This window comes from Kineosporia rhizophila (assembly GCF_021277265.1).
GTDB lineage: Bacteria > Actinomycetota > Actinomycetes > Actinomycetales > Kineosporiaceae > Kineosporia > Kineosporia rhizophila.
This window is the reverse complement of sequence record NZ_JAJSOH010000005.1, coordinates 1-57,671: the sequence shown is the minus strand read 5'-3', so window position 1 is coordinate 57,671 and position 57,671 is coordinate 1. Positions and strand designations below refer to the sequence as shown.

The window sequence follows — 57,671 nt, the reverse complement described above, 5'->3', positions numbered from 1 at the left end:
CTCCGGGTCGGCGTCGGCGTTGGACATCCGGTAGCTCCACTGCCCGGCCGTGCCTCCGACGCCGGAGCCCCGGGTCTGGGTGACGCTGCTCTGCGGGTAGGCGTCCTCGCCCTCGGCCAGGACGTCGGGCAACTGCGGCCACTCGTTCTCGCCGCCGCCCTCCAGGATCACCACCCGCAGACCGGCGGCGGCGAGGCCGGAGGCGACCGACAGCCCGGCCGGCCCGGCCCCGACTATGCAGACCTCGGCCTCGATCGGTTCCGGCTCGTCGCCGGACCCTGCCCCCGGGCCTGAGCTCACGCGATCACCCCGGGACCGGGACCACCAACATTTCCGTCCAGGGAGAGGTGACGGTGCAGGGCATTGCCCTTGCCCCAGCCGACCGCCCGTTTCATCATCCGCATCGCGTTGGGCGGGATGGTCTTGTTCGCCAGCACCGTCAGCCGCATCCGCCGGTCGGCGTCGGCCACGATCGAGGCGAGCTCGGCCCGCAGCTCCGGGCTGATGTCGGCACGCTGCACGAACCGGCCGTGGGCCTGCAGGGTGGCGTCGGCGTGCTGCGCGGTCATGTGGTGCTGACCGCCGTTGACCTGTACCAGCTGGAAGCCCGAGCTGGCCGAGCCGCCGTGCACCATGTAGCCGGACAGCGGTGCGGTCAGGAACCCCACGTCCGAGCGGCTGGCGATCCGGCACCACAGGGCGATGTCGGCGTACGGGCCGTCGGAGGGGTCGAAGCGCTCGTTGAACACCATCGCGCTGCGCATCATCACCGAGGAGACGCAGACGATGCCGCCGACCGCCAGTGAGCGGCGCAGGAACGCGATGCCCGGCTCGAGGGTGTCGCTCTCCAGCCGGGACCAGTTCTGCGGCTCCCCGAACGGCTGGGGGCCGTCGTCGAGGTAGCGGAAGGCCGAGTGCACCAGGCCCGCGCTCGGGTTGGCGTCGAGGAAGCGGACCTTGGCCTCGAGGTTGCCCGGCAGCATGCTGTCGTCGTCCGGCAGCATCACCCGGTAGCGGCCGGAGCCCAGGCTGAGGCAGCGGGACAGGTTGCCGAACAGGCCGATGTTCGTGGGAAGACGGTCGTAGCGGACGCGCGGGTCGCCGATCGACCGGACGTACTCCTCGGTGTCGTCGGTCGAGGCGTTGTCCGAGACGATGATCTCAGCGTCTTCCCAGGACTGGTCGAGCACACTCTGCAGACTGCGGCTGAGCAGTTCCCGCCGGTTGAAGGTCGGGATGCAGACGGTGACCGCAGGTCGGATGCGGGTCATCAGGCTCCGTCCGTGGGGACCATGATTTGATCCTGTCTTGATTGTTCTTGATCGAGGCGAGGATAACCCTCGGTCGTTACGTTGACAGTGCTCGTTCCCGGATTCGCTCCTGGATGCGCACCGGCGGACCAGGTGGAACCGGACCTTAGTGGTCAAAGCCGCGCTTGCCGAGGGGTGCGCGGGACCCGTTCGGCAGGAGGGTGTCCTCCACGGCTGGCCCCGCCGGCTTGCCGCAGTCGTTAGGGTCGGGGGGTGCCCACGACTGACGTACCCAAGCCCGGTGCCGCCGGCACCCCCCGCTGCCTGCTGGTGACGAAGGAGTTCTCCGCGACCCCGACCTCGGGCGGCACCCTGCGCACCCTGGCCATCCTCGAGACCCTGTCGACCCGGTACGACACCACCGTGGTCAGTCCCGACGGGGTCGTCGCCAAGGGGCCGGGCCGTCCGCTGGAGGAGCACCCGGGCCGCTCGTCCGGGGGAGACGTGCTGCGGCAGCTGCGCACGGCGGCGCGGTACAAGTCGCTGAGCGGGCTGCGCACCGGCGGCTCGAAGCTGCTGGACAACCTGTGGAACGGCGCCGAGGGCCGCTACGACGTGGCCGTGATCGACCACACCGCGCTGGCCGGGCTGGCCGACGAGGTGGCCTCCGGGGCCGACCGGCTCGTGGTGAGCATGCACAACATCGAGTCGGACCTGATGAACCAGCGGGCCCGGCTGGCCACCTCGGCCAAGGACAAGGTGGCGATGAGCGCCGAGGTGCGGCTGCTGCGCCACCTCGAGGCGCACGTCGCCGACCGTTACCCGGTGATGGTCTGCACCGAGGCCGACGCCCGGGCGCTGAACCCCAAGCGCGGCCGGATCGTCTGCAAGAACGGCATCTTCGCGGGCCAGGTCACCCCCTCGGGCAACCGCCCGGCGAACTCCATGGTCTTCTCCGGCGCCCTCGACTGGGAGCCGAACATCGACGGCGTGGTCTGGTTCTCGGAGAAGGTCTGGCCGCTGATCCGGGCCCAGATCCCCGAGGCCACGGTCACCATCGCCGGCCGTAACCCCGGCAAGGCGGTCACCGAGGCCTGCGCCCCGGACGGGATCACTCTGCTGGCCAACCCGCCGGTCATGTCCGCGGTGCTGGACGCCCACGTCCTGGGCATCGTCCCGCTGCTGTCCGGCGGTGGCTCGCGGATCAAGATCCTGGAGTACCTGGCCGCCGGCATCGACATCGTCTCCACCGACGTCGGCGCCTCCGGTCTCGAGGACATCCCGTCCGAGCTGGTCGACCGGCTGAAGATCGACCCGCAGCTGTTCGCCGACACCGTGGTGGCCCGGCTGCGCTCCCCCCGCGACACCTCGGCCCTGGCCCAGGACTGGGTGCGCAAGCACTACTCCTGGGACGTGACGCTGCAGCCGCTGCTGGACTTCCTCGAGCACTGACCCGAACGATCGAACCGCAAAACTTGAGGACGCCCGCCCTGGCCAGGGCGGGCGTCCTCAAGTTCGGTCGGTGGTCGCCGGGGGCGACCGGGAGGGCTCAGCCGGCCTGACGCAGCCGGTTGTCCTTCTTCTTGTTCGGGGTGGGCGGGGGCAGCGGGGGCAGCGCGTCGTCCGGCATCGCGCGGTTGCCCACGTGCCAGCCGACCGCCCACATCAGGGCGCCCGGAGTCGGGTTCTCCCGCAGCAGCTTCAGGGCCGAGCCGACCTTCGACGGGTCGGGCTGCTCCTGGGCCTCCTGGGCGGCCTTGATCACCGCGATCGAGGTGGTGACAGCGGTGACGCTGGCGATCGGCTTGTTGCCGTAGCGCCGCTCCAGCAGGGCCGCGGCGTGGCCGTAGTTCCAGCCCTGGCGCCACATCTTGGTGAACGAGGAACGCAGCCGGACGTGCACCACCGAGTCCGGGGCGAAGATCAGCGGAGTACCGGCCAGCTGGATCCGCCAGCACAGGTCGGTGTCCTCCAGGGTGCCCACGGCCTGGTCGAAGCCGCCCACGGCGAGGAAGAGGTCGCGCCGGACGCCCATGTTGCCGGCCCCGGCGTGCGGCAGCCCCGGGCCGAACGGCGACTCCTGCAGCCCGGTGCTCTGCTGCAACGGGCGCGAACGCAGCACCCGCTCGGAGTTCAGCTTGCGCGACTCGAACCGGCCGGCCACGAACGGGTTGCGGGCCAGGGCGGCCATCATCGTCTCGAGCCAGTCGACCGCGACCTCGTCGTCCGCGTCGCAGAAGGCCAGGAAGTCGGCGCTGGAGTGCTGGGCCGCGATGTTGCGCGCGTGCCCGGCCCCGGCGGTCCCGGAGGAGTCGACGATCTCCAGGCCGGGCAGGCGGCTCTCGTAGCGCTGCGCGACCAGACGGGAGTGATCGGTCGAGCCGTTGTCACTGATGATCACGTTCCAGCTGCCCCGGTAGGTCTGCCGGGCCAGGGCTTCCAGCTGGATGCCGAGAGTGTCAGCGGCGTTGTAGCAGGCGATCACCACACTCACAGACGGCATGTCGGACCAAGCCTCTCCGTAGGCAACACGTTCGCAACTTACTCTTAATGCGGGCAGTCCGCCGCCCTGAGGGTAGCTGAGAGCAGCCTGAGAGTCCGCAGGCTTAGTTAATGCCCTTTACCTGTGTTTCACGAACCCCTTCGGAACCAACTCATCCGTTTGGCTGATCTAAGGAAAGCTTAGGTCCTGGTTGATCCTCGTTTTGGTGTCGGGACAGCGCCGGACAGGTGCACTCCAAGGAAACGGACGTAGCTGACGGGGCGTGAAGGTAGGCTGAGGCGCCGGAAGCTCCCTGTGGTGTTCCGGCTTGGCGTTGTCCAAGGCGGGCAGGGCCCGATCGAACTGCTCGCAGACGTGCTGGTCGATCGTTTCGGCGGTGCCGCCCCGGGCCGTCGACCGCGATCCGAAAGGTGTGCGTGAATGCCCGGCCGCACCGGCACCCTCGCGACCGGCACTGGCCGGTCAGCCGGCTCGCAGCCCGGCCGTTCAGCAGGTGACCTGTGGCTCTGACCGGCAGGCACGTGCACGTGGACCCGTCCGACCTCGAGCCCGAGGCCGAGGTCCAGACGTCCAACAAGAGCCGCATCATCTGGACGTTCGCCGACCAGGCGCTCTCCAGCCTGGCCAACTTCGCGCTGTCCATCGTGGTCGCCCGTGAGGTCTCCGAGGACGACTTCGGCTCGTTCAGCCTGATGCTGGTCACCTTCACCTTCCTGATCGGCCTGGGCCGGGCCGGCATCGGCGACCCCTACGTGATCCGTTTCACCGACGCCGACCGGCACACCCGGCGTCGGGCCCAGCGCCAGGCCGCCGGCTCGGCGATCAGCTTCGGCGTGGTCACCGGCCTGATCTGTGCGGTCGCGGCGGCCCTGCTGCACTTCCTCCTGAACGACACCGCCAGCGCCCTGGCCATCCTCGGGCTGGGCGTCGCCATGCCCGGCCTGATGCTGCAGGAGACCTGGCGCAACGCGTTCTTCGCGGAAGGCCGTCCGCGCACCGCCACGATCAACGACGGGGTGCGCACGGTGATCCAGTTCGGCCTCCTGGCCGTGCTGCTGAGCCAGCCCGATCCCTCGGTCTTCCTGATCACCCTGGCCTGGGGCGCCGGGGCCCTGGCGGCCGCCCTGATGGGCGTGCTGCAGACCCGGGTGGCGCCCGACCCGTTCGAGGCGCTCGCCTGGTTCCGCGAGACCCGCGACATCAACATCAAGATGGCCGCCGACTTCTCGTTCAACCAGGGCGCCACCACCCTGGTGTCGTACGTGGTGGGCGGCATCGTGGGCAAGGTCGCGATCGGCGCCATCCGCGCCGCGCAGACCCTGCTGGGGCCGCTCAACCTGCTGTTCTCCGGGATCTCCTCGTTCGGCCTGCCGATGCTCGCGCGTACCGCGATGGCCGGCGGCTCGCTGATCAAGGGCGCGCTGCTGCTCAGCACGGCGATCGGCGGCATGGCCAGCACCTGGGTGCTCATCCTGCTGGTGGTCCCCGACTCGGTCGGTGGTGAGCTGCTGGGGGCCAGTTGGGGGAACGCCCGCGAGGTGATGCTGCCGATGGGCCTCATCACGGCCACCGTCGGCTTCGTGCTGGGCGCCAGCCTGGGCCTGAAGGCCCTGCGGCGGGCCGATCAGATGCTGCGGGTCACCTTCGTGCAGGCCCCCATGATGCTCGGGCTCGGCTCGATCGGGGGCTGGCTGTGGAGCGCCCAGGGCGCGGCCTGGGGCATGGCGACCGCCCAGGTCACCGGCCTGGTGGCCAGCTGGATCATCTTCATCAAGGCCGATCGGCTGCCCCGCGACTGGATCGCCGAGGAGGCGCGGGAGGCCGAGGCCGCCAACCGCAACGCGCGCCGGGACGAGTACGACCGGGGTGACGACTACGACCGCCGCGACGGTTACGGCCGGGGCCGCGGCGACGAGCGTGACGGTCAGGGCTTCTGGAGCCAGGAGGAACAGGACCGCTGGGCCCTCGAGGAGCCGGAGCAGCGCTACAACGGTCAGCAGGCCGAAGAGCCCTGGGACCGGGACGGGCACGGCATCCGTGGCCGGGGTCGCGACGCTCACGACCTTGACCCCCGTGACCGTGACCGTGACCCGCGTGACCCCCGCGACCCAGACGGCCGTGACGGCCGTGACGGCCGTGACGGCCGTGACCCCCGTGGGCGTGATGGCCGCGACGGTGACCCGCGTGAGCGAGACTTCCGCGACCCGCGCGATGGCCGAGACGATGACCTACGTGACCGTGACCCCCGCGGCCGTGATCCGCGTGACGCGCGGGATTCGGACGGGCGGAGCCGGGACGGCGGGCGCTCGTCCGACGACGGCTGGTACGACCCGACCGGCCCCACGGTCGCGGTGCGACAGGACGGCAAGGGCTTCCCCACCACGCACCCGCCCGAGGGTTCGCCGGACGAGTCCAAGGGCGGATACGCCCCCCACGACCCGACCGTTGCCGTCCGACAGGGCAAGTCGGGTCGGGGCGGACGATCTGGTTCTTCTCAGGGGCAGGCCCCCTGGGACGGCGAGGCGCTCCGGGGCGAGCCCGATCCCCGCGCGGAAGGTCGTGGGGGCAGGAACGACCGGGCCCGCAGCCGCTACGCCGCCGCTTACGACCCCCAGGGCTACGACGCTCAGGGTTACAACGAGCGCGGTTATGACGCCCAGGGTTACAACGAGCGCGGTTACGACGCCCAGGGCTACAACGCGCGTGGTTACGACGCTCAGGGCTATGACTCGCGGGGCTACGACGACAAGGGTTTCGACGACAAGGGCTTTGACGACAAGGGCTACGACCGCAAGGGCTACGACCAGCGCGGCCGCAGCCGGGGCGGCGCCCCCAGCGGTACGCCGGGTGCAGGTACGCCCAGTGCGGGCGCGTCTGTATCCAGATCGGCCAGCGCGGGCGCGCCTGCATCCAGGACGTCCGGCGCCGTTAGGCCCGGCGCCGGGACGCCGAGCACGGGTACACCGGGCACTGGTACGCCGGGCGCGGGGTACGAGGCCGGCCGGTATCCGGCCGATGCGACCCGCAGCGCCGTAGACCCTGGTGCCTTCGGGGCCGACGGTCGGCGTGCCCGCAGCGCGGGCCACCCGGAGGCTGCCCAGGAAGGGCGCGGCCGGAGCGGTTACGAACCGGGCAGCCCTGAGTCGGTCGATCGCGGGTCCTCGGGCCGGGGCCGGAGTGCAGCCCAACCGGATGGCCGGGGGCGTTCGGGCTACGACACCGGTGGTCAGGGCCGGTCCCGCTACGACACGGACGGTCAGGGGCGGTCCGGCTTCGACACAGGTGGCCAGGGACAACCGGGTTACGACACGGGTGGTCAGGGGCGACCGGGTTACGACACGGGTGGTCAGGGGCGACCGGATTACGACACGGGTGGCCAGGGGCAACCGGGTGCCGAAGGGCGTGGCCGTCGGCGCACAGGTGTCGATGCCGGAGGCCAGCGGGCCGGCGGTTACGAATCCAGTGGCCGTGAGCGGGCTGGGCGCGAGGCCGGTGGTCGTGAGTGGGCGGCCGGTGAGGCTGGTAGCTCTGACCTGGCTGATTGGGAGGCTGGTCGGGGGCGGGCCGGTCGTGAGGCTGGTGGTCGTGAGCGGGCGAACGGCGAGGCCGGTGGTCGTGAGGCTGATGGTCGTGAGCAGGGCCGTGGTCGGGAGCGCGCTGGGTACGACACCGGCGGCCAGACGCACAACGGTCACGCAGCTGGCTCCGGGCGGGCCGGGTATGACACCGGCGGGCAGGGCCAGCCAAGTTCTAGGACAGGCGGCGGGCGTCGGCGTTCGGGAGAAGAACCCGGCCCGGCGGCTGCTGGGTACGAAGCCGGTGGTCGTGGGCGCGGCGGGTACGACACCGGAGGCCAGGCCCACGACGGTTATGACGCGGCCGGTGCTGAGAGGGCTGAGTACGAAGCTGGTCGGGGGCGTGCTGGTGCTGGCTCGGGTGACCGGGCCCGCAACGGCTATGACGTAGCCGGCGGTCCCGAGGGGGCTGGGTACGACGCAGCCGGCCGAGGGCGCTCGGGGTACGACACCGGCGGTCAAGGGCAGGCGGGTTCTGGGGGGTATGACCCCCGCGGGCGTGGTGGCCATGACACCGGTGGCCAGGCGCACAACGGGTACGACGCCGGCGGTCCGGGGCGTGGCGCGTCGGGTGGCCGGAGCCGGAACCGGGACGGGTACGAGGCTCCGCTGAACGGTCGTACGGGCTACGAGGCGCCCGCCGAGGATGTTGCGCGTTACGCGGCTCCGGAGGCCGGTCGGCGGGGTTACGAGACGCCGGCGGACGGGCGACCCAGCTACCCGGCCGACAGGCAGGCTGGGCGTGGACAGCGGGCGCGGAACCGGGGGAGCTACGAGACTCCTGGCGACGGCCAGGGGTACGAGGCCCCGTTGAAGGGTCACGGCTCTGCAGAACCGGCCGAGGGGCGTGGTTACGCGGACTCGGCTGAGGGGCGTGGCTATGCGGACTCGGCTGAGGGGCGTGGCTATGCGGACCCGGCTCAGGGGCGTGGCTACGCAGACCCGGCTGAGGGGCGTGGCGGTCGCAGTCGGTCCCGGGGGCAGGAGGCTCGCAGCCGGGCCTACCAGGAGGCCCCGGAGGCGGAGGCCAGTGGGTACGAGCGTCCCCGCAGCAGCCGTCGCGAGGCTCAGGACAGCGATGAGCAGTACCCGGACGCGCGCCCCGGCGGACGGCGCTCACGCAGCCGCCAGAGCCGGGAAGAGCGGGACGAGGACTCCTGGCCGTTCCCCGACACCACGCGCTGAGCTGACCGACGCGGTTTCCGACCCCGAACCGACCCCGAACCAAAAGAGGACGCCTTCCAGCCCTGGGGCTGGAAGGCGTCCTCAATCGGTTTCTGCCTAGACCACGGCTGGGTCCTTGTTCCGCTGGACCACTGCGGCCAGCGCGTCCGACACCCCCACCGTGACCGGTGGGCCCCAGAGGCTGGTGAGGAACCAGGCCAGTGCGACCGTGTGCGGCTGCAACAGGCTTCCGGACAGGAAGAAGATCATGATCAGCATGGCCGTGGGCAGCACCGGGATCGGTGGTCCGCGGTACACCGACACCACCAGGAACGCGACGAACACGACCATCGCCACCAGGCCGTACTCGAAGGCCAGCTTCGGCGCGATGGTGTAGACCACCGCGTCACCACCGGACCGGAACGACGTCAGCAGCCGGTCTGCCGCACCCGGCCCGGCCCCGACGAAGAGCCGGCTCGCCTCCTCGCTCAGGCCCGCCGTCACCTCGGTGTACGGCTGCACGAACCGGATGTAGCCGGACGAGCCCTCCTGGGACGTCTCGTTACGCCGGTCCAGCAGGATGTCGGCGGCCGGGGTGGTGAACACGATCGCCAGCCCCACCACGCCGGCCAGCACGTAGTTCGGCTTGATCCGGTTCGGCGCCACGACCACCATCAGGGCGACCGAGATGCACAGCAGGATGATGCCGGTACCGGACAGCGTGGAGGCCATGCCCATGCCGAGCAGGGCCGGCTGCCAGGCAGGGGCCCGGATCAGCAGCGCGAGCACCAGGGCCACGGCCAGGAACTGGCACAGGAACGACGGCTCGAGGAAGACGAAGGCGTTGGCCTTCGTGGTCGGGTCGTTCCAGGCCAGCTGGTACGACACGTTGTAGTCCTGGAGCAGGAAGTTCTCCGGCACCACGTTCTTGATGAAGTCCTGGTAGACCCACACGCCGGCGTACTGCGACGACAGCTGGAAGATCCCGATCGTGGCCGCCACCAGCATGATGTGCGTGTAGAACCGGGCCAGCGGCACGAACAGGTCGCGGAACTGCAGGCTGACGCAGAACACCCAGGGCAGGTAGATGATCAGCAGCAGCAGGACCGAGTTCACCGATACCGACGAGTTGGCGGTGAAGCCCGCGCCGAAGGTGGCCAGCATGACCAGGGCCGCCGAGGCGATGAACAGCTCGCTGCGCACCCGGTTGTAGCGGATCCCGCCGCGCAGCCGGGCCAGCACCAGGAACACGTACATGGCGACCAGCGGCACGGAGATCGGGAACCCGCCCAGCGGCAGCGCGAATCGCTGGAAGACCACGCAGACCAGCAGCGTGATCTTGAGCAACCGCAGCATGTAGGCCCGATCGGCCTCGCTGACCTGCCGGTTGGGCATCGCCTCGTCGACCCGCAGCTTCTCGGAGCGCTCGTCGTAGTTGGCGATCGCGTCGAGGCTGGGCTGCGGGCTGGAGCGCGGACGGCGCCAGCGCCTACGGACCTGCTTGACCAGGCCGCCGCTGTCGAAGGCGTCCCAGGGCTGCTGAGGTGTGCCGCCCGAGGGCGGGGGACCGCCCGAGCGGCCCGACGGGTTGTCGTCGGGCCCTCGGGACGCCCCGGATCGAGGGGTGTTGCTCACGCCCTGGTCACCGTCCGGCCGGCCACGCTGGCCCGCCCGCTGGTGACCCCCAGGACGTAGCTCCAGTGCTCCTGGGCCCGGCCCTTGTTGCCCTTGGCCAGGGAGGCCAGCGCACGCACCCCGTAGCCGACGGTCAGCGCCAGGCGGATGCCCCGGGCCGCCTCCAGACCGTTGTGCTGGGCCACGTAGCGCGCCATCGACGCACCCCGCAGACGCAGCATCTCCTTCGACGGGGCCCCGGAGTTACCGGCCGCGTGCTGCACCAGGACGTCGGTGCGCAGCGCCTGGGTCATGTTCTTCTCGCGCACCGCCCGGCCGAACGCGACGTCCTCGTTGTAGACGAAGAACTGCTCGTCGAAACCGCCCAGGCCGATGAACGTGCTGACCCGCACGGCCATGCAGGCGCCCGTGGTCCAGTCCACCTTGATCGGCAGGTACGGCCGCGGGCGGGCGAACAGGCCGGCCTGCGGGGCGATCTTGTGCAGGCCGATCGCGTGCACGATCGCCCGGCGCAGGGTCGGTTCCCAGCCGCCGGTGCCGATCTCCACCGTGCCGTCGCCGGAGACCGTGGTGGCGGCCGCCGAGGCGATGTTGGGCTCGGCGGCGAGCATCGACACCAGGGCGTCGAGCCCGGTGACGGTGGGCCGGGTGTCCGGATTGACAAAGATCACATATTCGTAGGCGCTGCTGCGCGCCCCGGTGTTCGCCGCGGTGGCGAAACCCTGCCCGGCACCCTCCAGGTAGCGGGCGTTGGGCCGGTCCCGGATCATCTCCCGCAGGCCGTCGGCACCTCGTGCGTTGTCGACGATGGCCAGCGGGATGTCCGCCGGCAGGCCGGCGAGCAGCCCCTCGATCTGGGACCGGCTGTTGTAGCTGACCAAGATCAGCTCGTAAGCAGGTACGGCGCCGTCCTGGGCGCTTGACTCCACGTCATTCCTCCTGTGAACCGGCTTACGCCTCATCCATGATGAGCACGACGTAACAGCCCGATGGCCCAGTGTTGTCACCCCGGGCCCAATCGTCGCAATCATCGGTGCGATACAGCCCAAGGCTGCGCAACTCTGCCGCTCAGGCTAGGCGTTCGTGACAGACTGTCGCACGGATACCGGGTGGCTCAATGTGGAGAAACCCATCCGGCGGCGGGGCACTTGACCCGTTCGGCCGCACTGCGGGGGGTGCTGCGGGCCGGCAATGAATTTCGCGACCAGGAGGAGTACGCGTGCAGGACATTCTGGCGGCGCGCCAGGCCGACGGCAGTTCGGCCGCGGAAGAGGCGCCCAGCCTGGTGAACGCCATCGTGCGCGAGCGCTGGGTGGTCCTGGCGTGTGTCGTGATCGCTGCGCTCCTGGGCATCGGTCTGAGCACGTTGCAGTCGTCGAAGTACACGACCGAGTCGACGATCTTCATCTCGGCCCAGGGTGACTTCCAGCCCCTGGCCGAGCAGCCGCAGAACGACGTGGCCCGGTACATCGCCAACCAGGCGGCCCAGATCACCACGAACACGGTGCTGAACACGGCGATCAAGGACACCCCGATCGCGGGCATGACCGCGTTCGAACTGCGTCAGGCCCTCAAGGTCACCACGGCCGAGGACTCGAGCGTCATCACCGTCTCGGCCACCGACTCCACGGCCGCCGGGGCCCAGAAGATGGCCGACGGCGTGGTGGAGGCCTACCGCAAGGTGCGCAAGGCGCAGATCACCGAGCAGCTGGCCCAGTTCGACGGGCCGGGAGTCACCTTCCCGGACAAGAACGCGGCTCAGGGCGATGCGGCGGTCTACGGCGACGGCGTGGGCAGCGTGGAGAAGGCCGACCTCCCGGAGGGGGCCTCCTCGCCCCAGCCGGTGCGCAACGCCCTGATCCTGGCCCTGATCGGCCTGATCGCGGGTACTGGTTACGCTCTGTACACGCAGTCCTTCACCCGGCGTAAGGTCGGCCCGAAGGAGGCCAGCGCGATCTTCGGCGCCCCGGTGCTGAGCGAGGTCCCCGACCGGGGCCGGATCAGCGCTGACGACGCGATCGCGGCGGCCTACTCCGAGCCCGGTGACGCCTACCGCATGGCGGCCGTCGGTCTCGACTACATCCGTGGCACCGCGCCCGGTGTCTTCCTGATCACCGCCCCGCACGACGGCGCCGGCTCCAGCCTCACCGCGCTCAACCTGGCCGCGGCCGCCGCCGACCACGGTCGCCGGGTGTTCCTGCTCAACATCGAGGACACCGTGCGCCCGCAGTCCGAGGCCGACCAGGGTGTGCTGCGGGTGCCGCTGCACGACCTGGCCCAGGGCCGGATCGACCTGGGGCACGCGGTGGAGCGCAAGGCCGCCTCCCGGGCCCAGTTCGGCATCATCCGGCTGCAGGTGCTGCAGCCGGTCCAGGGTCACCCGGTGCCCGACGTCCAGGCGATCCTCGACCAGCTGCCCGATGACACCGACCTGGTGCTGATCGACGCCCCGCCGCTGCCCGCCTCCTCGGCCTCCTTCGTGCTGGCCGGTCAGGTCGACGCGGCCGTCGTGGTGATCGACGAGGCCACCACCCCGGCCGACCTCGAAGAGCTGCAGCGCCGCTGCCGTCTGGCCGGTATCCCGGTGGCCGGCATGCTGGTCAACCACATCCGCCGGCCCAACACCACCAACAGCCGTCGTCGCCAGCGCGCGGCGATGGGCTCGGTGCCCGGCCGGATGTACGACACCTCGCCCCGGGGTCTGCCGATCATCAACAGCAACCAGGACTCGGGCGGCGGCTTCCCGGCCCTGGGCGGCGACGACCGCGGCTACGGCGGCGGTGGCCAGGGCGGTGGCTACGACCAGGGTGGTTCCTACGGTGGTGGGTCCCGTCAGGACGACGGCGATCTGCCCTGGAACGACGTGACCCGGGCCGGTGGCTCGGGTGGTGGGCGCAGCGGCCGTCGCCGCTGATCCCCTGCTGCATCAAGAACGCGGCCACCAGGACATTCCTGGTGGCCGCGTTCTCGTTCCCGGCGGGCTCGGCTGAGTCACGGCTGAGTAGTGGTTGACCGTCCCCCCGGCGGGGGTCACGCTGGCCTTCGGTAATCCCCCAGAACCCTCACAGTGAACGGCTTGAACACGGATGGTCGAGCTCGCCAGGCCGCACCAGCGGCACGCGTCCGCTCCCCGGCGACGTCGCGGTCTGCGACTGTTCGCGGTGGTGGCCGGGGTTCTCGCGGTCCTGCTGGCGGTCACTGCCGCTGTGGGCTACTGGCTCTGGCAGCGTGACCCGGTGGGCGACGAGGCGCTGTCCGGCCCGATCCCCGAGCGCACGGTGCCGCCTCTGCGGCACGGCGTCTTCGTGGGTACCGAGCCCGCCGACGCCGACGCGTTCGCCGAGTGGTTCGGCGCCGACGTGGACCTGGTGGTCGACTTCTCCACCCGGCAGACCTGGGAAGAGATCGCCGACCCGGCCTACATGATCGAGGCCTGGCAGAACACCGGCTACCAGCCGGTCTACTCGATCGCCCTGCTACCTGAGGGCGACGCCTCGGCGACGATCGAGAAGGGCGCCACCGGCGAGTACAACGACTATTACCGGCAGTTGGCGCAGAATCTCGTCGACGCCGGTCAGGGCAGCGCGATCCTGCGCCTGGGGTGGGAGTTCAACCTCGAGACGTCGCGCTGGTCCACGCCCGACTCCGGGGCCTTCGTCGCCTACTGGCGCCAGGTCATCGAGACCATGCGCTCGGTGCCGGGCCAGGACTTCGAGTTCGACTGGAATCCCAACAACGGCAAGAACAAGTACGACGCCGTGGAGTACTACCCCGGTGACGACTACGTGGACTACGTCGGGATCGACGCCTACGACGTTTCCTACGCCTGGCGCACCTACCCCTACCCGGACGACTGCGACGCCGGCTGCCGGGCCGACCGCCAGGAACGGGCCTGGGACAAGGCGATCCACGGGGGGAAGCGTGGTCTGGAGTTCTGGGCAGACTTCGCCCGGCACCGGGGCAAGCCGCTGACTCTGCCGGAGTGGGGCCTGTGGGACCGTGACGACGAGCACGCCGGTGGGCTGAACGCCTATTACATCGAGCAGATGCACGATTTCATCGCCGATCCGGCGAACGGGGTCGCGTACCAGGCCTATTTCGAGTTCAACGGTCACGACGGGCCACACAAGCTGATGACGACGTACCAGGAGGCGGGGGCGACTTTCCGTACGCTTTTCACGGATCAGTAGTCACGCCCAGTCACCCACCGTGCAAGCCTGTGGGACTCTTGTGGGCGAAGCGGACGCGCTGGGAACCGATTACACTCTCTGCGCGTGACCTCCCTTAGTTCAGGCGTGCCCGGCGATCGCTCTGACGCGAGGTCAAGAGTGTCCGTCACGCCGAGCAGGAGGCCGGTTACAGGTCATGCCTGACTACCCTGCGCGACGTCCGTACGACCCTGACCCGGCGGACGAACCGCCCTACGGCGGGCGCGGTCAACGGGCTCAGGCTCCCGAACGCAAGTACTACGAGCAGTACGAGAACCCCCCGGCAAACCACGAGAACGCCTGGCCCGAACCGGCTCAGGAGCGTTCCCCGTGGGACGAGCCCGACACCTACCGGGACCGCGGCGAGTACGGCCTGCCGAACCGCCTCGACCGGCAGGCCCACGAGGAGTTCCCCGACCGCCCGGCCCGCGGCCTGGGTTCTCGCCGCAACCGCCCGGACGAGGCGGCACCGATGCGCGGCCCGGTCGGGCGGCGCGACGAGTCCGGCCTTCATGACGACGCCGGCTGGAACGAGCAGCGCCCCCGGTTCGGTGGCGCTCGCCCGGAGAGTTCCGGCCGGGCCGCCTGGTCCGCCCGAGGCGGTCAGCAGCCCGGCGGCTACGAGCCCGACCGTGAGTCCGGCCGCAGCAGGCAGGAACCCGGCCGGAACGGGCGTGGCACCCGCGATGCCTCCGCATGGGGCGGCCGAGGCGCCCACGGCAACGGTGCATCAGGGCTCAGGGGCAGGCAGCAGGACCCCCGAACCGACGCGTACGACGAGTACGACAGCGAGCCGGCCGACCCGCAGCCCCGGCCGCGCACCCGCTACCGGGACCGGGCCCTGGGCCCGCTCACCGCGGCCTCCGGCATGATCAAGGCCATCGTGGCGCCGCGCCGGGTCGAGCCCGACGATGCCACCAACCCGAGCGGCCTACCGCCGGTCGAGGCCAAAGACCTCAACCCTCCGGCCCGCCGGCCGAGTTTCTTCGATATGGAGTCCGAGGCCCCCGACCCCGGCAGGACCTCTGACGAACCGGAGCGGATCCCGTCCAACGCGGCGAACTTCCCCAGTCTCGGAGGCAGCCGCAGCGGTCCGCCCCCGCGCGTGCAGTCGTTCCGCACGCCCAAACGGCGCGGCCCCCGCCTGCCGCTGATCGCCGCCGTCATGGTCGTTCTGATGATCGTCTGCGGTGTGGCCTACGCCATCGGTACCGGTGGCGACGAGAAGAGCAGCACCGACACCGCCGTCGTCCCCGAAGACGCGGCCACGCCCTCGTCCGCAGCCACCGCGAGTGGTGAGGCCGAGGAGAGCGAGAAGCCGGCCACGACCGGAGCGGCCAAGAAGGTGGGCGTGGGTGTCTACCGGGGCACCTACCCCTCGAAGGTCGGGGAGTTCGGCGACTGGCTCGGCCGGGACGCGGCCTACGCGATGGACTACTCCACCCGCGGCACCTGGGAAGAGATCGCGGCGCCCACCTACATGCTCAACACCTGGCAGAACTCCGGCTACCAGATGGTCTACGCGGTGGCCATGCTGCCCACCCGCAACAAGTCGGTGTCGCTGGCGGCCGGGGCCGACGGTGACTACAACCAGCACTTCGAGCGTCTGGCCAAGAACCTGGTGGCCTACGACCAGGGTGACGCGATCCTGCGGCTGGGCTGGGAGTTCAACGTCGACTGGCCCTGGCACCCGACGCTCGGCGACGAGAAGGACTTCATCAAGTTCTGGCGCAACATCGTCACCACGATGCGCTCGGTGCCCGGCGCCGAGAACCTGAAGTTCGACTGGAACGTGAACAACGGCGGCGACTCCTACAACTCGACGCTCTTCTACCCGGGCAACAAGTACGTCGACTACATCGGCGTCGACGTCTACGACATCTCCTGGGCCGAGAACACCTACCCCTTCCCGGCCGGCTGCGAGGCCGACTGCCAGCGGGCCCACCAGGAACAGGCCTGGACGAACGTCGTGAGCGCCACCTACGGCCTGTCCTTCTGGTCCAGCTTCGCGCAGGAGAAGAAGAAGCCGATGTCGCTGCCGGAGTGGGGCATGTGGGACCGCAGCATCAGCGACGGTCACGGCGGCGGCGACAACCCGTACTTCGTCGAGCAGATGTTCAAGTTCGTCGACGACCCGCGGAACAACGTGGCGTACCAGATCTACTTCGACGTCAACGTCGGCGAGAAGGGCGACCACCGGCTGGAGAGCCTGCCCAAGGGCGGCAAGAAGTTCAAGAAGCTCTTCGGTAAGTAGACCAACAACCAAAGGACGTTTGTGAGCCCCGAGGCTCACAAACGTCCTTTGGTTGTTCGAGCCTCTCAAAGCAGAACGACCCCGGACCAGCGGTCCGGGGTCGTTCCAGTGCAGCAGGGATCAGGCGAAGAGGTTCGCCTGCTCGATCCGGAGCTGGTCGATCAGCCGGCCCTCGGGCAGCGTGACGTCGGCGTAGGTGAGCACCTCGTCCTTGGCCACGTCGCGCAGGAGCACGCAGCCCTCGGTGACCCCCATCGGCAGCAGGTTCTCGTCCTTGGTGACCGAAGCCTTCTCGGCCACCGAGTACGTGTCGTAACCGCCGAGGCCGTCGATCGTCTGACCGGCCTTCAGGTCACGCTTGGCCACCGCGACGACCTCGACCGTGGGCGCGCCCAGGGGCTGCATCACGGCGTCGTTGAACAGCACGGCCCGCGCCACCGACAGCGGAACTTCGAAGTGGCACAGGTGGTACGGCGTGTAGAAGCTGTACAGCGGGCCTTCGCCGAGCTTGTACAGGTTCAGGTAGTGCTTCTGCTTCGGGTCGTCGTGGGTGGCCAGGACGAAGACACCCGGGCCCGGCTGGCTGCCGACCACGTAGTCCACGTAGCCGCCGGCCGCCTTGAGCTCCTCGACGTCGTACGCCTTGGTCAGCTCGTCGATGTGGGCCCGGTGGTCGGCGCCGCGCATGCCGCGCTTCTCCACCGTCATACCGGTCGCGTTGGCCACGATCGCCTGCTCGAAGGAGATCTTCGTGCCGTCGGCGAAGGAGGTCACCATGTGGGGGTCCTGCCCCCACTGCTTGGCGAAACCCTCCTGCGTGGTCGGGTTGCGGTACTCGTCCTGCAGGCCCTTGATGTTGCCGGCCACGAGCGGGGTCAGACCGATGCTCTTCACGAAGCGCACCAGGTTCATCTGCACACCCGGCTGGTCGCCGTCGCACCCGGTCACGATGACGCCCTTGGCGTCGGCGCGGGCCTTCAGCGCGGAGCCGACGGTGCCGTCGACCTCGGCGTTCAGCAGCACGACGTGCTTGCCGCCGTCGATCGCCGAGGTCACCACGTGGGCGCCGTACTCGACGTTGCCGGTGGCCTCGACGATCGCGTCGATGCCCTCGGCCTGGGTGACCGCCTCGTAGTTCGAGGTGATCACGGGGACGCCGTTGGCGATCGCCTTGGACGTGGTCTGCGCGTCCTCGGTGACCTCCCACTCGGTCACGCCGGCCTCGGTGTACGCCCGCTCGGCGTTGGCCCGGGTGCGGTTGACGATGGCCACGAGTTCCATGCCGGGAACCGAGTTCACGACCTGGTTGACGAAGCCCCGGCCCATGAAGCCGGCGCCGACCAGGGCGACCCGGACCGGGTTGCCCTCGGCCTCGCGCTTGGCCAGTGCGGTGTCGACGATGATCACTTGACCGCACCTTCCAGCAGCGCCCAGGACTTGTCCTTGTCGCTGATCACGGTGACCTCGTGCGGCCAGGTCAGGCCCAGGGCCGGGTCGTCGTACCGCTGGCCGCGCTCGGCGTCCGGCGTGTACTTGCCGGTGACCTGGTACATCACCTCGGTGTCGTCGACCAGGGTCTGGAAACCGTGGGCGAACATGGCCGGCACGTAGAGCGCCTTGCGGTTCTCCGCGGTCAGCTCGACCGACACGTGCTGCAGGTAGGTCGGGCTGTCGGGACGCATGTCGACGATCTGGTCGACGATGGCGCCACGCACGCAGCGGATCAGCTTGACCTCGGGGGCGTAGTCCAGCTGGTAGTGCATGCCCCGCAGGGTGCCGGCCTTGTGGTTGTACGACATGTTGCACTGCTCGACGGCCGGGTTCAGGCCGGCGGCCTCGAACTCGGCCACGTCGAACGTCCGGGCGAAGAAGCCGCGGTCGTCCTCACGACGCTCCAGCTCGACGATCGCGACGTCGGGGATGTGCTGCTTGGTGATGATCACTGAGCTGCCGCCTCCTTGGTCCAGAACAGGTCGGCGTCGAGCTGCTTGGTGCTGATCAGGTGCTCGAGCTGCTTCAGGCGGGTGTGGCCGCGGCCGGTGAAGGTGGCCTCGTCCATGTCGATCGCCTGGAAGACCTGGTGCAGCTGGGCGGCGCCCTTGGCGGCGTCCCAGTCGCAGGAGAAACCGGGCAGCTGCGAGGAGATCTTGTCGAAGTTCACCTTGTAGCTGCGGTTGTCGCCACCGGCCGGGCCGAAGGTGACCTCGCAGCCCGGGAACTCGGCGCCGACGGTCTCGGCGATCGTCCGCACCTGGTAGTTCTGCTCGTTGCTGCCCACGTTGAACTTCTCGTTGTGGACGGCCTCGCGCGGGGCCTCGAGGGCGCAGTAGATCGACTTGGCGATGTCCAGGCCGTGCACCAGCGGACGCCACGGGGTGCCGTCCGAGTTCATCGCGATCTTCTTCGTGGTCCAGGCCAGGCCGGACAGGTTGTTCAGCACGATGTCGAACCGCTGGCGCGGGGAGGCGCCGAAGGCGGTGGCGTTGCGCATGAACGTGGGCGAGAAGTTGTCGCTCGCCAGCGCGCTCAGGTCCCGCTCGACCAGGGTCTTGCAGTCGGCGTAGGCGGTCTGCGGGTTCACCGGGGAGTTCTCGTCCACGGTGCCCTCGGCCACGCCGTACACGCTGCACGAGGACATGTACACGAAGCGCTCGACGCCGGCCTGGATCGCCATCTCGGCGAGCTTGACCGAGCCCTTGTGGTTGACCGTGTAGGTCACCTCGGAGAGCAGCTCACCCAGGGGGTCGTTGGACAGCTCGGCCATGTGGACGATCGCGTCGACGCCCTCGAGGTCCTCGACGGTGATGTCGCGGATGTCCTTGGCCAGCGTCTGCGCGGTGAACGGCACGCCGTTGTACAGCCAGCCCTGCCGGTAGTAGCCGGTGTCGACGCCGATCACCTCGTGACCGCGCTTCATCAGCTCGGGCGCCACCAGGCAGCCCAGGTACCCCTCGGTGCCTGTCACCAGGACCTTCATGGTCAGTTGCTCCTTGTTGTATACGGCGGTGGAACGATCTTGGGTGGGAGGGGAGGTCAGTTGTCCCAGAACTTCCAGGAGGCCTCGCCGCGGTCCCACATCTTGTTCAGCTCGGTCCAGTCCCGGTAGGTGTCCATACCCAGCCAGAAACCCTCGTGACCGTTCAGCGAGAGCTGGCCGTCGCGGGCCAGCTGCTGCAGCGGCTGCTGCTCCAGCATCATCGAGTCGTCGTCGATGTCGGCGAGGTACTTGTCGATGAAGCTGCGCTCGAACATGAAGAAGCCGCCGTTGACCCAGCCGGTGGCCAGGGTCGGCTTCTCGTTGAACTCCACGACCTGGTCGCCCTCGACGTGCATCTCGCCGTAGCGGCTGGTCGGGTGCACGGCCGTGACGGTGCCGATGCGGCCGCCGGCGCGGTGCGTCTCGACCACCTTGGTGATGTCGACGTCGCCCACGCCGTCACCGTAGGTCAGCATGAACTGGTCGGCCTTGAGGTGCTGGGCGACCCGCTTGACCCGGCCGACGGTGCCGGTCTGAAGACCGGTCTCGACGAAGGTGATCTCCCAGTCCTCGACCTGGCCGGCCGAGTGGAACACCGGCTCGGCGCCGTCGTGGGTGAGCGTGAAGTCGCCCGCGGCCTGGCGGTAGTCCAGGAAGTACCGCTTGATCACGTCGCTCTTGTAGCCCAGGCAGATCACGAACTTACGGAAGCCGTGGGCCTGGTACATCTTCATGACGTGCCACAGGACCGGCCGGCCGCCGATGTCCACCATCGGCTTGGGCAGCTTGTCACCGCTGGCCTCGCGCAGCCGGGTACCCATCCCTCCGGCGAGCAGGACGACGGGGATCTCGGACACGGGCAGCTGTTCAGTCACAGGACATTCCTCGCACGGATGGGGGGTGTGTGAATGGTCGGATTCAGATGGATGTCACGCGGAACCGTCGGCTCCGGCGGAGGGCGACCAGTATGGCCGCCGACCTGGGCGCCTCTTTGCCGATCCGGCCGGGGGAGACCGGTTCGGCCCTGAAGAGCGCCCGGACGGCGCACACCCTCAGGACCGGGTGGCTCGGAGGTGGATCAGCCGCCCTCGGCCCGGATGACGGACATCGCGGTCCGCATCAGGATCTTGATGTCGAGCCAGAGCGACCAGTTCTCGATGTAGTAGTTGTCGAAGCGGGCCCGCTCGGCGATCGAGGTGTCTCCGCGCAGGCCGTTGACCTGCGCCAGGCCGGTGAGGCCACAGGGAACCCGGTGCCGGGCGACGTAGTGCGGGTGCTGGCTGCGGAACGTGTCGACGAAGTGCGGGCGCTCCGGCCGGGGGCCGACCAGGCTCATGTCGCCACGGAGGATGTTCAGCAGCTGCGGGAGCTCGTCCAGCGAGGACCGGCGCAGGAACTTGCCGACCGGGCCGAGCCGGTCGTCGAGGGCGATGTTCCAGTTGGTCTGGGACTCGGTCTCGTCGACGGGCTTGAGCGAACGGAACTTCATCACCGAGAAGTGCTGGCCGTCGACGCCGACGCGCTCCTGCTTGAACAGGATGCCCGGGCCGCCCTCCCAGCGGACCAGGGCGGCGATGACCGCCATCAGCGGGGACAGGCACATCAGGGCGAAACCGGAGAACGCGATGTCGATCCCCCGCTTCACCTGCCAGGCCCGGCTGCGGTAGGCGGCGCGGCGCAGCCGGATCAGCGGCATGCCCCACGCGGTGTCCATCTCGGCGCCGATGTGGTGCAGCTCGAACAACCGCGGCACGACGAAGATCTCGCAGTGCAGACGGTCGCAGGTGCGGATGATGTCGACCAGCTCGGACTCGCGCATCGAGCCGAAGGCGACGATCACGTTGCGGACCTGGTGGTCCAGCAGGACCTCGACCAGCTGCTCGGGCCGGCCCAGGATGCGGTGCGAGGCGCTGACGCCCGGCCGCGGCGGGTCGATGTCGAGGAAGCCGATCGGCTGCAGGCCGTACTGCGGGTGCTGGGAGAGCGACTCGGCCAGGTAGGTGCCCACCCGGCCGGCGCCGAGGATGAGCGTGCGGTGCGCGATCCGCCCGGTGCGGCGGGCGAAGCGGACCAGACCGTAGGCGGTGGTGCGCAGGCAGACCGTGGCCACGAAGGTGACGGCCGCGGCGACCAGCAGCTTCCAGTCGACCATCTCCACGTCCCAGCGCAGCTGGTTCAGCGTGAGCTGGCCGGTGACGGTGAGCGCCAGGACGACCAGCAGCCGGCCGGTGATGGACGGGATGTCGTCGAGGATCGAGGGCGACAGCCGCGAGCGGTACAGACCGCCGGTGGCGTAGGCCGCGACCAGCAGGACGGTGAACAGCCCCATGATCGGGCGGACCCCGCCGGAGGCCAGGGCGCCGGCGAGGCAGGCCACCAGGTCGAGCAGCACCAGCAGAGGACGTACCCCGGCGCGGACCAGCGGTCCGGCCCAGGAACCGGCCGGCGGGTCGTCGTCCGGGGCCCCGCCGCCGAGCATCCCGTCGGCGTCGGGACGGGCCGCCTGGGGGATCTGGATCGGCTGGGTGGCCATCTGCTGGTTGAACGGGGCCTGCGGGGCGAAACCCCCGTAGGCGTTCTGTGACTGCTGGGAGCCGGTCAGGAACTGGGCGGGCGCGGGTTCTCCGCGTACGTCGATGACCAGCCGTGGGTCTTCCGGGCGGCCGCCGTCCGGGGCGGATCCCCCGGAGTTGTGTGCAGCCCTACCCATCGGATCACGGAGCGTCACTACAAGCCCTCCCTGTCGCACTGTGTCGTCCGCAGCCCCGCACTGCCGTCACTGCCAAGGTACGGTCTCGCCAACCTCATCGTTAGCCAATGCAGAGTTCGTTACCGCAACGCACGTGTCGAGTGACGAAACTATGGACAGTGACTACAGCAAGTAGTCACTGACGTAACTCCAGTGGCCAAACCGGGCATTCCGAAACGGAACATTCAGACTTTTACCCGCATAGCCGTTGATCCTGACCACTGGTGGAACTATGGCTGATCGGACGAGGTTCGGATCCGCGTTCAGCCGAGCCGCAGGTGCCCAGGTGGAACGACAGCGGCACTGCTGCCCCCCGGGGCGTAAGCATTCCATGGCCCCGGACCGGATGTGTCCGAGCCGCCCAAGAAAGCAGCAACAATCCGGATAATCGCACGTTTCGTGACAGGCTGTGAGGCTCGCGCGGCGCGCGGCCCCACAGCCCGGGACTCACCGGTGAACGTCAGGCGACGTTCGAGACCATCAGGTCGCGCAGCTCGTCGGTGATGTACTCGGCGATCGCCAGCGAGCTGGTCGCGGCCGGCGAGGGCGCGTTGCGCACCGCCATCACCTTGTCCAGCTTGGAGATCCGGAAGTCGTCGACCAGCGAACCGTCCCGGTCGACCGCCTGGGCGCGCACCCCGGCCTGGGCCTTGACCAGGTCGGCGGCCTGGATCTCGGGCACGTACTGCTGGGCGAAGCGCACGTACAGCTTCTTGCTCAGCGAGCCGGCCATCTCGCCCGCGCCCATCCGCCAGTGCTGGGCGGCGAGCTTGCGGAAGCCCGGCCACTTCAGGGTCTCGAACAGCTCCGAGGCCTTGAACGTGCCGTTGGTGTATCCCTCGCGGGCGAAGGCCAGGACCGCGTTCGGGCCCAGGTCCACGCCGCCGTGCACGCGCTTGGTGTAGTGCACGCCGAGGAACGGGTAGTCCGGGTTGGGCACCGGGTAGATCAGGCCCTTGACCATGTGCGTGCGCTCGGGCAGGAGCTGGAAGTACTCGCCGCGGAAGGGCACGATCGCCGGGCCCGCGTCGTCGCCGGCCCAGGTGGCGACCTTGTCGGACTGCAGGCCGGCGCACACCACCAGGCGGTCGAAGACCTTGGTGCGGCCGTTCGACTTCACCTGGACCTTGCCGTTGTACTGGGTGATCCCGTCGACCGGGAAGTTGAACTCGATGGTGCCGCCGGCCGCCCGCACGTCGTCGGCGTAGGCGTCGGTCACCGCGACGTAGTCGGTGATCGCGGTGTGCGGGGAGTGCAGGGCCGCGACCCCGGCCGCGTACGGCTCGATCTCGCGCAGGCCGACGTTGTCCAGCCAGGCCACGTCGGGCACGCCGTTCTTGGCGGCCTTCTCCTGGATCTTCTTCAGACCCGCGACCTCGGCGTCGTTGATCGCCACGACCAGCTTGCCGCACTCGTCGTAGGGGAGCTTCTTCTCCTGCGTGTACTCCTTCAGGAGGTCGACACCCCGACGGCAGAGCGTGGCCTTCAGGGAGCCCGGCGTGTAGTAGAGCCCGGCGTGCACCACGCCGCTGTTGTGCCCGGTCTGGTGGACCGCGGGACGGTCCTCCTTCTCCAGGACGGTGATCTGGGTGCCGGGGTAGACCTCGGTGATCCGACGGGCGACGGCGAGACCGACGATTCCGGCGCCGATGACGCCGACGTGCTGAACGGACATCTAGGGATCCTCCGAATTCAAAGAGAAGCCGAGAGTATCCAGACACCGAGGGTGCTGATGACCGGGACGGGGCCTCGGTGACCGGAACGGTGTACTCGGCGGCTCTTCGTGAACCATTTGCCGCGCCTCGGGCACCGGATTGCTCCGAGCGGTCGCTCAGGGTGAGGTTGCATGAATTCGGGCGGCCCGGGTGGGTAGGTTGGCCTCATGACTGAGGCCCCCGTCCGGACCGCCCCCGCTGCGCGGCGGCCCCTGCTGGATCTTTCCGCCAAGCTCGTACGCCGCGGCTACGTCTGCGCCTACGAGGAGGGCGAGCGCGCGCTGCCCGAGCCGGACGACGTGCTCACCTACGGGCGCCCGGCGCTGCTGGCGGTGAGCACGGTGGCCTGTGTCGCCACCGACGACAAGGTGGTCAGCCTGACCTACGACGACGGCCCCGACCCGTCGTACACCCCGCAGGTGCTCGAGGCGCTGGCCCAGTACAAGGTCCGGGCCACCTTCTTCGTCCTGGTCGAGCAGGCCGAGAAGCACCCCGACCTGGTGCGCCGGATCATCGCCGAGGGCCACGAGGTCGCCCTGCACGGCATCGACCACACCCGGCTCAGCGCGCTGCCGCTGCAGGAGGCGGTCGGCCGGATCCGCGACGGCAAGCGCCGGCTGGAGCGCATCACGGGCCGCAAGGTCCTGCTGTTCCGCCCCACCTACGGCGCCCAGACGGTGGCCCAGTACCTGGCCACCCGGGCCCTGGGCATGGAGGTCGTGGTCTGGTCGGCCTGGGCTCGTGACTGGGACGGCTCGGACGCCGGCACGATCGCCCAGCGCGCGATCGGCTCGCTGCACAAGGGCGGGTTCCTGCTGCTGCACGACTACTCCGGCGACGGCGTGGGCGCTCCCGACCCGGAGACCGGTGAGGGGCTCGACCGGGGTGAGGCGACCCGGCTGCTGCTGGCCGGCATGAAGCGCCGTAAGTTCACCTCGCGCACGGTGAGCGAACTGCTGGCGGAATACCCCGCGGTGCGCACGGTGTGGGCCGAGAAGCGCGACCCGAACCGCCTCACCGGGATGCCCGCCTCGAACTGAGGACGTCGGTGGTGGCCTCAGAACTCCGGCTTACGGACGTCGGTGGGCCCCAACGAAAGGGACGCCGCCCTTACGGGCGGCGTCCCTTTCGTAGGTAAGACCTCAGAACCGGGGGAGCTGGATCGGCCGGGTCTCCGGCGCGATCGGCCGGGCGAGCCCGAAGATCTCGTCGTAGCGGCGGCGCACCACCACCGGCGAGTACTGGGTGTCCCAGGCCGTCCGGGCGGCTGCCGACAGCTGCTGGTTGCGCACCGGATCGGTGGCCCGGACCATCGCCGCGGCCAGTTCTTCGGGCGTCTCGCCGATCAGCAGCCCGCTGGTCTCGCCGCCCTCGATGCCCTGCACCCCGGCCCGGGTGGCGACCACCGGCAGGGCCCGGGCCAGCGCCTCCAGCACCTTGATCTTCACCCCGCTGCCGGTGCGCAGCGGTGACAGCAGCGCGGCGCTGCCGTTCAGCACCGTGTCGAGGTCGTCGACCCAGCCCAGGAAGCGGACCCGGTCGCCCCAGGCCTCGCCCGAGGGCAGACCCGCGTCGGTGCCGGAACCGACCACGTTGATCACCGCGTCCGGCAGGGCCTGCAGCACCTCCTCGCGGCAGTTGGCCAGGAACCAGTCCAGCCCGTCGCGGTTCGGGGCGTAGTCGAAGCCACCGATGAAGGTGAACTCGGGGGCCCCGGTGTAGTGCCGCAGCCGGCTGCCGGACGGTTCGCGCAGCAGCGGGGGCAGGGTGCCGATGGTCGCGCCGGGCACCTTGGCCGCGAGCCGGTGGGTCTCCTCCGGGCTGATCAGGTAGGTGCCGTCGAAGTACTCCGGCTGACGCACCTCCGAGGCCGCCACCAGGTCCCGCTCCAGACGCAGCAGCGGCCGGTGCACCCGTGGGTTGGCCAGCAGCTTTTTGGCCGGGCCGGGCAGCAGCTTGGCGAACTCGCCGCCGGGGTTGCCGGTGGCGCTCTCCTCCTTGAGCATCGCGTCGTAGCGCTCGGAGAAGAGGTCGTCGGCGTAGAGGATGCGCCGCTTCACCTGGTGTCCGAACGACGAGCCGGGCCACAGCACCGAGCGGTCGCGGGCGGTCTCGCCGCGCTCCAGCACGTACTGGCCCATCCGGACGGTGTCCCAGATCTCCAGGTCGGCCTCGATCTCGTTGATCACCGAGAAGATCCGGGTGCCCAGGTTGGCCGAGTGCAGCACCGCCTCCTGCAGCGGGTGGCGGTAGCGGCCCCCCGCGTGCTCACCGGCGGCCTGGCCCAGGCCGGCCGGGCGGAATCGGGGCGGCAGGACCACGTTGGCCAGCACCGAGGCGGCCTGCTCCACCGTGCCCGGCTTGGTCAGCACGTGGCGGTGGTAGGGCACCCGCGGCCGGTCCACGTCGTCCCGGCCGACCAGCACCAGGTGCACGTTGTCCGGACCGAGCCGTTCGCACAGGTGGTCCAGGATGCCGCCGATCACCACCGGCTTGCCGTACCTGCGCGGTTCCGGCTCAGTCGCCGTGACGAAGACCGCGCTCGAGATCGTTCCGTCGTTCGTGCCCGCATCCATGTCAGAACCTTATCGGCGGGCGGCCCGACGGCAGCCGCGGAATCAGCCTCTCAGCCGGGCCGCCAGTTCCAGGGCCGGCGTACTGATCGCCTCGGCCCAGGAGGGGAAGGCGTGCGGCTGGTCGGCCAGGGCCTGCACGCTGATCCCGGCGCGGACCGCCAGCGCCAGCTCGGCCGCCCAGGAGTCGGCCTCGGGCCCGATCGCGGCCGCCCCCAGCAGGACTCCCCGGTCGGCGTCGGCGATCAGTTCCAGCTCGGCCGGGCGCGGGTCGTCCGGCCCCAGAGACCGCTCCACCGCCGATCGGGTGGTGCCGTGCACGTCGAACCGGGCGCTGATCGTGCGCAGCCCGCGCTCCTCGGCGGTCCGGGTGGTCTCGCCCACGGCGAAGACGGCGGGGTCGGTGTAGACCACCCGCGGAGTGCCGGAGTGGTCGGCGTCGCGGCCGCGGCCCAGCAGTTCGTCGGCGACCACCCGGGCCTGGTAGTTGGCACCGTGCGTGTAGGGGTTGAGCGCGGTCACGTCGCCGATCGCGAAGACGTCGTCGAGCGAGCGGTCGCCTCCCTTGACGCGTAGCCGCATCCGGGCGTCCACCCGCAGTTCGCCCTTCTCACCGGGCTCCACCCCGAGGCTCTCCAGGCCCAGACCGTCGCTGTGCGGCCGTTTTCCCACCGCCACCAGCAGCCGCCGGGCGAGGATCTCGTCCTGCGGCGTGCGCAGCACGAGACCGGGGCCCGGCTCGGCCGGCCGCACCTCGGAGACCTCGACGCCGGTGCGCACGTCCACCCCGAGGCGGCGCAGCGCCCCGGCCATCGCCTCGCCCAGCCAGGGCTGCTCCCGCGGCAGCAGGGTCGGCGCCGACTGGAGCAGGGTGACCTGGGCGCCGAACGACGCGTACACCTCGGCCAGTTCGCAGCCGATCGGGCCACCGCCCAGGATCGCCAGCTGATCGGGCAGCTCGTCGCTGGAGAGGGCCTGGTCCGAGGTCCAGATGCCGGGGGCGTTCCGTTCCAGCCCCTCGATCGGCGGGATCGTCGCGTCCGCCCCGGTGGCCACCACCAGCGCCCGGGTCCAGCGCACGGTCGCCGTACCGTCCAGCAGCACCGCGCCGGGCGAGACTGTGGCCGAGGCCCGGACCAGCTCCACCCCGGCCTCGGTCATCCCCTCGACCGCCTTGGCGTCCGAGCGGTTCCAGACCGTCTTGTCGCGCACCGCCACTGCCCGGGCGAAGGCCACCCGGGCGGGCGAGGAGGAGCCCTGCCCCCGGCCGCGGTGCCGTCGGGCCGAGAGCAGCATCGACTTGGACGGCACGCAGGCCACGTAGGGGCACTCCCCGCCGACCCGGTGCTGCTCCACCGCCAGCACCCGCACCCCGCCCCGGGCCAGTTCACTGGCCAGCGGCTTGCCGGCCGAGCCGGTCCCGATGACGATCACCTCGTAGCTCGCGCCGTCGAGAGCCTTCGGTTCCGAGGCAGTTTCTGCCGCCTGGGCGCCATGGTTCGATGCCATGTCTGGCATATTGCCTGCGGCCTGATCACCCGGCACCTCGGACGGCGTCGGGCGGCTCACTCACGGATGCTTTTGATCAGCGCAGCGGTTACTTTGGGGCATGGCCGGTTTTCTCGGGAAAGTCACTGCGTTCGCCCGCTCTCCCCAGGGCAGGAAACTCATCCAGCAGGCCCAGGCCGCTGCCAAGGACCCGGCCACCCGGGCCAAGGTGCAGGCCCAGGCCCAGGAGCTGACCAAGAAGCTGAAGGATCCGGCGACCCGCGCCAAGGTGCAGGAGCAGGCCCGGGGCCTGAGCGGGCGCTTCAAGGACGGCAAGGGCAGGCCCGGTCCGACCGGCTCCGCCCAGCCGCAGCAGCCCCCGGCCGACGGGCCGGTCTACGGCACCCCGCCGAACGAGGCTCCGCGCTACGGGCAGCCCCCGCAGCAGTAAGGGCACGACCTAACCCATCGGCTCCGGGTCTCGGGAACCGCGGGCCTTCGTGTCCGCGCGTCCGCCCGGCCCGATGGGGGCCGAGGCCCGGGGCCCGGCCTGGGCCACGGCCGACTCGAAACGAGCGGCCGGCCCCCGGGCCATCCGGTGCACCAGACCGGGCAGCAGCCCCCGCACCGGCCGCAGCACCCGGATGAACGACTGGCCGTACACGTAGGGCGAGCGCCGCTCGATGCCCTCGACCAGGCGGGACACCGCCTTCTCGAGGTCGTGCAGGCGCAGCCCGCGGCCCGAGCGGCTGGCCGAGCGGCCCATGTCGGTGTCGGTGAACGACAGGTAGGCCACACCCCCGCCGACCCCGTGCACGGCCAGCTCGGTGCGCATCCCCAGGGCGAACGCCTCCACCCCGGCCTTGCTGGCCCCGTACGAGGTGATCATCGGCGTCGGGCTGAGCGCCGCCAGAGACGCGATCTGCAGGTAGTAGCCCTGGTTGCGGATCAGCAGGGGCAGGAAGGCCCGCAGCGTGCGGATGCTGCCCAGCAGGTTCACCTCGATCACCCGGTCGTAGGCCTCCGGCTCGGCCAGCAGCAGCGGGCTGCCCATCGCGATCCCGGCGTTGGCCACCAGCACGTCGACCCCCCGGAAGCGTTCCTGCACCCCGGCCACCGCGGCGGCCAGCTGCGCCGGATCGGTCACGTCGCACTCGAACCAGACCGCGTTGCGGCCGCAGCGCTCGGCCACGGCGGCCAGCTGCTCGGGCTCCAGGCCGAGCAGGGCGACGCGGGCGCCCCGGCCGGCCAGCTTCTCGGCCAGCGCGGCCCCGAGGCCTCGCGCCGCACCGGTGATGACCACGACCTTGCCGCCGATGGGCTGCGGGATGCGCATCGCGCCGAGTCTCCTCAGAGGGGTGGGGAGGCAGATCTTCCGAAGAAGGATGCTTCGCCGGGGCTGTCTGATACGCGAGCGCGTCCGTGGCTCGGCGAGAGATGGATCGGGCCCGGTCGGGAATGCGACGGGTGCCCGCGTAGATTCGCACGGGAGTGACCGAGCGGCACCCCGGCAGCACGGTCCGCACTCAGCCGTCCGCGCAGCGTAGCCGGGCCAGTCCTGCAGAAGGAGTCCTTCGTGCCTCAGACGCCGACCCCGTCCTCCGGCCCCGTGCCCACTGACTCGGCCTTCCGCCGGGCGTTGCGGCGGGCTGCGGACGGCGTCACCCTCAACGAGGCCGAGGCCGAGGTGCTGCTGCAGGCGCGGGGTGAGCACCTGGAACGGCTGCTGCACGCGGCCGGGGCGGTGCGCGACGCGGGGCTGGCCAACGCCGGTCGCGCAGGCCTGGTCACCTACTCCCGCAAGGTGTTCGTGCCGGTCACGCACCTGTGCAACGACCGCTGCCACTACTGCACCTTCGTCAAGACCCCCAAGCAGCTCGAACGTGAGGGCAAGGGGCTCTACATGACCCCCGACGAGGTGCTGCGGGTCGCCCGGCAGGGGGCCGCCCTGGGCTGCAAGGAAGTGCTCTTCACCCTCGGCGACCGCCCGGAAGACCGCTGGCCCGAAGCAAGGGAGTGGCTGGCCGAGGCGGGCTACTCGGACACCCTGGGGTACATCCGCTCGCTGGCCGTGCAGGTGCTCGAGGCCACCGGCATGCTGCCGCACCTCAACCCGGGAGTGATGTCCTGGCCGGACCTGGGCCGGGTCAAGCCGGTGTCGCCGAGCGTGGGCATGATGCTCGAGACCACCTCCCGCCACCTGTTCGAGACCCCCGGCCAGGCGCACTACGGCAGCCCGGACAAGGATCCGCAGGTCCGGCTGCGGGTGATCGAGGACGCGGGCCGGCTCAACATCCCGTTCACCACCGGGCTGCTGATCGGCATCGGGGAGAGCTTCGCCGACCGGGCCGAGTCGCTGTTCGCCCTGAAGCGGCTGGCCCGCGAGTACGGGCACATCCAGGAGACCATCATCCAGAACTTCCGGGCCAAGCCGAGAACGGCGATGCGCTCGGCCCCCGACGCCGAGGACGAGGAGTACCTGGCCGCGGTGGCCACGGCCCGGGTCGTGCTGGGCCCGCGGATGCGGATCCAGGTGCCGCCCAACCTTTCCGAGCCCGAGCAGCTCGGGCGTCTGCTGCAGGCCGGCGCCGACGACTGGGGCGGCGTCTCCCCGCTCACCCCCGACCACGTGAACCCCGAGCGCCCCTGGCCCCACCTCGACGACCTGGCCCGCTACAGCGAGCAGGCCGGGTTCGAGCTGACCGAGCGGCTGACCGTGCATCCGGAATACGCCCGGGTCGGCGAACCCTGGCTCGATCCACGGGTTTACGGCCACGTCAAGGCCCTGATGCTGGAGAACGGCCTGGCCAACCCGCGGGCCCTGGTCCGCGGAATGCCCTGGCAGGAGCCGGATCCCGACTGGGGCAGCAGCGGGCGCATCGACCTGAACGTCACGATCGACACCACCGGCCGCACCAGCGACCGGCGTGGTGACTTCGACGACGTCTACGGCGACTGGTCCGCACTGCGCGAGAAGGCCGTCCTGACCGGCGCTCCCGAACGCCTCGACGGGGACCTGAGCCAGGCGCTCTCGGTGGCCGCCGAGAACCCGCGCAAGCTCACCGAGAACCAGGCCGTACTGCTCGCCTACGCCGAGGGGGACGCCCTCAAGCAGCTCGCGAAGATCGCCGACGACCTGCGCCGCGAGGTGGTCGGCGACGACGTCACCTACATCGTCAACCGGAACATCAACTTCACCAACGTCTGCTACACCGGTTGTCGCTTCTGTGCCTTCGCCCAGCGTCGCCAGGACGACGACGCCTTCACCCTGTCGCTGGACGAGATCAAGAACCGGGTGCGCGAGGCCTGGGCGGTCGGCGCGACCGAGGTCTGCATGCAGGGCGGGATCGACCCGATGCTGCCCGCCACCGCCTACTTCGACATCGCCCGGGCGGTGAAGGAGGCGGTGCCGCAGATGCACATGCACGCCTACAGCCCGATGGAGGTGGTGAACGGCTCCACCCGCACCGGGCTGCCCGTCCGGGAATGGTTGCAGCAGGCGAAAGAGGCCGGACTGGACTCACTTCCGGGCACCGCGGCGGAGATTCTGGACGACGACGTGCGCTGGATCCTGACCAAGGGCAAGCTGCCCACCCGGGAGTGGATCGAGGTGGTCACCACCGCCCACCAGCTCGGCCTGCCCACCTCCTCGACCATGATGTACGGCCACGTGGACAACCCCTCGCACTGGGCCCGGCACCTGATGCTGCTGGGCCGGCTGCAGGAGCAGAGCATGGAACACGGCCAGGCCCGCTTCACCGAGTTCGTGGCGCTGCCCTTCGTGCACCAGAACGCCCCGATCTACCTGGCCGGGGTGGCCCGGCCGGGGCCCACGATGCGCGACAACCTGGTGGTGCACGCGCTCGCCAGAATCCTTCTGTACGGGCGGATCGACAACATCCAGACGTCGTGGGTCAAGCTCGGCGTGGAGGGCACCCGGGCGATGCTCCAGGCCGGCGCCAACGACGTGGGCGGCACCCTGATGGAGGAGACCATCTCGAGAATGGCCGGTTCGCAGTACGGTTCGCTGAAGACGGTGCAGGAGCTGGAAGACATCTCCGAGTACCTGGACCGCCCCGCCCGCCAGCGCACCACGCTGTACGGGTCGGTCGAACTACAGCACTGAGAAACTGATGACGCCGGTGGGCACCCGAGGTGCCCACCGGCGTCATCAGTTTCGGATCCCTTTACAGAGACCAGTCGATCGGCTCGGCGCCCAGGTCCTCGAGCTCGCTGTTGGCCCGGCTGAACGGCTTGGAGCCGAAGAAGCCGTTGTTGGCCGACAACGGGCTGGGGTGCGCGCTCTCGATCCGCGGGATGTCCTCCAGGGCCGGCGCCAGCGACCGGGCGTCCCGGCCCCAGAGGATGGCCACCAGCGGCTCGTCCCGTTCCACCAGGGCGTGGATGGCCTGCGCGGTGATGTCTTCCCAGCCCTTGCCACGGTGCGAGGCGGGCGCGCCCGGCGCGACCGTGAGCACCCGGTTCAGCAGCAGCACGCCCCGCTCGGCCCACTTCGACAGGTCGCCGTGCTTGGCCGGCTCGATGCCGAGGTCGTCGTGCAGTTCCTTGTAGATGTTGACCAGGCTGCGCGGCAGCGGCCGCACGTCGGGCGCCACCGAGAACGACAGGCCCACCGCATGCCCGGGCGTGGGGTACGGGTCCTGCCCCACGATCAGCACCCGCACCTCGTCCAGCGGCTGCTTGAACGCCCGCAGCACGTTCGGCCCGGCGGGCAGGTACGTCCTGCCCTCGGCGATCTCCTGCCGGAGGAAGTCGCCCATCTCGGCGATCTTGTCCTCGACCGGGGCGAGGGCGGCCGCCCATCCCGGGTCGATCTGGTCAGCGAGAGGTCGGCGCGTCACGCTGGCCGACATTAGCGCCCGGCGAACCTAGACTGCACCTCCGTGCATCGCTACGACGCCACCACCGAGGTCCTCGCCGAGGCCGTGATGAGCTATTCACGGGAACGGATGAGTATGGGAGACGTCCCGCTGGACGCCCCGCGCACCGCCGCCGAACTGCAGGCCCTGGTCGGGCAGACGATCACCACGCAGGGGATGGGCGGGGAGAAGGCCCTGCGGCTGTTCGGCGACGTGCTGGCCCAGGCCTGCATCACCGTCGACCACCCGCGCTACCTCTCGTTCATCCCGTGCGCCCCGACCAAGGCCGCCACCCTGTTCGACCTGGTGGTGAGCGCCTCCAGCCTGTACGCGGGCACCTGGATGGAGGGTTCGGGCGCGGTCTACGCCGAGAACCAGGCGCTGGCCTGGCTCTCCGGGCTGGCCGGGCTGCCCGAGAGCGCCGGCGGGGTGTTCGTTCCGGGCGGTACCTACGGCAACCTGTCGGCGCTGGTCGCCGCGCGCTACCGGGCGCGCCAGCAGCGGGCCGCCGACCTACCGCGACGCTGGGCCATCGCGGGTACGGCGAACGCGCACTCGTCGATCGTCAGTGCCTGCGACGTGATGGACGTGGACTTCGTCGGCGTCCCGGTCGGCGAGGACGGAAGGCTGACCGGCACCGCGCTGCGCGAGACGCTGGCCCGGGCCGGGCACGACGGGGTCTTCGCGGTGGTGGCCACGGCCGGCACCACGAACCTCGGCATCGTCGACGACCTGGACTCGGTCGGGGCGGTCTGCGCCGAGCTGGGCCTGTGGTTCCACGTCGACGGTGCCTACGGGCTGGCCGGGCTGGCAGCACCGAGCGTGCGGCACCGGTTCGACGGCATCGAGCGGGCCGACTCGTTCGTGGTGGATCCGCACAAGTGGCTCTTCGCCCCGTTCGACTGCTGTGCCCTGGTCTACCGCGACCCGGCCCTGGCCCGGGCCGCCCACACCCAGCGGGCCGGCTACCTCGACGTGGTCACCGAGGGGGACGAGATCAACCCCTCCGACTACGCGGTCGGCCTGACCCGGCGGGCCCGCGGCCTGCCGTTCTGGTTCTCCCTGGCCACGCACGGGACGCAGGCCTACACCGATGCGGTCGAGCGCACGCTCACGGTGGCCCGCCACGCTGCGCAGAGCGTGCGCGAGCGGCCCCAGCTGGAACTGCTGCACGAGCCCGATCTGTCAGTGGTCTGCTTCCGGCGGGTGGGCTGGACCCCGCAGGACTACCGGGCCTGGTCGCAGCAGCTGCTGGCCCAGGACAAGGGGTTCGTGGTCTCGACCACCCACGCCGGCGAGACCTGCACCCGGCTGGCGGTGGTCAATCCGGAGACCACCGAGGCGGACATCGACCTCATTCTGGACAGCATGGTGTGAATGACACGCTCAGGGTCCGGTTCTAGAGTGAGCCGCATGGACACCGAGCCCGAGGCCGCCGGAGCAGGCCCGCTGACCGCCCGTGAGGCCGAGATCCTGGCCTTCGAGCGGCAGTGGTTCCGCTTCCCCGGGGCCAAGGAGCAGGCCATCCGCGAGTTGTTCGACCTGCCCGCGACCCGCTACTACCAGGTCCTGAATACGCTGATCGACCGACCCGAGGCTCTGGCGGCCGACCCTATGCTGGTGAAACGGCTGCGGCGCGTGCGCCAGATGCGTCGCCGGAGCGGTTCCGCTCGGTCACTTGACGCTCACGGTTGAGCACCACAGTGCATCGGACGGGGCAGTCCGGGCCGATATCGCGGGCCGAGTTACCTCGTCGGGCCGGACCGGGTCGGTAGTCTCGGGCCGTCGGGCACCCCTGAACCGGGCGGTGCTCGTTCCATAGTTCTGGGAGTCATGCGATGACCGCCACGAGGCCTCCGGGCTACGACGACCGCTCCGCCGCCCCGGTGGAGGCGAGCCGCCGCGGTGCACACCGTGCGCGGCCGAAGGCGATTGCGGCCATCCTGCCGGTGGTCGCCGGGGTCGCCGTCGTGCTGCTGGTGATCGGTGCGGTCTACACGGTGGTCGGCGGTCGCGCCTCCGACGACAAGAGCGCCTCGACGGGCGCACTCGACGAGGGGGCGGACACGACCGCGGCCCCGAGCGCGTCGGCCGGTGAGGACAAGGGCGACGGCAAGGGCGACGGCAAGAACGACGACCAGGGCGCCGACGAGTCGAGCCCGGCCGCCGAGGAGAGCCAGGACGCCGGTTCCGAGGGCGAGGGCGACGGCAGCAAGGTCGACAAGACCATCCCGCTCATCGTGCTCAACTCGCTGAGCGTCTCCGGCCTGGCCAAGCAGTACCAGTCCGACCTCGAGGGCAAGGGCTGGTCGGTGGAGCGCACCGGCAACTCCAACAACAAGGACCTGCCGGTCACGACCATCTACTACGAGGGCGACGAGATGAAGCCCTCGGCCAACGCCGTGCGCAAGGCGCTGGGGCTGGGCGAGATCTCGGAGAGCTCCGAGGTCAACCCGGGCAAGATCACCGTCGTGCTCGGCGAAGACACCCAGTAACCCGTTCGGCCCAAAGGGGCACGACCGTTCACCGACAGAACCAGATTTCGGACGTCGGTGCTCGCCGGCCGCGGTGCGTCCGCCTTCGGGTTCGCCTCAGTCGTGGGAAGACCCGTCCCGGCCGGGCTCCGCAGAGCCGGCCTCCGTCGGGTGGGCGCGGTGGATGTAACCCCCGTCGAGCAGCCCGGCCCGGCTCTCGAAGTGGTTACGCAGCGCGGGATCACCGGTGCGCGCCCAGCTGTAGAGCGAGGCCAGGCCGTAGGCCGGCAGGAACCCCAGCGGGCCCAGCCAGCGGGCGTACTGCCCGGCGTGGCGGGCCTCGTGGCGCAGCAGATTCGGTCTTCTGACCAGCGCCGATTCCGGTATCCCGAGCAGGACCACGTCGCCGATGGTCATCGCCCGCCCGCGCACCGGAAGCAGGCCGCTGCGGTAGTCCCAGGCCAGCAGGAGCCCGTACGGTCCGTGTTCGATCCGGGCCTGTCCGGCCCGGGCGAGAGCCAATCCGACAGGTGTTGAAAGGTTCATCCAATTCACTGCCCGACGGGTTCGGATCAACAGTGGACGGCTTGTCGGACCCCGACTCGGAGCCTCTACATAACCGCCCCGGCGACCCCGGGAACGCATCCCGGGTTCCGGTCCTACGCGCCGTCGCGGAGATCGCATGAGCTCAGCCTAAGTGCGGTTCACGAAGGTCGCTAAGAGTTGGTATCTCCCGCGTGCTCGATTCAGGCGCTACTGTAGGCATCGGTCGAACAGTTCGATGAGCAATGTCCTCTCCAGCTTCACGCCAGAGGCCCGCACGTTGGACCATCCCGGACCAGCCCTCCTGGGGGAGGTCCGGCGAGCGTGAGACCCGGCTCGTGTGCAGTGCTCGAGTCGCGCCGCAGTTACAGCAAGCAGGAGTAGGAATGGCTCAGGGAACCGTCAAGTGGTTCAACGCCGAAAAGGGTTATGGCTTCATCACCGTTGACGGTGGTGGCGCGGACGTCTTCGTCCACTGGTCGGCAATCCAGATGGACGGCTACCGCTCGCTCGACGAGGGTCAGCGGGTGGAGTTCGAGGTCGGTCAGGGCCAGAAGGGCCCGCAGGCCGAGGCCGTGCGCCCTGCCAGCTGATTCGTCTCTCGTGAGCCCCGCCGAGGGTTCGTGAACCGACTCGTCACCAAGGCCGTCCCCGGAACTTCACCGGGGACGGCCTTGTGTGTTTGCGCAGTTTTTACAATGCGGATAACGGCGGTGAAACAATTGCTGCCACCGGTTAACCGGAATTCGTGCGGCTCGGGCCGGGAAGGCTATTCCCGGGTTCGTCACCGGCCGAACCGGATATCGTCGTCCTGACGCATTCGACGGTCGGTGATTGGGGCGGCTACGACCGCTCCCCGTGGGATGCCAAGAATGCGACCGCTGGTTAATTCTTGTCGGCATAAGAGGCGATCGGTGCGGCCGCGAGTGGGATGCGAACACCGCGATCTCCGAGAACCAGAGCGGTGGCTTCTGCGCCACTGTCCACGACGGCCTGAACGGCGGCTTCGGCCAGTGCGGCGGGAACGTGCACGATCACTTCGTCATGCTGGAAGAACACCAGTTCTGCGGCGGGGGAGAGAGCACTCAGCCGGCGTCGTAGACCGGCCACCAATGCATTCGCCCAATCCGCGGCCGAGGCCTGGATGACGAAGTTGCGGGTGAACCGGCCCCGCGCCCGGGAACGGGCCAGAGCCTGCTCCAGCGGCACGTCCTGCCAGGTCGGATCCGGCGGCGGGCAGGTGCGGCCGAGCACCGACCGCACGATGCCCCCGTCCTCCCCGGTGCGCGCCGCGCGCTCCAGCAGCTCCAGTGCCTTCGGGAAGCGGCGCCGCAGGGCCACCATGGCCGGGGTGTTGGCCCGGGCCCCGTACATCGCCGCCAGCAGCCCGATCTTGGCCTCGTTCCGGGCCTCCGGCCGGCCCAGCGCCTGCCGGGCCAGAGCCGTGTACATGTCGGCGTCGGCGGTGGCGGCGAGCATGCCGCGGTCGCCGGAGAGCGCGGCCAGGATGCGCGGCTCCAGCTGCCCCGCGTCGGCCGCCACCAGCACACAGCCCGGCTCGGCCACCACGCAGGCCCGCATCACCTTGGGAATCTGCAGCGCCCCGCCCCCGGACGTGGCCCACCGCCCGGTGACCACCCCGCCGGGCACGTACTCCGGATGGAACCGCCCGTTGCGCACCCACTGGCCCTGCCACGACCAGCCGTGCGCCACGTGCAGCCGGGCCAGCTCCTTGTAACGCAGTAGGGGAGCCACCGCCGGGTGCTCCACCTCTTTCAGTTCCCAGGCCCGGGTGCTGGTCAGCAGCACCCCCTGCCGCTTGAACGCCTTGAGCACGTCGCCGGGGGAGTCGGGGTTCATCGCCGGCCCCGGCCCGGTGACCCCGGGCACCAGCAGCCGCGACACCTCCTCGGCCAGGGCCTGCAGCTTGGGCGGCCGCCCGTGGTGCTGAGGCCGCGGCCCGAGCAGGTCGGTGAGCACCTCGTCGTGGATCCGGACGCTCCACGGCAGCCCGGCCCGCCCCATCTCGACCGCGGCCAGGCCGGCCGCCGACTCGGCCGCGACGAGCAGCGCGAAACCGGGGTGGGTACGGCGCACCCGAGCCACGTGCGCGACCTGGCCGGCATAGAGACGCTGCAGCTCGGCCAGGCCCTGCGGCGCCTCGCGGGTGGAGGGGAGTGGCGTCTGCTCCGTCACGAGGGATCCAAGAACAAGGTCATCTTGCGGGGCATCCAGATCCGGACCGTCTGTACCCACCCAGCGCCCGCCCGAGCTCTCGGTTCGCCCAACCTCCTCCTCGTGCCCTGCCGTATCGGGCCCACCTGTCGTCCCGACAACGCCCGCCCCACCCGCCGAACTGCCCGGCTCGTCACCGAACAGCGAGATCTGCTCCGACCGGCCGGCCGACTCGCGCACCACCGACTGCGGCGGCACGAACGCAGCCCCCTCGTAGGTGTTGAGCAGGTTCTGCGCCGCAGCCAGGTCATGACACCGCTGAACCCGCACGCCGGCCTCGAGCAGCGCCGGGTACACCTCGGCCGTGCGCCACCACACCCACCGGGGCGCGGCCTCGCGCTCCAGCGCGCTTACCCCCAAAGCCAGGTCGTCTACCCAGGTGACCTCCCCCGCCGCCTGGCCCACCGCGTCTATAGGTAGTAACTCGAAACCCGCCCCCGCCGGTGCCACCAGCACCCACCGCGCAAGCCCACGCGCGCCCGCGCCCGCATCAACCACCCCCGTGCCATCACCGCTGGTCACGCCGCCGTTGCCCGCACCACCCGCCACGACCCTCATGCTGCCAGCCGCCACCGACAGTCTTCGTCGCCGAAGGTGTTGCGCCCGCAGTGGAACTCCAGGAGAACGGTGCCCGGATCGGGCCCCGGAGGTTTGCACTCACCAGGGTCGAGTGCTAATCATTGGACTAGCACTCTCCGCGTGAGAGTGACAGCTTTGCGAGTACGGCCAGGTGGATGAGGGCCGGTGCCGGGCGGGACAGGACCGCTGGGCGTCGTTCCGTCCGTCGCGGGCATCTCCCTGGTCACAACCCACCCACGTGGAGGGAACACCACACGATGGCCAAGATCATCGCGTTCGACGAGGAAGCCCGTCGCGGCCTCGAGCGGGGCATGAACCAGCTCGCCGACGCCGTCAAGGTGACCCTCGGGCCGAAGGGCCGCAACGTCGTTCTGGAGAAGAAGTGGGGCGCCCCCACGATCACCAACGACGGTGTGTCCATCGCCAAGGAGATCGAGCTCGAGGACCCGTACGAGAAGATCGGCGCCGAGCTGGTCAAGGAGGTCGCCAAGAAGACGGACGACGTCGCGGGTGACGGCACCACCACCGCCACCGTGCTCGCCCAGGCCCTGGTTCGTGAGGGTCTGCGCAACGTCGCCGCCGGCGCCAACCCGATGGCCCTGAAGAAGGGCATCGAGGCGGCCACCGCTGCTGTCTCCGCCGAGCTGCTGGCCCAGGCCAAGGAGGTCGAGACGAAGGAGCAGATCGCTGCTACCGCGTCCATCTCCGCCGCCGACCCCGCCATCGGCGAGCTCATCGCCGAGGCGATGGACAAGGTCGGCAAGGAAGGCGTCATCACCGTCGAGGAGAGCAACACCTTCGGGCTCGAGCTCGAGCTCACCGAGGGTATGCGCTTCGACAAGGGCTACATCTCCGGTTACTTCGTGACCGACCCGGAGCGGATGGAGGCCGTCCTCGACGACCCGTACATCCTCCTGGTCGAGGGCAAGATCAGCACGGTCAAGGACCTGCTGCCGCTGCTCGAGAAGGTCATCCAGAGCGGCAAGCCGCTGGCGATCATCGCCGAGGACGTGGACGGCGAAGCCCTCTCCACCCTGGTCGTCAACAAGATCAAGGGCACGTTCAAGTCGATCGCCGTCAAGGCGCCCGGCTTCGGCGACCGCCGCAAGGCCATGCTGCAGGACATCGCGATCCTGACCGGCGGCCAGGTCATCTCCGAGACGGTCGGCCTCAAGCTGGAGACCGCCGGTCTGGAGCTGCTCGGCCAGGCCCGCAAGGTCGTCATCACCAAGGACGAGACCACGATCGTCGAGGGCTCGGGCGACGCGGACCAGATCGCCGGCCGCGTGACCCAGATCCGCAACGAGATCGAGGCCAGCGACTCCGACTACGACCGTGAGAAGCTGCAGGAGCGTCTGGCCAAGCTGGCCGGCGGTGTTGCGGTGATCAAGGCCGGGGCGGCCACCGAGGTGGAGCTCAAGGAGCGCAAGCACCGCATCGAGGACGCAGTCCGTAACGCCAAGGCTGCCGTCGAAGAGGGCATCGTGGCCGGTGGTGGCGTCGCGCTGCTGCAGGCTTCGGTCGTCGCCTTCGAGAAGCTCGAGCTGACCGGCGACGAGGCCACCGGCGCCAACATCGTCAAGGTCGCCGTCGAGGCCCCGCTCAAGCAGATCGCGGTCAACGCCGGTCTCGAGGGTGGCGTCGTGGCGGAGAAGGTGCGCAACCTCCCGTCGGGTCACGGCCTGAACGCGGCCACCGGTGAGTACGTCGACCTGGTCGCGACCGGCATCATCGACCCGGCCAAGGTCACGCGCTCGGCGCTGCAGAACGCCGCCAGCATCGCGGCGCTGTTCCTGACCACCGAGGCGGTCATCGCCGACAAGCCGGAGAAGGCGGCGGCCCCGGCCGGCGGCGCTCCGGACATGGGTGGCATGGACTTCTGATCCAGCCCTGATCAGCGCTGATCCAGCACTGAACCAGTGGGGGCGGTTCTCCTTCGGGAGGGCCGCCCCTTCGCTGTTCCCGCCTGAGATCTGAGGACGTCGATGAGGACTGCCGCACTCGTGCTCGCCGCCGGCGCGGGGAGACGGATGGGCCGGCCCAAGGGGCTGGTCACCGATGCTCGCGGCGTGCCTTGGGTGCGGCTGGCCGTCCGATCAATGACGGACGCTGGTTGCGGTCCGGTTGTCGTGGTCACCGGGGCGTCGGGTGAGGAAGTAGCAAAGCTGTTGCCCGCCGGAGCTGTTCGGGTGCACGCCGCCGACTGGGCCGAGGGTATGTCGGCTTCGCTGCGCGCCGGGCTCAGCTTTCTGACCACGCTGGCCGAGCCGCCCGACGCAGCGATCGTAGGGCTGGTCGACACCCCCGATGTGACGGGCGCGGTCGTGGCCCGTCTTCTCGAAACCAGTTACCCCGCAACGGAAAACTCCGCACATCGTTGCCCCGACCCGTCCATTGTTCTGATTCAGGAGACCCTCGCCCGGGTCATCTACGACGGAAAACCCGGCCACCCCGTCCTGATCGGCCGCAACCACTGGGCCGGGATCATCGCCACCGCCGCCGGCGACGTGGGCGCCCGTCACTATCTGCGCGGGCGTACAGACGTCCGGCTGGTGGAGGCCGGCGATCTGGCCACCGGGGCTGACATCGACACCGTTACCTGAGCTGCCTACGCTGGTGGCGTGCCGACCGAGACCACACACCACGAGCCCGACCAGAGCCGGATCAACCCGCCTGCCCGCCAGGTCCGGCAGGCGCTCGTGTCCGACCAGCCGCTCGACCTGCAGGCGCACGCCGCCCTGGTCGAGGGAGCTTCCTCGGGCGCAGTGGTCACCTTCGCCGGGGTCGTGCGCAATCACGACGGGGGGCGTGAGGTGCTGGGGCTCGAGTACGAGGGGCACCCCACCGCGCAGTCGGTCCTGGAGCGGGTCGTGGCCGAGGTTACGGCACAGAGCACCGCTGAGGCAGTCGCGGTCTCGCACCGCATCGGCACGCTCGCCATCGGCGACACAGCGCTGGCCGTGGCCGTGGCCGGGGCCCACCGGCAGGAGGCCTTCGAGACCGCGATGCGCCTGGTCGACGAGGTGAAGGCGCAGCTGCCGATCTGGAAGCGGCAGGTCTTCAGCGACGGCACCGACGAGTGGGTCGCCTGCCCCTGAGGCTCAGGAGGACGCGGCGCCGGGCGCCACGATCCCGGCTTCCTTGCTGCTGCGCTCGTACAGCTGCACCTGGTAGGTGCCCAGGTCCTCCACCCCGGTGACCCGGAACCGGTCGAACAGCAGGCGCTCCTTGTCCTGCTCGGGCTCCTCGGCGGTCTCGCCCAGGCGCACGTTGCTGGTGACCACCCAGACCCGGGTGCGCTTGCGCAGGGCCTTGGCGATCTGCGCGGTCGAGTCCTCGACCCCGAACAGCGTGTCCGACTGCTCGCCGGACTTGGCCAGGGCCACGTCGTCCACCCCGTCGAACGCCGCGGGGTAGGCCAGTTTCACCACGCGCCGCGAGGCGGGCAGGAAGATCACCGCGTCGCCCGGGCGGGCTCCTTCTTCGATCGCCTGGGCCACCCCGCGCAGGTTCTCGTGGTGACCGGTGTCTTTCCAGCGGTAGACCGTGTGCAGGTGCGCGGCGCCGATGGTGAGCACCAGCAGCATGACCAGCACGTAGCGGACCCGCAGCAGAGTGGCCAGCGAGGCCAGCACCAGCGCCGTGCCGGGCACCGTGAAGAACACGTAGCGCCAGTCGTACAGCGGGTGCACCTGCGAGATGGTCCACAGGAGCACCGGCGGCAGCACCGACCAGGCCAGGCCGAGCGCCAGCGCCGGGTTGTGGGTGCCCCGGCCCACGCCGGCCAGCGCCAGCACGACCAGGGCGAGCACTACCCAGGTGCTCTCGTACTGCGCCGCGAAGAAACCGCTCAGGCGGTCGGGCGTGGGCACCGGAAGCCAGGCCACCTGGCCGCTCTGCCGGCTGGAGAACCACAGCAGGGGGGTGAGCAGGGTGACCGCCGCACCGGCGCCCAGGTACCAGTGCAGCCGGACGCGGTGGGCGGAGGTGGCCAGCACGTAGCCCAGGTGCGCGGCCAGGATGGTCAGGCCGATCACGTTCAGCAGGCCGAGCACCGTCAGGCAGCCGACGTAGATCGCCCAGCGGGGGCGCAGCCAGGGCTTACGGCAGACCCGGACGAGGGCCAGGGTGGCGGCCGTGGCCATCATCGCGACCATCGCGTAGGGCCGCGCCTCCTGCGCGTAACGGCTGGCCAGCGGGGCGACGACCCACAGCAGACCGGCCGCCAGACCGACCTTGCCCGAACCCAGTTCGCGGCCCAGGCGCACCAGCAGCACGCCGGTGACGGTGGCCGCGGCGACCGAAAGCAGGCGCAGTGCCGTGAACGACTCGGTCGGGCCGACCAGGGCGTGCACGAGCAGGTAGTACGTGGCGTGCACGAGGTCGACGTGCTCGGTCAGGTCGAGGATGTCGCCGGTCGGGCGGGAGACCACGTCGCGGGTGACCGCCTCGTCCCACCACGGGCTGGGCCGGTTGACCCACCAGGAGAAGACGGCGGCGCAGACCAGCGCGACCAGGCCCTCGGCCACCCAGGGGCGGCGCAGGAGCTCGTAGGCGCGCTCCTCGAACCTCTCGACCCGGGAGGGGGTCGCCGGGCGGGCGGGCGGCTGCGGGGCGAGCGGGGTGGTGGCCCCGATCCGCGCGCGGTCCAGGCCGGTGGGCAGGGTCCCGTCGGGTTCCCGCCCCGTCGTCTGCGTCACCGAACGATGTCTCCTGCTTCGACGTGGTGGACCGATGCTCGATCGATCAACTCTGGTCACGCACGGCGACACTGCCGCGTCGGCTGAGCCGTGGTCGCCCACAGCTGGAAGAGCCGACAACGGGAGACCTGCAAGGGGTGGCTGCCAGGCCGACCCGTGGCTCAGACTACGTCAGCCAGGACACTGCCACCCGTCGGAACGGTCACGGGAGCGCAACGGTCGGCTGGGAGCTTCCTGGGGATCAACCCCCGGCAAATGGTGGGAGAACGTCGACCACGGCGCCGACCGGCACCAGCCGGGAGCGGTCGCCGGCGACCTCGTCGATCAGGAACGAGGAGGCGTCCAGCACCCGGGCCAGGTCGTTCCCGTGGCGCTCGGCCAGGCGGCCGACGACGTCCTCGAGGACCAGTGGCGCGCTCGCGGTGAGGGCCTCGGACTCCACCCCGGCGGCCCGGCGGGCACCGGCGAAGTAACGGATGGTGATGGTGTTGCTCATTGGTCCTCAGCCTCCGATCGCGCTCATCGGACGGTCGGGCTGGATGAACGAGGTGTCGTTGATGCCGTGCCCGGCCGCCTTGCCCCACATCGCGGCCCGCCAGATCCGGGCCAGTTCCGCGTCGTCGGCCCCGGCTCGCAGGGGCGCCCGCAGGTCGGTCTCGTCGCGGGCGAAGAGGCAGTTACGGATCTGCCCGTCCGCGGTGAGCCGGGTGCGGTCGCAGTCGCCGCAGAACGGCCGGGTCACCGAGGCGATGATGCCGACCGTGCCCTCCAGCCCGTCGCCCCGTGCCGTCCAGGTCTGCGCCGGCGAGGCGCCCCGGGCCAGGGGATCGGTGGGCACCAGCTCGAACTCCTGGGCCAGGGCCCGCTGGATCTCGTCGGCGGTGACCATCGCCCCGCGCTCCCAGGCGCCTTGGGCGTCCAGCGGCATCTGCTCGATGAAGCGCAGCTGGTAGCCCTCGGTCAGGGCCCAGCGCACCAGCGGCACCGCCTCGTCCTCGTTGGTGCCCGGCAGCAGGACGGCGTTCACCTTGATCGGGCCCATCCCGGCGGCAGCGGCGGCGGCGAGGCCGGCCAGCACGTCGCGGTGCCGGTCCCGCCGGGTGATCCGGAGGAAGCGCTCGGGGTCGAGCGTGTCCAGCGAGACGTTGATCCGGGCCAGCCCGGCCGCTGCCAGCCCACGAGCCCGCTTGTCCAGGCCTACACCGTTGGTGGTGAGCGCGGTGACCGGAGCCTGGCCCCGATGGGTGCGCAGCGCAGTGGTCGCCCCGATGATCCGCTCGAGCCCCTTGCGCAGGAGCGGCTCGCCTCCGGTGAACCGCACCTCTTCGACGCCCAGTTCGTTCACCGCGAGGGTGATCAGCCGGATGAGCTCGTCATCGCTGAGCACCTGCTCCTGGGGAAGCCAGTCCAGCCCTTCCGGGGGCATGCAGTAGCCGCAGCGCAGGGAGCAGCGATCGGTCAGGCTGACCCGGAGGTCGGTGGCGACCCGGCCGTAGGTGTCGATCAGGCGCGAATCGGCCGGACGTCCTTCGACGGGCGGGGTGCGCCCCTCGTCTCTCGTCCTCGGCAGCCCGAGCATCACCGTCGTCACCTCGACAGCGTAGACAACTGGGGCGTAGGACGCCTTGTGCGTTCGCCTGGTGAGCCCGTCCGCCCCGTCTGAACGGGTTGTCCGGCCTGGGGTGCCGATGCCCGGCAGGACGGCTGTCCAGCCCTCCGTCGCAGCCCGGACCGGTCCGCCAACTTCTCCTGTTCACCTTGGTCCGGAGCGTGATCTGCCCCGCCCTGACCAGTTTTTTCCAGGCTTGAGACGGCCGCCAGGTCCCTCGATCAGCTCCTGGAAAACCGCCTCTGACGTGCTGAGATAGCTCTCAGGTCAACACGCGTCACTCGTCGCGACCCCGGCTTCCGGGCGCCGCCCCATCCACCTCAGCTACCGCACAACTTGACCTGGTGCTAACCTGAAGGTGAACAGAAGATGAACGAGAGGTGGATAGAGAGCCATGAAGCGTCTCTACGGTCTTGATTCAGTTTCTGCCGCGTCGCCTACGGAATCGACTTCCGCAGCGACCGGCACGTCGCTGCAGGGGCACCCGGAATGGACCGGAGCCTCGCCGCTCCGCCCGGTGGCCCACTGGGTGAAGCTGCCGGACGGCAAGGGCGGCCGCAAGCTGTCCATGGTGTGGGAGGTTCCGAACCCCCTGCCGTCGTCCGCGCACTGAACAATTCTGCCCAGTGACCTGGGCCGAGCGCCTGCCGAGGTCAGTCGAGAGGTCCCGTCCCGACTGACCCGGCAGAGTCCCGGCCAGGCCTGATCCAGCCGCCGCGAGCGCCCCCAAGGGCGCCGCGGCGGTTGTGTTTTGGCCGGCCTGCCTGCCCGCTGGCCTGCCTGCCCGCCCGCTGTCCTGCCTGCCCGCTGTCCTGCCTGCCCGCCCGCCCGCCGGACTGCCCGCCCGCCTGCCGGACTGCCCGCCGGACTGCCCGCCCGCCGGACTGCCGGACTGCCCGCTGGCCAGCCAGCCCGCCCGCCGGGTTGCCGACCGCGGTGATGCCCCGTGCCGGCTCGCGCCGAAAGCCGGCACGGGGGTCTGGTGGGCGGGGCGGTTCAGGCGCTGAACATGCGCACGGCGGCGTCTTCCACCTCTTGGTACTGCCTTCCGGCCTGGGCCAGGGCGACCTGGATGTCTTCCAGGGTCGCGCGCACCCGTTCCTGGGTGCCCCGCCAGTCGTTGATGACCGACTGGAACGACGTGGCGGCGGTGCCGCTCCAGCCGGCCTGCAGTTGCACGAGATGCCGCATCATCCGGTCCACCTCGGTGCCGATCTGCTGCGCGGACGCCTGCACGGCGGCGCTCGCCTGCACCACCTGAGCGCTGTCGACCTCGAACCTGGGCATGCCGGCCTCCCCCTAGAAGCTCTGAAAACCGTTGTCCACGACCGCTCCCACCGCGGGCCACCCTCCGCATCCGGCGGGAGCGGCCGTGCCACCGCCGGTCCAGGCGGCGTGGAACAACCATGGCAGGTTGCGGGAAAACGGGTTCCGGGTTTTCCACAGGCGAGGAGACCTGTGGAAAAAGTTGTGGGCAAACGCAGAGCCTCCGGCGACGGTGGGGGGGTGTCGCCGGAGGCTCCGGTGGAAAAGGCTGCTCGGATCAGCCCTTTCGGTGTGGCGGCCGTGGGGTACGGCCGCCGGGAACCGCTCGCCCCTGGTGGGGGTAGAGGCGGGCGGTCGGTTCGGTGGTCAGTTCGCGCTGTCCGGGCGGGCGCCCAGAGTGACCTTCACGTCCTGGCTCTTACTGTTACTGACGATCGTGAGGGTCACTTCAGTTCCCACTGTGCGCTCGCGGATCTGGGCCATCAGCGACTCGGCCCCGTTCACGTACTCGCCGTCCACCGCGATCACGGTGTCGCCCTGCTTCAGCCCGGCCTCCGCGGCGGGCGAGTCGGCCACCACGCTCTCGACCGAGGCGCCGTCGCGCTGCGCGTCGTCGACCGGCACGGTGGTGTCGCCCAGGGTGATGCCGAGCCACGGGTGCTGCGCGCTGCCGTTCTCGATCAGCTGGTTGGTGATGTCCTTCACCTGGTCGACCGGGATGGCGAAGCCCAGGCCGATGCTGCCGGACTGGCTGCTCTGCTGGCCGAAGGCCGAGCTCTGGCTGAGCGTGGCGATCGAGGAGTTGATCCCGATCAGCTGGCCCTGGGCGTTGACCAGGGCGCCGCCGCTGTTTCCGGGGTTGACCGCGGCGTCGGTCTGGATCGCGTTGGTCACCACCGGTGTTCCGCTGCTGCTGGTGGTGCCCTCGGTCTCGGAGGCGGAGGTGCTGACCGGGCGGTCGACGGCGCTGACGATGCCGGTGGTGACCGTGCCGGCCAGGCCCAGCGGGTTGCCCACGGCCATCACCGAGTCACCCACGCCGACCGACTCGGTGGTGCCCAGCTTGGCCGGGGTGAGGTCGTTCGGCGGGTTCTCCAGCTGGATCACCGCGAGGTCGGTGGCGGCGTCGGTACCGACGATCTTGGCGCTGTACTTACGCCCGTCGTTCAGCACGACCTGGATCTCGTCGGCGCCGGAGACGACGTGGTTGTTGGTGACGATCCGGCCCTCGGTGTCGAGGATGACGCCGGAACCCTCACCCCCGGACTGCCCGCTGGTCATCTGCACCGACACCACGCTGGGCTCGACCGCGGAGGCCACCGCCTCCCAGTCGGGGTTCTGCGAGGTGCTGCCGGTGACCGGGGCCTCGGCGGCGGGCTCGTCGCTCTGGGAGGAGCTGGTCAGCGCGCTGGCGTTGCCGGCGTCGTCGTCCTGCGTGGCGATCACCACGCCGGCGGTGAGCAGGCTGGCGATCAGGGCGGCGCCCAGGCCCGAGGCGATGACCCCGCGCCAGCCGGGCTGGCCCAGCTCGCGGCGCTTCTTCGCGGGCGGCAGCGGGGGCTGACCACCGTTGCCGAAGCCCGGCTGGGGGAGCGGGCCGGTGGGGGGCTGGCCGTTGCTCGGGTAGGCGGTCAGCGTCTGCGTCGCGCCGGGCTGGTTCGCCCCCTCCGGGCCGGGGCCCTGCTGCTCCTGCGGCCGGGCGTAGGGGTTGTGCCCGTACTGGACCGGCTGCCCCTGCGTGCCGTACTGCGGCGCTGCTCCGTACGGATAGCCCTGCTGCACAGGCTGCCCCGCGCCCGGCCCGGCCGGGGTGGGCTGCGTCTGGTTGGTCGCGCCGGCCGGAGCGGAAGCGTGCGCAGCCGGGGCAGGGTTGGTGGCGGACGAGTCGTCGCCGGGGCGGCGGGCCCAGGAGTAGGCGTTCTCGTCGTGGTTGTTCGTGGTCTGCGTCATTGTTCTCACCCTCGTGGCCAGCTTGCTGACGGGTACTACTTCACCCCGGCCTCCTCGGCGTTGGCTGCATCGTGTCTGTGAGAAGCCTGAGAACCCGGCCGAGCCTGTTCCCGGCCGCAAAACCAGAGATGCCCCGGTCGCCGACCGGGGCATCGTGGTGCGAACGCAAGCGTTCTAGGCGCAGCTCATTCAGCAGCTGACTTGGCGGCGGGGGCCTGGATCGGCCGACCGTCGGCGTCCAGCCGAGTGCGCCGCGGGTTGGCGACGGAGTAGCTCTTGGGAGCCTTGGTGTCGTCACTGTCCGGGGTGGTCGCGGTGTGGTTCATCTGCCCTCCTCACGAAAGGGTCGAAGCTGTCGCTGCGTACCGAACCCAGAGTCGCGCAGCTGCGTGACTACCTGGTTTCGATCTGGGGAACGCCGCGTCACCTCTGGAAAATCCCTGAGGTAACCCGGAACCGCCCTGTACGGACAACTATATCTACGCAGGCCAGCATGCAGGGACTCGTCCGCACAATTCATCCTGTGGGAGGTGTCACGCGACGGTGTCAATATCGCCGGGAGTTCGGGGAATGCCGCGTCCTGAAGTTGCGGACCAAGGCCGCCGGGCGTAGTGCAATCGGCTGCCCGAAGGTCGTCCCTTCGGGCAGTCGGTGACGCTCAGTGAAGGATGATCATCTCAGGCGGACGGAGTGGCACCGGGTGCCGCGTCATCGTCCAGGTCATCGGGGGTGTCGGGAGCGTCGGGGGCCTCGGGCAGCCCGGCGCTCGCCAGCGGCAGCTCGACCCGGAAGGTGGCCCCGCCCCCCGGGGTGGAGGCGACCCCGACCCGTCCTTCGTGGGCACTGATCACGGCCGCGACGATCGAGAGCCCCAGCCCGGAGCCGCCGCCCTGATGCCGGGCGCGGGAGGCGTCCACCCGGTAGAACCGCTCGAACACCTTGGCCGCGTGCTCCGGGGTCAGGCCGTCGCCGTGGTCGCGGACCTCCAGCACCGCCACGTTCTCCCACCGGCCCACGGCCACCTCGATCGGTGATCCCGAAGGCGTGTGCCGCACGGCGTTGGCCAGCAGGTTGGCGACCACCTGCCGCAGCCGGTTGTCGTCGCCGGTGACCACCGCGGGCTCGGGCCCCTGCTTGTCGCTCAGCCCGACCAGGCGGACCGTGCGGTCGGGGGCCAGCCCCCGGGCGTCGTGCACCGCGTCGCCGGCCAGCACGGCCAGGTCGACGGGTTCGCTGCGGGCCGGACGCTGCTCGTCCAGCCGGGCCAGCAGGAGCAGGTCCTCCACCAGCGTGCCCATCCGCCGCGACTCGTCCTCGATCCGGCTCATCGTGCGGGCCACGTCGGCCGGTTCGGAGACCGCCCCCTGGCGGTAGAGCTCGGCGAAGCCGCGGATCGAGGCCAGCGGGGTTCTCAGCTCGTGCGAGGCGTCGGCGGCGAACCGCCGGGTGCGCTGCTCGGAGGCCTCACGGGAGCGGAAGGCGCTCTCGATCTGGGCCAGCATCCCGTTCAGGGACGTGGTCAGCCGGCCTACCTCGGTGGTCGCCGGGTGCGCGGGCACCCGCCGGGACAGGTCGCCCGCGGCGATCGCGGCGGCCGTCTCCTCGACCTCGGTGAGCGGCTTGAACGAGCGCCGGATCACCAGCCAGCCCAGGCTGGCGAACAGCACGGTGACCATCAGCCCGAACATCAGGATCAGGATCCGCAGCCGGTTCACCGCGTCGTCGACGTCGTCGAGCGGCAGGGCGATCTGCACGCTGCCGGTCTGGCCGGTGAAGTCCTTCTTCCAGCCCGAGGCGATCACCCGCCAGGTGGTGGCGCCGTCCTCGGACTGCACGCTGAACACCTCGGCATCGGTGGCGTTGGCCTGTTGGGAGGTCATCTCCACGAGGGCCGGGGCCGACGACTGCGGCGTCAGGTCCTCACCGATACCGCCCCCGTCGTAACAGACCTTGATCGCGAACTCGGCCAGGCCCCAGCCCTGGGCCCGGACGCTGGCGCCGCGCAGAGTGTCGTTCAGCGCCGACTCGCCCACCGGCGTCAGGCTCTGCTCGAGCTGGCTGTCGACCTTGCCCACCAAATAGCTCTTCAGCACGTACTGGCTGGCGAAACCGGTCAGGGCCAGGCCGGCGACCAGCAGCACGACCATGAGCCCGACCAGGCGGGCCCGCAGCGGTGTGGACTCCCAGCGCTGCCGGGCGCGGTCGAGGAACCGGGGCTGTGAGGGGGCGCGGGTGGAGATTCCGGAAGAAAGCGTGGTCATGACCGATCAGTTCTGGGGAGGCAGGCGCAGGACGTAGCCGACGCCGCGCTTGGTGTGGATCAGCGGGGGCTCGACGTCGTCGATCTTGCGACGGAGGTAGGAGATGTAGGACTCGACGATCCCGGCCTCGCCGTTGAAGTCGTAGGCCCACACGTGGTCGAGGATCTGCGCCTTCGACAGCACCCGGTTGGGGTTCAGCATCAGGTAGCGCAGCAGTTTGAACTCGGTGGGGGAGAGCTCGATCAGGCGGCCGGCCCGGCGCACCTCGTGCGAGTCCTCGTCCAGTTCCAGGTCGTGGAAGACCAGGCGGCCGCTCTCGGCGTCGGTGGCCACCCCGGTGCGGCGCAGCACGGCGCGGATCCGGGCCACCACCTCCTCCAGGGAGAACGGCTTGGTGACGTAGTCGTCCCCGCCGACCGTCAGGCCGGTCACCTTGTCGCCGGTCTCGTCGCGGGCGGTCAGGAACACCACCGGGATGTCCCGCCCGCGCTCGCGCAGCTTGCGGGTGACGGTGAAGCCGTCCATGTCCGGCATCATCACGTCGAGCACCACCAGGTCGGGCCGGTGCTGCTCGGCGAGCGCCAGCGCCTGGGCGCCGTCGCCGGCCCCCACGACGTCGAAACCGGCGAACCGCAGGCTGGTGGTCAGCAGTTCGCGAATGTTCGGCTCGTCGTCGACGACCAGCAGTTTCGCCTCATAGGTCTTCTCAGCCACGCGGACAGAGTGCACCCGATTTCTGGGAAGTTCCTGGACGCCGGCCGTCCGCCGCCAGGGCCCGGAAACCCCAGATCACCACCAATGGACGGGGTGGTCGCTACGGGCGGCGGAGGATCCCGATGATTCGGGAGAGTTCGCGTCGGTCGGCTTCACCCAGCCGGTCGAAGAACTGGTCGGCCTCGGCCGCCCGGGCCCGCCGCACGGCCTGGGCGATCTCTTCCCCCGACGGGCTCAGGCTGACGAGCGTGGCCCGCCGGTCGTCCGGATCCGGCGAGCGTTCCACCAGACCGCGCTCCTGCAGGGCGTCGACCACCTCGGTCCCCGAGCGCGGGGCGATGCGCAGGTGCTCGGACAACGAGCTGATGCGCAGGCTGCCGTGCCGCTGCAGCACGCCGATCGCCCGGGCCTGCCCCGGCGTGATGCCCAGCGGGCTGACGCTCTCGTGACTGCGGTGGCGCAGCCGACGGGAGACCGCCCAGAAGGCCTCGGCCAGGGTCTCCTCGTCCTGCGCACCCTGTTCGTTCTCTGGCTCGGCACCCACCGGAATACCGTAGCCGAAACTACAGTTGGAGCCTCATAGTGAGGTAACCTCACTAAATTCCCGACCTGGAGGTCCGCCCTTGCCAAGGCCACCGAAGCCGTCCGAACCCACCCCCGCCGAGCGCGCCGCCGAACGGGCCCAGGCCCGCGAGGTCTCGCTGCGCCGCGTCGGTGCCCTCTTCCATGCCCACCGCCGCCCGCTGGCCGTGGTGGTCGCCATCATCGTGGCGTCGTCCGTCGTCGCCATGGCCTCCCCTTTCCTGCTGCGCGAGGTCATCGACGTGGCCATCCCCGAGCAGAACGTCGGCCTCCTGGTCGGGCTGGTCGCGGGCATGGTCGGCGTGGCCGCGCTGACCAGCGTGCTCGGCGTGGTGCAGACCTGGATCAGCACCCGCGTCGGCCAGGAGGTGATGCACCGGCTGCGCACCGATGTCTTCGCCCACCTGCAGCGCCAGTCCGTCGCCTTCTTCACCCGCACCCGCACCGGCGAGGTGCAGTCCCGGATCACCAACGACATCGGCGGCATGCAGAGCGTGGTCACCTCGACCGCCACCTCGATCGCCGCCAACCTCACCACCGCGGTCGCCACGGCGGTGGCGATGATCGCGCTCTCCTGGAAGCTCTCGCTGATCTCGCTCGTCGTGATGCCGCCGGCCATCCACCTCAGCCGCCGGGTCGCGGCCCTGCGCCGGGCGATCACCGCCCAGCGGCAGCGGGAGCTCGCCGACCTGAACGTGACCATCGAGGAAGGGCTCTCGATCAGCGGCATCCAGCTGAGCAAGACCCTGGGCACCAGTTCCGCGCTGGTCGAGCGCTTCACCCGCACCTCCGAGCGGCTGATCGAGCTGCAGCTGCGCTCGGACCTGGCCGGGCGCTGGCGGATGGCCTCGATGACGATCATCTTCGCCGCCATCCCGGCCGCGATCTACCTCAGCGCCGGGCTGCCGGCCACGTCGGGCGGGATGACGATCGGCACCCTGGTCGCCTTCACCGCGTTGCAGCAGGGCCTGTTCCGGCCGCTGACCAGCCTGCTCAACGTCGGCGTCTCGATCACCTCGTCGCTGGCCCTGTTCGCCCGGATCTTCGAGTACCTCGACCTTCCGGTCGAGGTCGACGAACCGGCCGAACCGGTGGACGTGGATCCGTCAAGTATTCGGGGAGACGTCCGGATCGAGGACGTCACCTTCACCTACGCCGGTAACGACACGGCCGCGCTCGCGGGCGTCGACCTCCTCGTCCCGGCCGGCCAGACGCTGGCCGTGGTGGGCGAGACCGGCTCGGGCAAGAGCACTCTCGGCTCGCTGGTGGCCCGGCTGGCCGACCCCACGGCGGGCCGCATCACCATCGACGGCATCGACCTGCGGCGCTTCCGCCTGGCCGACCTGGCGCAGATCGTCGGCGTGGTCAGCCAGGAGACGTATCTGCTGCACACCACGGTGCGGGAGAACCTGCGCTATGCCAAGCCGGACGCCACCGACGAGCAGATCGAGGCGGCCGCCCGCGCTGCTCAGGTCCACGACCTGATCGCCTCGCTGCCCGACGGTTACGACACCATGGTCGGCTCCCGGGGGCACCGGTTCTCCGGCGGAGAGAAGCAGCGTCTGGCGATCGCCCGCACCCTGCTGCGCAATCCGCGGGTGCTGGTGCTCGACGAGGCCACCAGCGCCCTCGACACCGCCACCGAGCGGGCCGTGCAGGAGGCCTTCGACGAGCTCGCCCGCGGTCGCACCACGATCACCATTGCCCACCGGCTCTCCACCGTGCGCGACGCCGACCAGATCGCAGTGCTGGATCACGGCCGGATCGTCGAGACCGGTACTCACGAGAGCCTTCTCCGGCGCGAAGGCCGCTACGCCGCGCTCAGCGCCTGACCGGTTCCGCCCAGTCGATCCGGTACTCGGTCATCCAGGCGAGGGCCTTCTCGCTGGCCCAGTGCTTCACCACGTAGGGCATCATCGCGTCCCGGACGACCGCCCCGACCGGCCCGGCGGCCTTGCCTGACCCGTTGCGCCGCCCGGCCGCCACCACCTTCTCCACCCGGGACCGCCGGATCTGCTCGTAGGCGACGAAAGCGTCCTCGGTCGAAGGCAGGTCACGCAGGCAGCGGGCCAGGACCACTGCGTCCTCGATCGCCATCGAAGCGCCCTGGCCGGCCGACGGGGCGGTGGCGTGCGCCGCGTCACCGATGATCACCATGCGGTCGTCGTGCCAGACCGGGACCCTGGGGAAGTCGTAAGTGGTCCAGGGCGGGAACAATTCGTCGGTCGCGTCGATCGCCGCCAGTGCCGGGCTCCGGTCGTCGGCGAAAAGGTCTTTCAGTTGCTGCCGCCAGGCCTCGGGCGAGATCCGGTCCAGCCCGTCGCGTCCGGGGTCGGACTTGGCCGGCGGATTCGCGAACCACCAGGTGCCGCCGTCCGGAGCGGTCAGCCAGGCGAAGAAGCAGCGCTTGCCGAAGATGAAGTGCGCATCGCCGACGGCCCCGCCGAGTTTCAGGTCCGGCGCGTAACCGCCGGTGTTGAGCAGTCCGACGAAGCGTGCCGGCGGCGCCCCGGGATCGAGCAGCGCGCGGGTGCGCGAGCGCAGCCCGTCCGCCCCGATCAGCAGGTCTCCTTCACTGAAGGTTCCGTCCCCGAAAGCCGCGCGAACTCCGGAATCGGTGCGCGAGGCGTCCACAAGCCTTTTTCCGTAACAGATCTCGATACCACGGCGCTCGGCCTCGGACCGCAAGGTGAGATACAGGTCCGAGCGCGACAACGTGCGCGCCCGCATCCCGGTGCTGCCCAGATCCTTGCCGGTGCGCCCACTCCCCAGATGCATGCGCTTGGTGGGCATGCCCAGGTCGCCCACCAGCCGGTGCAGGCCCAAGGGGGCCAGCGCCGCCAGTCCGTTGTCCTGGATGGTCAGGAACGCCCCGATCCCGTCCGAGCCCGCTCCGTAGGCCTCATGGACCACGGATCTCAGCCCCGCTTCGTGCAGCGCGATCGCCGTCACCGTGCCGGCGATGCCCCCGCCAATGATCATCGCTGTCTTGGTCATAAAATGACCATACACATTATGACTAAGAGATGGCCAGGGATATCCTCGGCGGGTGCCTGCTCCCCGTCGTTCCGTTCTTGCGGTGGCCGTGCTCTCGATGCTGTCCGAGGCCCCGATGCACGCCTACCGGATGCAGCAGCTGATCAAGGAGCGGCACAAGGACGACGTGATCAACGTCAGTCAGCGCAACAGCGTGTACCAGACCGTCCAGCGACTGCTGCGGGACGGCCTGGTCGAGGTGGAGGGCACCGCACGGGCCGAGAACCGGCCCGAGCGCACCACCTACCGGCTCACCGTGCAGGGCCACGAGGTGCTGCTCGACTGGCTGCGCGACATGCTGGCCGAGCCGGTGGAGGAGTACCCGCAGTTCCCGGCGGCCCTGTCGTTCCTGCCGAACCTGGGCGTGGAAGAGGCGGTTTCGGTTCTCAGGGTGCGGGCGACCCGGCTGCGTGGGCGGCTGGAGAAGGTCCGGGCCGAGGTCGAATACGGAAAGACTTTCCTGGCGCCGGTCTTCCTGGTGGAGACGGTGTACCAGGAGCGAATCCTGGCGGTTGAACTGCAGTACGTCGAGGAACTGGTCGCCGACCTGCGGTCAGGCCAAATCACCTGGCCGCGGCCGGCCGACGATCAGGCCTCCTGAGTGTCCACGTCTTCGGCGTCGAGAATCCGGTACGCGTAACCCTGTTCGGCCAGGAAGCGCTGCCGGTGGGCGGCGAAGTCCTGGTCGAGCGTGTCCCGGGAGACCACCGCGTAGAACCGCGCCGACTTGCCGTCGCGCTTGGGGCGCAGCAGCCGGCCCAGACGTTGGGCCTCCTCCTGACGGGAACCGAACGAGCCCGACACCTGGATCGCCACGCTGGCCTCGGGCAGGTCGATCGAGAAGTTCGCGACCTTGCTCACCACCAGGGTGGACAGCTCGCCGGACCGGAAGGCGTCGAACAGCCGCTGCCGCTCGGCCACCGACGTCTCGCCCTTGAGAACCGGTGCGTCCAGCCGATTCCCGATGTCGTCGAGCTGGTCCAGGTACTGCCCGATGATCAGGATCTGCTCCCCGGCATGCCGTTTCACCAGCCGCTCGACCACCTTGGTCTTGGAGTCGCTGGTGGCGCAGAGCCGGTAGCGCTCCTCCGGCTCGGCGGTGGCGTAGACCAGCCGCTCGCGCTCGGGCAGGGTGACCCGCACCTCCACGCAGTCGGCCGGGGCGATGTAGCCCTGGGCCTCGATGTCCTTCCAGGGCGCGTCGTAGCGCTTCGGGCCGATCAGGCTGAACACGTCGCCCTCCCGGCCGTCCTCGCGCACCAGGGTGGCGGTCAGGCCGAGCCGGCGGCGGGCCTGCAGCGAGGCGGTCATCCGGAACACCGGGGCGGGCAGCAGGTGCACCTCGTCGTAGACGATCAGGCCCCAGTCGCGTGCGTCGAACAGGTCCAGGTGGGCGTAGGCGCCCTTCCGCTTCGTGGTCATCACCTGGTAGGTGGCGATGGTGACCGGGCGGATCTCCTTGCGGGTGCCGGAGTACTCGCCGATCTCGTCCTCGGTGAGGGTGGTGCGGGCGATCAGCTCGTCGCGCCACTGCCGGGCCGAGACCGTGTTGGTGACCAGGATCAGCGTGGTGGTACCGCTTTTCGCCATTGCGGCGGCGCCGACCAGGGTCTTGCCGGCGCCACAGGGCAGCACGACCACGCCGGAACCGCCGTGCCAGAAGCCCTCTACCGCCTCGGCCTGGTAGGGCCGCAGTTCCCAGCCGTCCGGGGCCAGCTCGATCGGGTGCTTCTCGCCGTTCACGTAACCGGCCAGGTCCTCGGCGGGCCAGCCGAGCTTGAGCAGCACCTGCTTGAGATTGCCGCGCTCGCTCGGGTGCACCAGCACGTCGGTCTCGTCCAGCCGCTCCCCGACCAGCGGGGTGACCTTCTTGCTGCGCAGCACCTCCTCGAGCACCGGCACGTCGAGGCCGCGCAGCACCAGGTTGCCGCCGTCCTTCACCAGCTGCAGCCGGCCGTAGCGGGCCATCGTCTCGGCCACGTCGACCAGCAGGGCGTGCGGGACCGGGTAGCGCGAGTACTCCAGCAGGACGTCGACCACCTGCTCGGCGTCGTGACCGGCGGCCCGCGCGTTCCACAGGCCCAGCGGGGTGAGCCGGTAGGTGTGCACGTGCTCGGGGGCGCGCTCCAGTTCGGCGAACGGTGCGATCGCCCGACGGCAGGCGGCTGCCTGCTCGTGGTCGATCTCCAGCAGCAGGGTCTTGTCGCTCTGGACGATCAGTGGTCCGTCAGTCACGGATCAGAGTCTCCCTCATCGCTCGGTGACATGGAGCTCAACCAGCTTCCGGAGCGGTTTCATCCGTACCGGCCACCGCGATCACCCGATGCACCGAGTAGCCCCGCACGCGCCCGGTGGCCAGCTCCAGCGCCCGGATCCGGCCGCCCTCCACCGCCAGCGGCTCGATCAGCTGCCGCACGGGTCTCCCGGCCTCTTCGAGGTAACCGATCCACAGAGGACGTCGGGTGGCGGCGGCCTCTCGGAGGACGGCTATCGCTCCGGCCGGGTCCATCGGGACCAGCGGTGGGGGTTCGGCCCCGGCGATCACCGGGCGGCGGGTGTTCTCCTCCACGGCCCGCATCGACCGCACGGCGTTGCGCAGAGCCTCGTGGGTGGCGGTGGGCGGCGGCTGCCGTCGGGCCACCGGTGACCCGCTCGACCGGGAACGGCGGGGAGCCACGGCGTGCACGAGCAGATCGCCGTCGGGTGACTCGGCGGCCGGGGCCAGACCCATCTCGCGGAGCGCGGCCAGCA

The 57,671-nt window shown here is 70.2% G+C and carries 45 protein-coding genes and 1 pseudogene (1 of these 46 running past the window's edge); 17 read left to right on the top strand and 29 right to left on the bottom strand.

The annotated features are described in order from the left end of the window. A protein-coding gene (locus LWF15_RS10355) for a GMC oxidoreductase (RefSeq protein ID WP_232810222.1) crosses the window boundary here: on the bottom strand, window positions 1–300 show its start. 1,365 nt of this gene lie to the left of the window's left edge; 300 of the gene's 1,665 nt are visible here — the first part of the coding sequence; the start codon lies at window positions 298–300; its stop codon lies beyond the left edge, outside the window. Continuing rightward, on the bottom strand, window positions 297–1,271 hold the full coding sequence (locus LWF15_RS10350) for a glycosyltransferase family 2 protein (protein WP_232810221.1): 975 nt from the start codon (window positions 1,269–1,271) through the stop codon (window positions 297–299). Before LWF15_RS10350 ends, LWF15_RS10355 begins: the two co-directional genes overlap by 4 nt. 252 nt (window positions 1,272–1,523) lie before the next feature. On the opposite strand from LWF15_RS10350, the gene LWF15_RS37430 reads away from it, so the two are divergent. Beyond that, entirely contained in the window at window positions 1,524–2,702 is a 1,179-nt protein-coding gene (locus LWF15_RS37430; RefSeq protein WP_232810220.1) for a glycosyltransferase, read from the top strand. 97 nt (window positions 2,703–2,799) lie between these two features. Here LWF15_RS37430 and LWF15_RS10340 read toward each other — a convergent pair whose 3' ends face one another. Continuing rightward, window positions 2,800–3,753 (bottom strand): glycosyltransferase, encoded by a 954-nt coding sequence (locus LWF15_RS10340; RefSeq protein WP_232810219.1) that lies wholly within the window; start codon window positions 3,751–3,753, stop codon window positions 2,800–2,802. Window positions 3,754–4,253: 500 nt separating this feature from the next. Between LWF15_RS10340 and LWF15_RS10335 the strand changes: the two genes are divergently transcribed. Next, on the top strand, window positions 4,254–8,513 hold the full coding sequence (locus LWF15_RS10335; protein ID WP_232810218.1) for an oligosaccharide flippase family protein: 4,260 nt from the start codon (window positions 4,254–4,256) through the stop codon (window positions 8,511–8,513). A gap of 96 nt (window positions 8,514–8,609) precedes the next feature. On the opposite strand, the gene LWF15_RS10330 is transcribed toward LWF15_RS10335, so the two are convergent. Together LWF15_RS10330 and LWF15_RS10325 are read right to left on the bottom strand one after the other, a co-directional pair. Further along, window positions 8,610–10,127, bottom strand: a complete 1,518-nt coding sequence (locus tag LWF15_RS10330; protein WP_232810217.1) for a hypothetical protein — start codon at window positions 10,125–10,127, stop codon at window positions 8,610–8,612. After that, complete coding sequence (locus LWF15_RS10325; RefSeq protein WP_232810216.1) at window positions 10,124–11,056, bottom strand: glycosyltransferase; 933 nt, start codon at window positions 11,054–11,056, stop codon at window positions 10,124–10,126. The genes LWF15_RS10330 and LWF15_RS10325 overlap by 4 nt, the downstream gene beginning before the upstream one ends. 290 nt (window positions 11,057–11,346) lie before the next feature. On the opposite strand from LWF15_RS10325, the gene LWF15_RS10320 reads away from it, so the two are divergent. The 3 genes from LWF15_RS10320 to LWF15_RS10310 all read left to right on the top strand — a co-directional run bounded on the left by LWF15_RS10320 (window position 11,347) and on the right by LWF15_RS10310 (window position 16,589). Beyond that, the gene (locus LWF15_RS10320) at window positions 11,347–13,041 is read left to right on the top strand and encodes a Wzz/FepE/Etk N-terminal domain-containing protein (RefSeq protein WP_232810215.1); all 1,695 of its coding nucleotides are present in this window, start codon (window positions 11,347–11,349) and stop codon (window positions 13,039–13,041) included. A gap of 172 nt (window positions 13,042–13,213) precedes the next feature. Further along, window positions 13,214–14,317 (top strand): glycoside hydrolase family 26 protein, encoded by a 1,104-nt coding sequence (locus LWF15_RS10315; RefSeq protein ID WP_232810214.1) that lies wholly within the window; start codon window positions 13,214–13,216, stop codon window positions 14,315–14,317. 175 nt (window positions 14,318–14,492) lie between these two features. Beyond that, window positions 14,493–16,589, top strand: a complete 2,097-nt coding sequence (locus LWF15_RS10310) for a glycosyl hydrolase (RefSeq protein WP_232810213.1) — start codon at window positions 14,493–14,495, stop codon at window positions 16,587–16,589. Window positions 16,590–16,709: 120 nt separating this feature from the next. Here LWF15_RS10310 and LWF15_RS10305 read toward each other — a convergent pair whose 3' ends face one another. From LWF15_RS10305 to lhgO, 6 genes are all read right to left on the bottom strand, one after another. Continuing rightward, a complete protein-coding gene (locus tag LWF15_RS10305; RefSeq protein ID WP_232810212.1) occupies window positions 16,710–17,996 on the bottom strand; it encodes an NAD(P)H-dependent oxidoreductase in 1,287 nt (428 codons plus the stop codon). After that, the gene (rfbC, locus tag LWF15_RS10300; protein WP_232810211.1) at window positions 17,993–18,532 is read right to left on the bottom strand and encodes a dTDP-4-dehydrorhamnose 3,5-epimerase; all 540 of its coding nucleotides are present in this window, start codon (window positions 18,530–18,532) and stop codon (window positions 17,993–17,995) included. The genes LWF15_RS10305 and rfbC overlap by 4 nt, the downstream gene beginning before the upstream one ends. Then, a complete protein-coding gene (locus tag LWF15_RS10295; protein WP_232810210.1) occupies window positions 18,529–19,566 on the bottom strand; it encodes an NAD-dependent epimerase/dehydratase family protein in 1,038 nt (345 codons plus the stop codon). Before LWF15_RS10295 ends, rfbC begins: the two co-directional genes overlap by 4 nt. Before the next feature lie 56 nt (window positions 19,567–19,622). Next, window positions 19,623–20,441 carry a glucose-1-phosphate cytidylyltransferase gene (gene rfbF, locus LWF15_RS10290; protein ID WP_232810209.1) on the bottom strand — a complete coding sequence of 273 codons (819 nt, stop codon included), beginning with the start codon at window positions 20,439–20,441 and terminating at the stop codon, window positions 19,623–19,625. A gap of 203 nt (window positions 20,442–20,644) precedes the next feature. Continuing rightward, window positions 20,645–22,294, bottom strand: coding sequence for a sugar transferase (locus LWF15_RS10285; protein ID WP_232810208.1), 1,650 nt, complete (start codon window positions 22,292–22,294; stop codon window positions 20,645–20,647). Between the two features lie 481 nt (window positions 22,295–22,775). Then, window positions 22,776–23,990 (bottom strand): L-2-hydroxyglutarate oxidase, encoded by a 1,215-nt coding sequence (lhgO, locus tag LWF15_RS10280; RefSeq protein ID WP_232810207.1) that lies wholly within the window; start codon window positions 23,988–23,990, stop codon window positions 22,776–22,778. 207 nt (window positions 23,991–24,197) lie between these two features. Here lhgO and LWF15_RS10275 point away from each other — a divergent pair, with 207 nt between their 5' ends. Next, window positions 24,198–25,070, top strand: coding sequence for a polysaccharide deacetylase family protein (locus LWF15_RS10275; RefSeq protein ID WP_232810206.1), 873 nt, complete (start codon window positions 24,198–24,200; stop codon window positions 25,068–25,070). Window positions 25,071–25,172: 102 nt separating this feature from the next. Here LWF15_RS10275 and LWF15_RS10270 read toward each other — a convergent pair whose 3' ends face one another. Continuing rightward, window positions 25,173–26,606 carry a glycosyltransferase family 4 protein gene (locus tag LWF15_RS10270; RefSeq protein ID WP_232810205.1) on the bottom strand — a complete coding sequence of 478 codons (1,434 nt, stop codon included), beginning with the start codon at window positions 26,604–26,606 and terminating at the stop codon, window positions 25,173–25,175. A gap of 42 nt (window positions 26,607–26,648) precedes the next feature. Next, window positions 26,649–28,112, bottom strand: a complete 1,464-nt coding sequence (locus LWF15_RS10265; protein ID WP_232810204.1) for a dihydrolipoyl dehydrogenase family protein — start codon at window positions 28,110–28,112, stop codon at window positions 26,649–26,651. Between the two features lie 100 nt (window positions 28,113–28,212). On the opposite strand from LWF15_RS10265, the gene LWF15_RS10260 reads away from it, so the two are divergent. After that, on the top strand, window positions 28,213–28,542 hold the full coding sequence (locus tag LWF15_RS10260) for a hypothetical protein (protein WP_232810203.1): 330 nt from the start codon (window positions 28,213–28,215) through the stop codon (window positions 28,540–28,542). Between the two features lie 9 nt (window positions 28,543–28,551). Here LWF15_RS10260 and LWF15_RS10255 read toward each other — a convergent pair whose 3' ends face one another. Continuing rightward, window positions 28,552–29,427 carry an SDR family NAD(P)-dependent oxidoreductase gene (locus LWF15_RS10255; RefSeq protein ID WP_232810202.1) on the bottom strand — a complete coding sequence of 292 codons (876 nt, stop codon included), beginning with the start codon at window positions 29,425–29,427 and terminating at the stop codon, window positions 28,552–28,554. A gap of 240 nt (window positions 29,428–29,667) precedes the next feature. Here LWF15_RS10255 and LWF15_RS10250 point away from each other — a divergent pair, with 240 nt between their 5' ends. Beyond that, a complete protein-coding gene (locus tag LWF15_RS10250) occupies window positions 29,668–32,217 on the top strand; it encodes a bifunctional FO biosynthesis protein CofGH (protein ID WP_232810201.1) in 2,550 nt (849 codons plus the stop codon). Between the two features lie 61 nt (window positions 32,218–32,278). Here LWF15_RS10250 and LWF15_RS10245 read toward each other — a convergent pair whose 3' ends face one another. After that, window positions 32,279–32,953, bottom strand: a complete 675-nt coding sequence (locus LWF15_RS10245; RefSeq protein ID WP_232810200.1) for a uracil-DNA glycosylase — start codon at window positions 32,951–32,953, stop codon at window positions 32,279–32,281. Window positions 32,954–32,995: 42 nt separating this feature from the next. Here LWF15_RS10245 and LWF15_RS10240 point away from each other — a divergent pair, with 42 nt between their 5' ends. The 3 genes from LWF15_RS10240 (at window position 32,996) to LWF15_RS10230 (ending at window position 35,466) form a co-directional block, all read left to right on the top strand. Next, on the top strand, window positions 32,996–34,348 hold the full coding sequence (locus tag LWF15_RS10240; RefSeq protein ID WP_232810199.1) for a pyridoxal phosphate-dependent decarboxylase family protein: 1,353 nt from the start codon (window positions 32,996–32,998) through the stop codon (window positions 34,346–34,348). A gap of 36 nt (window positions 34,349–34,384) precedes the next feature. Continuing rightward, entirely contained in the window at window positions 34,385–34,666 is a 282-nt protein-coding gene (locus LWF15_RS10235) for a DUF3263 domain-containing protein (RefSeq protein ID WP_232810198.1), read from the top strand. 143 nt (window positions 34,667–34,809) lie between these two features. After that, window positions 34,810–35,466, top strand: a complete 657-nt coding sequence (locus LWF15_RS10230) for a LytR C-terminal domain-containing protein (RefSeq protein ID WP_232810197.1) — start codon at window positions 34,810–34,812, stop codon at window positions 35,464–35,466. Window positions 35,467–35,562: 96 nt separating this feature from the next. On the opposite strand, the gene LWF15_RS10225 is transcribed toward LWF15_RS10230, so the two are convergent. Then, the gene (locus LWF15_RS10225) at window positions 35,563–35,967 is read right to left on the bottom strand and encodes a hypothetical protein (protein ID WP_232810196.1); all 405 of its coding nucleotides are present in this window, start codon (window positions 35,965–35,967) and stop codon (window positions 35,563–35,565) included. Window positions 35,968–36,374: 407 nt separating this feature from the next. Here LWF15_RS10225 and LWF15_RS10220 point away from each other — a divergent pair, with 407 nt between their 5' ends. Next, complete coding sequence (locus tag LWF15_RS10220; RefSeq protein WP_214153400.1) at window positions 36,375–36,581, top strand: cold-shock protein; 207 nt, start codon at window positions 36,375–36,377, stop codon at window positions 36,579–36,581. A 292-nt stretch (window positions 36,582–36,873) separates the two neighbouring features. On the opposite strand, the gene LWF15_RS10215 is transcribed toward LWF15_RS10220, so the two are convergent. After that, window positions 36,874–38,781 carry a bifunctional 3'-5' exonuclease/DNA polymerase gene (locus tag LWF15_RS10215; RefSeq protein ID WP_232810195.1) on the bottom strand — a complete coding sequence of 636 codons (1,908 nt, stop codon included), beginning with the start codon at window positions 38,779–38,781 and terminating at the stop codon, window positions 36,874–36,876. Between the two features lie 278 nt (window positions 38,782–39,059). Between LWF15_RS10215 and groL the strand changes: the two genes are divergently transcribed. The 3 genes from groL (at window position 39,060) to LWF15_RS10200 (ending at window position 41,900) form a co-directional block, all read left to right on the top strand. Further along, a complete protein-coding gene (groL, locus tag LWF15_RS10210; protein ID WP_232810194.1) occupies window positions 39,060–40,685 on the top strand; it encodes a chaperonin GroEL in 1,626 nt (541 codons plus the stop codon). Between the two features lie 102 nt (window positions 40,686–40,787). Next, window positions 40,788–41,405, top strand: coding sequence for a nucleotidyltransferase family protein (locus tag LWF15_RS10205; protein ID WP_232810193.1), 618 nt, complete (start codon window positions 40,788–40,790; stop codon window positions 41,403–41,405). A 60-nt stretch (window positions 41,406–41,465) separates the two neighbouring features. Continuing rightward, window positions 41,466–41,900: a molybdenum cofactor biosynthesis protein MoaE gene (locus tag LWF15_RS10200; RefSeq protein ID WP_352396483.1), complete on the top strand. Its 435-nt coding sequence runs from the start codon at window positions 41,466–41,468 to the stop codon at window positions 41,898–41,900. 3 nt (window positions 41,901–41,903) lie between these two features. On the opposite strand, the gene LWF15_RS10195 is transcribed toward LWF15_RS10200, so the two are convergent. The 9 genes from LWF15_RS10195 to LWF15_RS10155 form a co-directional block, all read right to left on the bottom strand. After that, window positions 41,904–43,502 (bottom strand): glycosyltransferase family 39 protein, encoded by a 1,599-nt coding sequence (locus LWF15_RS10195; protein WP_232810191.1) that lies wholly within the window; start codon window positions 43,500–43,502, stop codon window positions 41,904–41,906. 241 nt (window positions 43,503–43,743) lie between these two features. Beyond that, complete coding sequence (locus LWF15_RS10190; RefSeq protein WP_232810190.1) at window positions 43,744–43,998, bottom strand: MoaD/ThiS family protein; 255 nt, start codon at window positions 43,996–43,998, stop codon at window positions 43,744–43,746. A 6-nt stretch (window positions 43,999–44,004) separates the two neighbouring features. Continuing rightward, complete coding sequence (moaA, locus tag LWF15_RS10185; RefSeq protein ID WP_269809963.1) at window positions 44,005–45,081, bottom strand: GTP 3',8-cyclase MoaA; 1,077 nt, start codon at window positions 45,079–45,081, stop codon at window positions 44,005–44,007. A gap of 1,026 nt (window positions 45,082–46,107) precedes the next feature. Beyond that, window positions 46,108–46,398: a WXG100 family type VII secretion target gene (locus tag LWF15_RS10180; protein ID WP_232810188.1), complete on the bottom strand. Its 291-nt coding sequence runs from the start codon at window positions 46,396–46,398 to the stop codon at window positions 46,108–46,110. Window positions 46,399–46,743: 345 nt separating this feature from the next. Next, window positions 46,744–48,327 carry a S1C family serine protease gene (locus LWF15_RS10175; RefSeq protein ID WP_232810187.1) on the bottom strand — a complete coding sequence of 528 codons (1,584 nt, stop codon included), beginning with the start codon at window positions 48,325–48,327 and terminating at the stop codon, window positions 46,744–46,746. Between the two features lie 185 nt (window positions 48,328–48,512). Continuing rightward, the gene (locus tag LWF15_RS10170; protein ID WP_232810186.1) at window positions 48,513–48,653 is read right to left on the bottom strand and encodes a hypothetical protein; all 141 of its coding nucleotides are present in this window, start codon (window positions 48,651–48,653) and stop codon (window positions 48,513–48,515) included. A 351-nt stretch (window positions 48,654–49,004) separates the two neighbouring features. After that, window positions 49,005–50,588 carry a sensor histidine kinase gene (locus LWF15_RS10165; protein WP_232810185.1) on the bottom strand — a complete coding sequence of 528 codons (1,584 nt, stop codon included), beginning with the start codon at window positions 50,586–50,588 and terminating at the stop codon, window positions 49,005–49,007. 6 nt (window positions 50,589–50,594) lie between these two features. Next, window positions 50,595–51,302, bottom strand: coding sequence for a response regulator transcription factor (locus LWF15_RS10160; protein WP_232810184.1), 708 nt, complete (start codon window positions 51,300–51,302; stop codon window positions 50,595–50,597). Between the two features lie 100 nt (window positions 51,303–51,402). Next, a complete protein-coding gene (locus tag LWF15_RS10155) occupies window positions 51,403–51,846 on the bottom strand; it encodes a MarR family winged helix-turn-helix transcriptional regulator (RefSeq protein ID WP_232810183.1) in 444 nt (147 codons plus the stop codon). Between the two features lie 79 nt (window positions 51,847–51,925). Between LWF15_RS10155 and LWF15_RS10150 the strand changes: the two genes are divergently transcribed. Further along, on the top strand, window positions 51,926–53,716 hold the full coding sequence (locus tag LWF15_RS10150; RefSeq protein WP_269809937.1) for an ABC transporter ATP-binding protein: 1,791 nt from the start codon (window positions 51,926–51,928) through the stop codon (window positions 53,714–53,716). Here LWF15_RS10150 and LWF15_RS10145 read toward each other — a convergent pair. After that, window positions 53,706–54,881 carry an FAD-dependent oxidoreductase gene (locus LWF15_RS10145; protein WP_269809936.1) on the bottom strand — a complete coding sequence of 392 codons (1,176 nt, stop codon included), beginning with the start codon at window positions 54,879–54,881 and terminating at the stop codon, window positions 53,706–53,708. The two genes, LWF15_RS10150 and LWF15_RS10145, sit on opposite strands and share 11 nt — an antisense overlap. Window positions 54,882–54,933: 52 nt before the next feature. Here LWF15_RS10145 and LWF15_RS10140 point away from each other — a divergent pair, with 52 nt between their 5' ends. Next, a complete protein-coding gene (locus LWF15_RS10140; protein WP_232810182.1) occupies window positions 54,934–55,521 on the top strand; it encodes a PadR family transcriptional regulator in 588 nt (195 codons plus the stop codon). Here the strand turns inward: LWF15_RS10140 and LWF15_RS10135 are convergent. After that, complete coding sequence (locus LWF15_RS10135; protein ID WP_232810181.1) at window positions 55,509–57,155, bottom strand: DNA repair helicase XPB; 1,647 nt, start codon at window positions 57,153–57,155, stop codon at window positions 55,509–55,511. The two genes, LWF15_RS10140 and LWF15_RS10135, sit on opposite strands and share 13 nt — an antisense overlap. Window positions 57,156–57,192: 37 nt before the next feature. Further along, window positions 57,193–57,671, bottom strand: a pseudogene (locus LWF15_RS10130) (hypothetical protein); the annotation flags it as partial.

What these genes read in the sequence shown, in the direction of transcription:
- LWF15_RS10350 (WP_232810221.1), bottom strand. Translation starts at nt 1,271, where the DNA reads ATGACCCGCATCCGACCTGCGGTCACCGTCTGCATCCCGACCTTCAAC.
- LWF15_RS10340 (WP_232810219.1), bottom strand. Translation starts at nt 3,753, where the DNA reads ATGCCGTCTGTGAGTGTGGTGATCGCCTGCTACAACGCCGCTGACACT.
- LWF15_RS10315 (WP_232810214.1), top strand. Translation starts at nt 13,214, where the DNA reads ATGGTCGAGCTCGCCAGGCCGCACCAGCGGCACGCGTCCGCTCCCCGG.
- LWF15_RS10310 (WP_232810213.1), top strand. Translation starts at nt 14,493, where the DNA reads ATGCCTGACTACCCTGCGCGACGTCCGTACGACCCTGACCCGGCGGAC.
- LWF15_RS10295 (WP_232810210.1), bottom strand. Translation starts at nt 19,566, where the DNA reads ATGAAGGTCCTGGTGACAGGCACCGAGGGGTACCTGGGCTGCCTGGTG.
- lhgO (WP_232810207.1), bottom strand. Translation starts at nt 23,990, where the DNA reads ATGTCCGTTCAGCACGTCGGCGTCATCGGCGCCGGAATCGTCGGTCTC.
- LWF15_RS10275 (WP_232810206.1), top strand. Translation starts at nt 24,198, where the DNA reads ATGACTGAGGCCCCCGTCCGGACCGCCCCCGCTGCGCGGCGGCCCCTG.
- LWF15_RS10270 (WP_232810205.1), bottom strand. Translation starts at nt 26,606, where the DNA reads ATGGATGCGGGCACGAACGACGGAACGATCTCGAGCGCGGTCTTCGTC.
- LWF15_RS10265 (WP_232810204.1), bottom strand. Translation starts at nt 28,112, where the DNA reads ATGGCATCGAACCATGGCGCCCAGGCGGCAGAAACTGCCTCGGAACCG.
- LWF15_RS10260 (WP_232810203.1), top strand. Translation starts at nt 28,213, where the DNA reads ATGGCCGGTTTTCTCGGGAAAGTCACTGCGTTCGCCCGCTCTCCCCAG.
- LWF15_RS10255 (WP_232810202.1), bottom strand. Translation starts at nt 29,427, where the DNA reads ATGCGCATCCCGCAGCCCATCGGCGGCAAGGTCGTGGTCATCACCGGT.
- LWF15_RS10235 (WP_232810198.1), top strand. Translation starts at nt 34,385, where the DNA reads ATGGACACCGAGCCCGAGGCCGCCGGAGCAGGCCCGCTGACCGCCCGT.
- LWF15_RS10230 (WP_232810197.1), top strand. Translation starts at nt 34,810, where the DNA reads ATGACCGCCACGAGGCCTCCGGGCTACGACGACCGCTCCGCCGCCCCG.
- LWF15_RS10220 (WP_214153400.1), top strand. Translation starts at nt 36,375, where the DNA reads ATGGCTCAGGGAACCGTCAAGTGGTTCAACGCCGAAAAGGGTTATGGC.
- LWF15_RS10215 (WP_232810195.1), bottom strand. Translation starts at nt 38,781, where the DNA reads ATGAGGGTCGTGGCGGGTGGTGCGGGCAACGGCGGCGTGACCAGCGGT.
- groL (WP_232810194.1), top strand. Translation starts at nt 39,060, where the DNA reads ATGGCCAAGATCATCGCGTTCGACGAGGAAGCCCGTCGCGGCCTCGAG.
- LWF15_RS10205 (WP_232810193.1), top strand. Translation starts at nt 40,788, where the DNA reads ATGAGGACTGCCGCACTCGTGCTCGCCGCCGGCGCGGGGAGACGGATG.
- LWF15_RS10190 (WP_232810190.1), bottom strand. Translation starts at nt 43,998, where the DNA reads ATGAGCAACACCATCACCATCCGTTACTTCGCCGGTGCCCGCCGGGCC.
- moaA (WP_269809963.1), bottom strand. Translation starts at nt 45,081, where the DNA reads ATGCTCGGGCTGCCGAGGACGAGAGACGAGGGGCGCACCCCGCCCGTC.
- LWF15_RS10180 (WP_232810188.1), bottom strand. Translation starts at nt 46,398, where the DNA reads ATGCCCAGGTTCGAGGTCGACAGCGCTCAGGTGGTGCAGGCGAGCGCC.
- LWF15_RS10175 (WP_232810187.1), bottom strand. Translation starts at nt 48,327, where the DNA reads ATGACGCAGACCACGAACAACCACGACGAGAACGCCTACTCCTGGGCC.
- LWF15_RS10170 (WP_232810186.1), bottom strand. Translation starts at nt 48,653, where the DNA reads ATGAACCACACCGCGACCACCCCGGACAGTGACGACACCAAGGCTCCC.
- LWF15_RS10165 (WP_232810185.1), bottom strand. Translation starts at nt 50,588, where the DNA reads ATGACCACGCTTTCTTCCGGAATCTCCACCCGCGCCCCCTCACAGCCC.
- LWF15_RS10145 (WP_269809936.1), bottom strand. Translation starts at nt 54,881, where the DNA reads ATGACCAAGACAGCGATGATCATTGGCGGGGGCATCGCCGGCACGGTG.